The organism is Polyangiaceae bacterium (genome assembly GCA_020633235.1).
In the GTDB taxonomy this organism is placed as follows: Bacteria; Myxococcota_A; Polyangia; order Polyangiales; family Polyangiaceae; genus JACKEA01.
The window spans coordinates 572,613-614,603 of record JACKEA010000007.1; the positions used below are offsets into that span (position 1 = coordinate 572,613).

37 protein-coding genes (1 of these 37 cut by a window edge) are annotated in these 41,991 nt (G+C 66.5%); 16 read left to right on the forward strand and 21 right to left on the reverse strand.

The genetic code is table 11. The features are described from left to right. Positions 1 to 2,209, reverse strand: partial view of a protein kinase gene (locus H6717_35865; protein ID MCB9582469.1) — the 5' portion only. It extends 746 nt beyond the left edge of the window; only the first 2,209 of its 2,955 coding nucleotides appear in the window; its start codon is at positions 2,207 to 2,209; the stop codon falls past the left edge of the window. A 385-nt stretch (positions 2,210 to 2,594) separates the two neighbouring features. On the opposite strand from H6717_35865, the gene H6717_35870 reads away from it, so the two are divergent. The 4 genes from H6717_35870 to H6717_35885 all read left to right on the forward strand — a co-directional run bounded on the left by H6717_35870 (position 2,595) and on the right by H6717_35885 (position 9,418). Next, positions 2,595 to 3,224 carry a hypothetical protein gene (locus H6717_35870; GenBank protein MCB9582470.1) on the forward strand — a complete coding sequence of 210 codons (630 nt, stop codon included), beginning with the start codon at positions 2,595 to 2,597 and terminating at the stop codon, positions 3,222 to 3,224. Next, positions 3,221 to 6,058 (forward strand): hypothetical protein, encoded by a 2,838-nt coding sequence (locus tag H6717_35875; GenBank protein ID MCB9582471.1) that lies wholly within the window; start codon positions 3,221 to 3,223, stop codon positions 6,056 to 6,058. The genes H6717_35870 and H6717_35875 overlap by 4 nt, the downstream gene beginning before the upstream one ends. Positions 6,059 to 6,132: 74 nt before the next feature. Continuing rightward, entirely contained in the window at positions 6,133 to 6,333 is a 201-nt protein-coding gene (locus H6717_35880; GenBank protein MCB9582472.1) for a hypothetical protein, read from the forward strand. A gap of 130 nt (positions 6,334 to 6,463) precedes the next feature. After that, positions 6,464 to 9,418 (forward strand): hypothetical protein, encoded by a 2,955-nt coding sequence (locus tag H6717_35885; protein ID MCB9582473.1) that lies wholly within the window; start codon positions 6,464 to 6,466, stop codon positions 9,416 to 9,418. 3 nt (positions 9,419 to 9,421) lie between these two features. On the opposite strand, the gene H6717_35890 is transcribed toward H6717_35885, so the two are convergent. The 4 genes from H6717_35890 to H6717_35905 all read right to left on the reverse strand — a co-directional run bounded on the left by H6717_35890 (position 9,422) and on the right by H6717_35905 (position 11,871). Further along, on the reverse strand, positions 9,422 to 9,997 hold the full coding sequence (locus tag H6717_35890) for a hypothetical protein (protein MCB9582474.1): 576 nt from the start codon (positions 9,995 to 9,997) through the stop codon (positions 9,422 to 9,424). A 3-nt stretch (positions 9,998 to 10,000) separates the two neighbouring features. Then, on the reverse strand, positions 10,001 to 10,507 hold the full coding sequence (locus tag H6717_35895) for a hypothetical protein (GenBank protein ID MCB9582475.1): 507 nt from the start codon (positions 10,505 to 10,507) through the stop codon (positions 10,001 to 10,003). 63 nt (positions 10,508 to 10,570) lie between these two features. Further along, entirely contained in the window at positions 10,571 to 11,503 is a 933-nt protein-coding gene (locus tag H6717_35900; protein ID MCB9582476.1) for a hypothetical protein, read from the reverse strand. Next, a complete protein-coding gene (locus H6717_35905; GenBank protein ID MCB9582477.1) occupies positions 11,500 to 11,871 on the reverse strand; it encodes a DUF2089 domain-containing protein in 372 nt (123 codons plus the stop codon). The genes H6717_35900 and H6717_35905 overlap by 4 nt, the downstream gene beginning before the upstream one ends. A 107-nt stretch (positions 11,872 to 11,978) precedes the next feature. Here H6717_35905 and H6717_35910 point away from each other — a divergent pair, with 107 nt between their 5' ends. After that, on the forward strand, positions 11,979 to 12,284 hold the full coding sequence (locus tag H6717_35910; protein ID MCB9582478.1) for a winged helix-turn-helix transcriptional regulator: 306 nt from the start codon (positions 11,979 to 11,981) through the stop codon (positions 12,282 to 12,284). A gap of 8 nt (positions 12,285 to 12,292) precedes the next feature. Beyond that, on the forward strand, positions 12,293 to 12,778 hold the full coding sequence (locus H6717_35915) for an SRPBCC family protein (GenBank protein MCB9582479.1): 486 nt from the start codon (positions 12,293 to 12,295) through the stop codon (positions 12,776 to 12,778). On the opposite strand, the gene H6717_35920 is transcribed toward H6717_35915, so the two are convergent. Then, the gene (locus tag H6717_35920; GenBank protein MCB9582480.1) at positions 12,779 to 13,456 is read right to left on the reverse strand and encodes a dienelactone hydrolase family protein; all 678 of its coding nucleotides are present in this window, start codon (positions 13,454 to 13,456) and stop codon (positions 12,779 to 12,781) included. Positions 13,457 to 13,592: 136 nt separating this feature from the next. Between H6717_35920 and H6717_35925 the strand changes: the two genes are divergently transcribed. After that, on the forward strand, positions 13,593 to 14,315 hold the full coding sequence (locus H6717_35925; protein MCB9582481.1) for a dienelactone hydrolase family protein: 723 nt from the start codon (positions 13,593 to 13,595) through the stop codon (positions 14,313 to 14,315). A 71-nt stretch (positions 14,316 to 14,386) separates the two neighbouring features. Then, positions 14,387 to 14,803, forward strand: a complete 417-nt coding sequence (locus tag H6717_35930) for a hypothetical protein (GenBank protein ID MCB9582482.1) — start codon at positions 14,387 to 14,389, stop codon at positions 14,801 to 14,803. Here H6717_35930 and H6717_35935 read toward each other — a convergent pair. From H6717_35935 to H6717_35945, 3 genes are all read right to left on the reverse strand, one after another. Further along, positions 14,800 to 15,912, reverse strand: a complete 1,113-nt coding sequence (locus tag H6717_35935; GenBank protein MCB9582483.1) for a hypothetical protein — start codon at positions 15,910 to 15,912, stop codon at positions 14,800 to 14,802. The two genes, H6717_35930 and H6717_35935, sit on opposite strands and share 4 nt — an antisense overlap. A gap of 193 nt (positions 15,913 to 16,105) precedes the next feature. Continuing rightward, positions 16,106 to 17,113, reverse strand: a complete 1,008-nt coding sequence (locus H6717_35940; protein ID MCB9582484.1) for a hypothetical protein — start codon at positions 17,111 to 17,113, stop codon at positions 16,106 to 16,108. Between the two features lie 160 nt (positions 17,114 to 17,273). Continuing rightward, positions 17,274 to 17,558, reverse strand: a complete 285-nt coding sequence (locus H6717_35945) for a hypothetical protein (protein ID MCB9582485.1) — start codon at positions 17,556 to 17,558, stop codon at positions 17,274 to 17,276. 58 nt (positions 17,559 to 17,616) lie between these two features. Between H6717_35945 and H6717_35950 the strand changes: the two genes are divergently transcribed. Next, positions 17,617 to 19,086 (forward strand): NAD(P)/FAD-dependent oxidoreductase, encoded by a 1,470-nt coding sequence (locus H6717_35950; GenBank protein ID MCB9582486.1) that lies wholly within the window; start codon positions 17,617 to 17,619, stop codon positions 19,084 to 19,086. Positions 19,087 to 19,095: 9 nt separating this feature from the next. Here H6717_35950 and H6717_35955 read toward each other — a convergent pair whose 3' ends face one another. Continuing rightward, entirely contained in the window at positions 19,096 to 20,469 is a 1,374-nt protein-coding gene (locus H6717_35955; protein ID MCB9582487.1) for a hypothetical protein, read from the reverse strand. 10 nt (positions 20,470 to 20,479) lie between these two features. After that, positions 20,480 to 21,637, reverse strand: a complete 1,158-nt coding sequence (locus tag H6717_35960; protein MCB9582488.1) for a hypothetical protein — start codon at positions 21,635 to 21,637, stop codon at positions 20,480 to 20,482. A gap of 271 nt (positions 21,638 to 21,908) precedes the next feature. Between H6717_35960 and H6717_35965 the strand changes: the two genes are divergently transcribed. Then, a complete protein-coding gene (locus H6717_35965) occupies positions 21,909 to 22,049 on the forward strand; it encodes a hypothetical protein (protein ID MCB9582489.1) in 141 nt (46 codons plus the stop codon). Positions 22,050 to 22,181: 132 nt separating this feature from the next. Next, positions 22,182 to 24,524 (forward strand): hypothetical protein, encoded by a 2,343-nt coding sequence (locus H6717_35970; GenBank protein ID MCB9582490.1) that lies wholly within the window; start codon positions 22,182 to 22,184, stop codon positions 24,522 to 24,524. Positions 24,525 to 24,642: 118 nt separating this feature from the next. Here the strand turns inward: H6717_35970 and H6717_35975 are convergent, their stop codons facing one another. The 9 genes from H6717_35975 to H6717_36015 all read right to left on the reverse strand — a co-directional run bounded on the left by H6717_35975 (position 24,643) and on the right by H6717_36015 (position 35,632). Continuing rightward, complete coding sequence (locus H6717_35975) at positions 24,643 to 25,878, reverse strand: hypothetical protein (GenBank protein MCB9582491.1); 1,236 nt, start codon at positions 25,876 to 25,878, stop codon at positions 24,643 to 24,645. Between the two features lie 91 nt (positions 25,879 to 25,969). After that, positions 25,970 to 27,790: a mucoidy inhibitor MuiA family protein gene (locus tag H6717_35980; protein ID MCB9582492.1), complete on the reverse strand. Its 1,821-nt coding sequence runs from the start codon at positions 27,788 to 27,790 to the stop codon at positions 25,970 to 25,972. Positions 27,791 to 28,182: 392 nt separating this feature from the next. Beyond that, complete coding sequence (locus tag H6717_35985; protein ID MCB9582493.1) at positions 28,183 to 28,923, reverse strand: tetratricopeptide repeat protein; 741 nt, start codon at positions 28,921 to 28,923, stop codon at positions 28,183 to 28,185. After that, on the reverse strand, positions 28,920 to 29,459 hold the full coding sequence (locus H6717_35990; GenBank protein MCB9582494.1) for a sigma-70 family RNA polymerase sigma factor: 540 nt from the start codon (positions 29,457 to 29,459) through the stop codon (positions 28,920 to 28,922). Before H6717_35990 ends, H6717_35985 begins: the two co-directional genes overlap by 4 nt. Further along, positions 29,456 to 30,373, reverse strand: coding sequence for a hypothetical protein (locus H6717_35995; protein ID MCB9582495.1), 918 nt, complete (start codon positions 30,371 to 30,373; stop codon positions 29,456 to 29,458). The genes H6717_35990 and H6717_35995 overlap by 4 nt, the downstream gene beginning before the upstream one ends. An 83-nt stretch (positions 30,374 to 30,456) precedes the next feature. After that, positions 30,457 to 31,092, reverse strand: a complete 636-nt coding sequence (locus tag H6717_36000; protein ID MCB9582496.1) for a hypothetical protein — start codon at positions 31,090 to 31,092, stop codon at positions 30,457 to 30,459. Between the two features lie 153 nt (positions 31,093 to 31,245). Beyond that, on the reverse strand, positions 31,246 to 32,562 hold the full coding sequence (locus H6717_36005; protein ID MCB9582497.1) for a sigma 54-interacting transcriptional regulator: 1,317 nt from the start codon (positions 32,560 to 32,562) through the stop codon (positions 31,246 to 31,248). A gap of 71 nt (positions 32,563 to 32,633) precedes the next feature. After that, positions 32,634 to 33,977 (reverse strand): DUF1552 domain-containing protein, encoded by a 1,344-nt coding sequence (locus tag H6717_36010; GenBank protein ID MCB9582498.1) that lies wholly within the window; start codon positions 33,975 to 33,977, stop codon positions 32,634 to 32,636. After that, positions 33,974 to 35,632: a DUF1592 domain-containing protein gene (locus tag H6717_36015; protein MCB9582499.1), complete on the reverse strand. Its 1,659-nt coding sequence runs from the start codon at positions 35,630 to 35,632 to the stop codon at positions 33,974 to 33,976. Before H6717_36015 ends, H6717_36010 begins: the two co-directional genes overlap by 4 nt. A 190-nt stretch (positions 35,633 to 35,822) precedes the next feature. On the opposite strand from H6717_36015, the gene H6717_36020 reads away from it, so the two are divergent. The 5 genes from H6717_36020 to H6717_36040 all read left to right on the forward strand — a co-directional run bounded on the left by H6717_36020 (position 35,823) and on the right by H6717_36040 (position 40,234). After that, positions 35,823 to 36,959: a hypothetical protein gene (locus tag H6717_36020; GenBank protein ID MCB9582500.1), complete on the forward strand. Its 1,137-nt coding sequence runs from the start codon at positions 35,823 to 35,825 to the stop codon at positions 36,957 to 36,959. A gap of 160 nt (positions 36,960 to 37,119) precedes the next feature. Then, the gene (locus H6717_36025; protein MCB9582501.1) at positions 37,120 to 38,217 is read left to right on the forward strand and encodes a hypothetical protein; all 1,098 of its coding nucleotides are present in this window, start codon (positions 37,120 to 37,122) and stop codon (positions 38,215 to 38,217) included. A 9-nt stretch (positions 38,218 to 38,226) separates the two neighbouring features. Next, a complete protein-coding gene (locus H6717_36030; GenBank protein ID MCB9582502.1) occupies positions 38,227 to 38,586 on the forward strand; it encodes a hypothetical protein in 360 nt (119 codons plus the stop codon). 14 nt (positions 38,587 to 38,600) lie between these two features. Beyond that, positions 38,601 to 39,323, forward strand: coding sequence for a hypothetical protein (locus H6717_36035; GenBank protein ID MCB9582503.1), 723 nt, complete (start codon positions 38,601 to 38,603; stop codon positions 39,321 to 39,323). Beyond that, the gene (locus H6717_36040; GenBank protein ID MCB9582504.1) at positions 39,314 to 40,234 is read left to right on the forward strand and encodes a tetratricopeptide repeat protein; all 921 of its coding nucleotides are present in this window, start codon (positions 39,314 to 39,316) and stop codon (positions 40,232 to 40,234) included. The genes H6717_36035 and H6717_36040 overlap by 10 nt, the downstream gene beginning before the upstream one ends. Here the strand turns inward: H6717_36040 and H6717_36045 are convergent. Beyond that, positions 40,212 to 41,561 (reverse strand): protein kinase, encoded by a 1,350-nt coding sequence (locus tag H6717_36045; GenBank protein ID MCB9582505.1) that lies wholly within the window; start codon positions 41,559 to 41,561, stop codon positions 40,212 to 40,214. The genes H6717_36040 and H6717_36045 overlap by 23 nt on opposite strands. Between the last annotated feature and the right edge of the window lie 430 nt (positions 41,562 to 41,991).

Below are 41,991 nucleotides of genomic sequence, written 5' to 3' on the forward strand. Positions count from 1 at the left end.
AGCGGGGGATGCCGCGCGCCAGGGAGCCCTCGGTCCGCGCGGCCGCTGCGCCGTAAGCCGCGAGGTACACGGCGTCGTAGAGCGCCGCATCCGTCGGCGACGGAGCGTCGTGAAACGCGGCGTCGTAGCGCCGCGTGAATGCCGCAGTCACGGCAGCGGTGCTGGGCGCGAGGCCCACGAGGCGATCGGCGAGCGAAGGATGGCGCCGGATCAGGTCCGCCAGCGCCCCCTTGGCATCGAGGGACGCGCCCACGACGTAGAACGGCCGGTGCTTCGCTTTCGCATCCCAGCGATCTTCGAGCGGGGCGACGACCCGTGCCAGCGTGGCGTCGTCGGCATTTGGTATGACGACGATGTGGGGCCGATGGTCGACGAGCTTGGCGATCGCCGCCTCGTCACCGTTGCCCTCGGCACCTGCCGCCGGAAGGGTGACCTTCTGAAAGCCGTCGCGGGCGTCGAAACCGAGCGCTGCCGCCGTCAGCGCCGGGGCGTCGGATTCCTGGGGCACGCACAGGCTCACCTCCAGGGCCTGGCCGCGGAGCTTGGGTTGGAGCTTCGGTTCGGCGAAGTCGGTGACCAGCTTCCGCATGGCACGCGTCCGCGCGTCGTCGTCGGAGCTCTGCCACACCCGTCGCGGCGTACCGACCGGGGTCGCGGACACGCCTGCGTTCATCGCCGCCACGACCAGCACGTCGTTCTCGGCGAGGGGACCGTGCGCGAGACCGAGGGCGCTCTCTCGCGACCCGAACCCGATGATCACCGGCACCCGGAGGGTCTCCATCAGGTGCCGTGCCGCCGCCTTGGGGTCTTCGGCGTCGTTGCATGCCACCACCGCGAGCGGACGTTTGCCGGTGCCGGACGGAACGCCTCCGGCAACCTTCGTGATCTCGCGCACGGCGAGGGAGACGGCGCGGTCGTTCCCCGGGAACATCGTGCCGATCCAGAACGTGTCGTCGCGTCGGAGGACGTCCGGCGTCGCTTCCACGCTGCACTGCGGTGAAGCCAGGGCGACGCACGCGCCGTCCGATCGGCAGCGTGCCGCTGCTCCCAGGCGGTCACTGCAGCCCTTTGCCGTCTCGCACTTTGGTGGCGCCGCCGACGCCACGGGTCGCGGCTCGCTGCGTTGGCGTAGCGCCAAGGCAGACCCAGCGCCCACGAGCGCCACCGCTGCAATGGCGACCAGCCAGGTGCCGCGTCGTTTCGGCGCGCTGCTCACTTCCCCGGCGTCGGCCGCTGGAGCCTTGCGTTCGTGGTCCGCTAGGGGACGCAGCTCGGCTTTCGAGAGTGGCTTCGGCGTGGCCAGCGGTTCGAGCTCGGCAGCCAGCTCGCGGGCGCTGCCGATGCGCTCGTCGCGGTCGCGCCGAAGTCCGGCGTGCACGGTCCGCGCGAGCTCGGCGCTCACCCAAGGCGCGACGTCCCGAATCGGGGTCACGTCCTTGGTGTACAGAGCCACCAGGATCTCCCCGAAGTCCTTGCTGTCGGCCCAAGGCTTCTGGCCGCACAGCGCCGCATGGAGCGAAAGCGCCATGCTCCATAGATCGCTGCGAGCATCCACGGCCTTGGGGTTTTGGACCTGCTCCGGCGACATGTACGCCGGGGTGCCGACCAGCCCTCCGGTTTGCGTCAGCGCCGTGGCTTCGTTCCCCAGCGCCAGATCTTGCTTCACCACGCCGAAGTCGCACAGCTTCACGGTGATGGTGTCGTCGGCGTTCTGGTGAAGGAAGATGTTGCTGGGTTTGATGTCGCGATGCACCAAGCCCAGGTCATGGGCCGCGGCCAAGCCCATGCACGCATCCGCGATGATACGCGCCGCAACGGCGGGCGGCAGTGGTCCGGTCTCTGCCAAGGTCGACCCGAGGTCGCGACCCGAGAGCAGCTCCATGACCATGAAGGGCGGATCGTGCGCCGTGTCGACGGCGAACACGCGCGTCACGTTCTCGCTGTCGATGCGCATGGCACTCCGCGCTTCCCGCGCGAAGCGACTCACCAGCTCTTTGCTGAGCGCTTCGGGGCGCATCACCTTCAGAGCGACCGGAGCTCCGTCCGCGCCGCGAGACTCGAACACGGAGCCCATGCCACCGGAGCCCAGCAACGAGAGCAGCGTGTAGTCGCCGACCTGGTCGCCCACCGCCACGTTGCCTGCCGTAGGACGTGAAGGTCCCGTGCGCACGGTGTCGGCACTCTCGCGCTGCTCGTCTGCCTTCGCCATCCTCGTTCGCCACCAACGCGCCGTGCTCCGCCAGCGTACCGCCGGCGCCGATGGCGAGCAATGCGTGCATCGATGGAGAATCCCCGACGGGCTCGCCGCGCCCAGGGCAATCGTCTGATTTGGATTGTCGTGACGCCGCGGAAACCGCGCGACGACGACGCGCACTTCCGACCGTGCAACGTCGTGACCTCGACGCGCACGGCGCCGCGAGGTTCCGCGCCGCCCCGACAAACCGATCCAGCGACCAGTTCGGTCGCAAGCGGGGAGGTGGTCCGCGTCAAGTGAATGATGCGTATCATGCTCGACGAGCATCGAGCGGCAGTCTGCGATTGTGGCGTCGGCGCTTCGTGTTCCATACTCTCCGGGAAAGCGGGTGGGATACAGAATGGCAAAACGAAGCGTCGAGCTCGTGCTCCTTGCCTCTCTTGTTGCGGGTTGTGGTGGTGGTGACGAGGCGGGAGCGAGTCACGCACCACTGGGACCTCCCGGCGGCATGGTGGACGTGGACGCCAGCACGCTCGCAGCCGGCGCAAGTGGCGGTGCGGGGAACGGTGGTGGCGGCTTTGGTGGTGGCGGCGCCGTGGCTGGATCCGGTATTGGCGGATCCGGCACTGGCGGAGTGGGCGCGGCGGGTGCGAGCGGAGCGTCCGGAACCGGCGGCGGCCAGCCCTATTGCACGGGCGCGGCCACGCCTTGCGGCCAACTGGTTGCCGGCCAGTGTCCGACGGCTCAGGGATGCAAGGTCAAAGGCACTTGTGTCGGCAGCGCCAACTTCTGCTCGAGCCTGCATTCGTCCTACAGCTGCATCTCGCAGCAGGGCTGCGTGTGGAGCTCGTACAACCAGAAGTGCAGCGGCTTTGCCTGGTCGTGCGATCTGTTCTCGTCGTCCACGACCTGCATCAATCAGCTGTACTGTGCCTGGGACCTGGGCTGCGAGGGCACGGCCACCCCCTGCACGGAATTGAGTGAGGCCACGTGCGAGCTGCAACCCGGTTGCCAACTGGTCTACCCATGAGAACCCACGCGCTGGCGGTCCTTTCCCGCGTTCTCGTCGTCTTGGCACTGTTCACGCTGGGGTGTTCGTCGTCGGACCCGCCCACCGAGAACTACCAACCAGGCCCGGGGCAGTTCGGCGAGCCGTGTCAGAAGACGGAGGACTGCGCTTCGGGCGTGTGCGTGAACCTCGGCAACGGACGCGGCGTGTGCTCTCACGCATGCAGTGCGGACGTGGCATGCCCGAGCTCCACCAACTGGGGCTGCCTGAAGGCAGACAACGTCGACGCAATGGTCTGCACCTGCGCTCCCGATTCCGATTCAGAGGTTTGTGGAGACGGCGCGGACAACGACTGTGACGGCTTGGTCGACAATTGCCAGCTGTGTAACGGCAAAGCGATCCCCGAAAACGATCCGGCCAATTGCGGCGAGTGCGGCAACGCCTGCCGGCCGGATCAAATATGCTCCCTGAAAAGCTGCAAGTGCCCCCCAAACGCGGGGTTCGAGTGTGGTGGCAGTTGCGTGGATCTGGATACGGACGGGCAAAACTGCGGCGCTTGCGGCACGGCCTGTCCGGCCGGTCAGACGTGCGAGAAGGGCGCCTGCGTGTGCTCCGACGCCGTGGCGCCGGACTATTGCGACGGTGCCGGGTGCATCGACCTTCAATCCAACGACTCCAACTGTGGTGCCTGCGGTGTCACGTGCCCCTCCGGCACGCACTGCACGGAGGGCGCGTGCGAGTGCGGCGACGCCTTCAAACCGGACTACTGCAGCCCCGCCGGTTGCGTGAACCTGCAAGCGGACCACGCGAACTGCGGCAGCTGCGGCAATGGCTGCAACGCGGACGAGATCTGCAGCAACGGCGCGTGTCAGTGCTACGCCACGGGGTACATCACGTGCGGTGGAAAGTGCGTGAACCCAAATGCAGATCCGGCGAACTGCGGGTCTTGCGGCGCCACCTGCATGGCGGGTCAGAACTGCTCCAACGGCAGCTGCAGCTGCCCTTGGACCAAGCCGGACGCCTGCAGCACGGGCTGCACCACGATCGCGACGGACCCGGACAACTGCGGCGCCTGCGGCAACAAGTGCCCCTCCAATCTCACCTGTGTGGCGGGTGCCTGCTCCTGCGACAAGGACAAGGTCCAGTGCGACAGCGCCTGCGTCAGCTTGCAGTCGGATTCGAACAACTGTGGTGCCTGCGGCAACGTGTGCCCGTCGAATCAATACTGCCTGGTCGGTGCCTGCAAATGCTCGACCTTTGGGCTCACTCCGTGCGGCGCGCAGTGTGTGGACTCCTCGACCGATACCCAGAACTGCGGAAGCTGCGGCAACGTGTGCCCGGGCACCCAGCTCTGCAGCGGCGGTACGTGCAAGTGCCCCACCGGGCAAACCTGGTGCACGGCGTCCGGCGCTTGCGTGGACTTGAAGACGGACGCGCAGAACTGCGGCAGTTGTGCCAACGCCTGCAACCCGGGAGAAGCGTGTAGCAACGGTTACTGCGCTTGTCCCACGTCGGGGGAGAAGTGGTGCGCTTCCACGGGCGTGTGCACGGACATCTCCAACAACTCCAGCCACTGTGGTGCGTGCGACAAGGCGTGCCCTGCCGGGACGCAGTGTCAGAGCTACACCTGCAAGTGCCTGACGGCCGGACAGACCCTGTGCGGCGGCACGGATTGCTACGATCTGCAGAACGATCCCGCTCACTGCGGGTCTTGCAGCAACGCGTGCTCGGGCAATCAGGTGTGTACGGCGGGCAAGTGCGGCTGCCCGGCGCCCATCGTGGGCGCGCCACTGCGGCTCACGACGACTCCAACGGATGCTGCGCGGCCAGCCGCCGCATGGAGCGGCACCCACGTGGGCGTGGTCTACATCGAGAATCCGGCTGGCTCATCACAATGGGGTGACTTGTACTTTGCCCTGCTGAACCCGGACGGGACTCGCGCGAAGAGTCCCGACATCGCGCTCACGACGACGCAATCGGTCCGCGAACAACCCAGCATCGTGTGGACCGGGACGGAGTTCGGGGTGGCGTATCGACGGTCCACCTCCGCGATGTTCCAGCGGTTGGACGCGAACGGAACGCTGCTGGGCGCACCAGCCGACATCAACCTGGCTACGCCAGGGCCGATCTTGCCTTACATCTCGCCACTGGGACTGGCGTGGTCCCCGACATATGGTGGCTACGCGCTGTGCAGCCTCGGCTCGAGTGAAGTGGGGTTTCAGCGGATCGGCGCAACCGGCACGGCACCAGAGGCCGTCAATCACATCAACATCTTGGGCGCGCTGTTCGATGGTAACTGCAAGCTCGCAGTCTCTCCCGTGGGCGAGTGGGGGATCCTCGTGGGCGGCGGTGGCGGGTATGATTTCAAGTTCGTGCCCGTCAATCCCGACGGATCGAAGACCAAGCCCACGACGACCCTCCAAGTGTACACATATGCGACCGAAGTCTCCTTGGTGTACGACGGCGCCGCGTGGCTCTCGGCTTGGCGTTACGAAGGTAGCGGGATCCGCGTGAACCGAGGCGAGACGCTCAACAGCCCATTCACGGCAGTTCCCTTCACCTCCAAGGGCGGCGACCACTACAACGTGAGCACGACGCTTTCTGGCACCGGAGCCGTGGAGCTCGTGTGGACCCAGCCAAACGACATTCGACTGCGTCGTTTCCTCGTGCCCACCTCGTCCACGAGCTTTCTCACGGCTTTGGGCGGAGAGGTTTCGATCCTCGCCACCCCGAACGCCATCGACATGACGGCGGTGCACACGGGGTCGGGATCGATGCTCACGCTGTGGGCCGACAATCGCTGGGGTGCGACGGAGCTGTACGCGGCACCGGTCGACTTCTCGAGTTGCCCCTGACGCGGTTCGGGGCGCGAGCTTCCGCGGCGAACCGGCATGAAAACGGCCAACTCGCGTCCTCCCAGGCCCAGCCCATGGGCGTGGCGACCGACGGCGTGAACGTCTACTGGGTCAATCGCAATGACGGAACGGTGAAGCGCTGCTCAGTTGGGGTCTGCAAGCCTCAGACCCTGGCCACCGGGCAGGGCTACCCGTGGGGCATCACCATCGACGACACCAGCATTTATTGGACCAACCGCAGCAGTGGCACGATCATGAAGATGGTCGTGAAGTAGCGACCACTTCTGTCGCAAGTGGCTTCGTTGCGCTTGTCAAGTGGCGTGACGAGCGTCATGCCCCGCGCAATCCGCTTCTCCCGCGTTGCTGCATGGGCGATACTCTGCACACCAAGCGGGCGGGTACATCATGCGAGAGAGCAGGTTTGCGGGGCGGGCGCTTCAGGCCCTGTTGCTGGCGTTGGCGATGTTCTTGGGAGGTTGCAGCTCCGGGGACGACAACGCTTCGGGATACGTCCCGGGTAGCGGGCAGTTTGGCGAGCCGTGTCAGGAGAGCGAGGACTGCGCGTCCGGCCTCTGCGTGCGCGTGGATGCGAGCCACGGCATCTGCACCCACGGCTGCACCGGGGACGTGAGCTGTCCGACCTCGCCGAACTGGGGCTGTCTGCAAGGCGCCAACTACAACGCGCCGGTGTGTGCCTGTGCTCCTACGGCAGCATCCGAGGTTTGTGGGGACGGCGCGGACAACGACTGCAACGGCCTCATCGACGACTGCCAGTTCTGCAACGGCAAGCCCGTCCCAGCGAACGATCCGCAGAACTGCGGCAGCTGCGGCAATGCGTGCCAAACCGGGCAGATCTGTTCGCAGGGCACCTGCAAGTGCCCGCCGGACGCACCCTTTCAGTGCAACGGCGTGTGCGTGGATCTGGACACCAATCCGGGCCACTGCGGCAGTTGCGGCACGGTATGCCCATCCGGCCAGAGCTGCGACAACGGCGTTTGCTCCTGCGGGGAAGGGGACGCGCAGGACTACTGCCCGGGCGTGGGCTGCGTGGACCTACAGAGCAGCGACGAGAGTTGCGGCACCTGTGGCAACAAGTGCCCCTACGCCACGGTTTGCTTCAAAGGCGAGTGCAAGTGCTACGACACCAGCAAGCCCGATTACTGCTCCACGGGCTGCGTGAACCTGCAGTCCGACAAGGGCAACTGTGGCGCTTGCGGTAACAGCTGCCCCGTGGGCCAGCTGTGCGTGGACGGCAGCTGTGAGTGCAGCCTCACGGGCTACCTTGCCTGTAACGGCACCTGCATCAACCCCAAGGCGGACGCGAACAACTGTGGCAGCTGCGGCAACGCTTGCGCCACGGGTCAGGGCTGCGTCGCCGGCAACTGCACGTGTCCGACGCTGACGCCGAATCTGTGCAACGGCGCCTGCACGAACACGTCCACGGACAAATCCAATTGCGGGGCCTGCGGCACCGTATGTGGTGTGGGATTGTACTGCCTGAACGGCAAGTGCTCGTGTCCGTACACCACGCAGACGTCGTGCAACGGGTCCTGTGTGTATCTGAGCACGGACGAGAACAACTGTGGCTCGTGCGGCAACGTGTGCCCTGCTGGGAAGTATTGCCTCAGCGGCACGTGCTCGTGCTCGAGTGGATACACGGATTGCGGGAACGGCTGCGTCAACACCTCCACGGATGCCAACAACTGTGGCTCGTGCGGCAACGTGTGCCCCGGGAGTCAGACGTGCAGCGGGGGAACGTGCAAGTGCCCCACGGGTCAGGGTTTCTGCGTCGCGACCAACCAATGCAAGACGTTGTCCAGCGATCCGGACAACTGCGGCTCCTGCGGAAACGTCTGCAACTCCGGAGAGAGCTGCGTCAGCGGCGTGTGCAAGTGTCCGACAACGGGGCAAAAGTGGTGCGCGTCCACCGGTACTTGTACCGACACGTTGGCCAATGCCAGCCATTGCGGCGCCTGCGACAACGCCTGCAACCCCGGCGAAATCTGCCAGAACAGCACCTGCAAGTGTGCGAACTACGGCGAGAAGTGGTGCGCGTCCACCGGCACCTGCACCGACACGATCATGAATTCCAGCCACTGCGGGGCGTGTGACAACGCCTGCCCCGCCGGCACTTCGTGCTCGAACTACTCCTGCAAGTGCACCACCGCGGGCCAGACCTTGTGCGGGTCCCAGTGCTTCGATCTGCAGATGGATCCCGCCCACTGCGGAAGCTGCAACATCGCCTGCAGCTCGAAGCAGATCTGTAGCGCCGGCAAGTGCACCTGTGATGCGCCCATCGTGGGAGCAGCAACGCGCTTGACCAACACCGTCACGGACACCGTCATGCCGGCGACGGCGTGGTCCGGTTCCCACGTTGGCGTCGTGTATCAGGAGAACCCTGCCGGCTTCTCCACACAGCCGGCAGATCTGTACTTCGCGCTGCTCAACGCGGACGGCACCCGCGCCAAGACACCAGACGTGGCGCTCACCACGGGGGGCGGCGTGCTGAGTTCTCCGAGCATCGTGTGGACCGGCTCCGAGTTTGGCGTGGTGTGGACCGTGAGCGGCTCGGTGATGTTCCGCAGGATAGGCGCGGACGGCACGCCCGTCGCTGCCGCCGAGAACATCACCACGAACACCGCCGGGACCAAGCTGCCCTACAACGGCACGCCGTCCATCGCTTGGTCGTCGACCTACGGTGGCTACGCCTTGAGCAACCAGGGTTCCAACACCGTCTACTTCCAGCGCATCGGGGCCACCGGTGCCACGCCGGATCCGGTGAACGCGATCACGGCCAGTTGCTCCAGCAGCGGCAAGCCCGCCATGGCCGTGTCGCCCAGCGGAGAGTGGGGCATCCTGGTCGGCGGCTACGGCTACGGTGTGTATCTGATCCTGGTGAATCCCGACGGCTCCAAGACCAAGCCGAACGTGACCATGGATTCCAGCTCCAGTGGGCAGGTGACGGCGCTCTTGTACGACGGAACCACCTGGGTCTCCGCGTGGCACTTCAGCTACAACGGTCTGCGCTTGAATCGCGGCGAGACGGCCAGCCCGAACCTGGTCGTGACCCTGTCTTCCAGCTTGCACCCGCAGATGGCGATCACGCAGTCGAATCCCAACGTGATCAACCTGATCTGGACGCAGCCGAACGACATCCGCATGCGGCGGTTCTTGACGTCGTCCGTAAGCAGCGGCTTCTTGCCGATGGGCAACGAGTTCTCGATCCTGAGCACGCAGAACGCCCTGGAGGTCTCGGCCGTTCAAGCCGGACCGACGGACTTGCTCGTCACCTGGTCCGACACCCGCTGGGGTGCGCCGGAGCTGTACACCTCGGCGCTGAGCCTGGCAGACTGCCCGTGAGGCTCAGCGCTGCGCCATGAGGGACTGCCCGCTGCGGGCGACGAACACCACGCTGTTCTGCCCCTCTCGGTGTACCAACACATAGCTTTCGGAGAACGGATTGGCCGCCGCGATGTTCTCGCGGAAGCGTTCCACCGCCGTGTCGTCGGCATGACTGAAGGTCATGCGGCACAGCGTGGTGCCGCAGCGCACGTCCTTCAGCTGGGAGCCATCGATGTGAACGGCGCCCTCAAGCTTTCGCTCCGCGGAAAGGGACCAGCTCGGATCCGTGCCTTGGGTCTCGAGATCCTCCGTGGCCTGCTCCACGGGATCCACCTCGCTCCGCTCGTTGGTCGTGGCCGGCGCGGCCTCCGCTTCGGCCGTCGTCGTCGGCGTGCTCACCTGACGCACGATCTCTCGGGTGAAGCTCGGTCGCCGGCTCACTTCGGCGAGGGACTCCCGCACGTGGGCGAGCTCCGCCTCCGTGCGCTCGAGGCGCTCGGTCAAGGCCGTGTCCGCGGGTTTCGGCCTTTGCACCAACACCGCAGCGGTCACCGCCGCCAGGGCTCCCGTCGCGATCCACAAGACATCCCACCGCATGGCTCAGTCCAGCACCGTGAAGCCGCGCACCTCGGCCGCGCCGCTGGCCGTCTTGGCGGGCAGCGTGCAGAACACGTGGAGCACGCCATCGGAGAGCCCCTCGAACACGTTCAGGCTCATGCTCAGCTGGGTTGCACCCACGGCGCTGGTGCTGGCGAACGCCGAGAAGAAGTCAGGGCTGCTGGGCAACGCGGTGAGCTTCTCCACGAAGGCGGTGCAGCTGATGTTGCTGCCGTTTCCCGTGAGGTTCACGTACACGTGGAGGGGGTCGCCGTAGCTCCGGTCCACCATGAAGGGAACAGGACAGTCCATCTGCAATTGCTGGGTGGTGTGCTCGTTCTGGATGCGGCCGAAGTTGGTGTAGTTCGCCGAACCCAGGCCGGCGCGAGGCTGACACACGCTGCCGGCGGCTTCCGTCAGGTAGATCGATGGATCCGTGGCGTGGGCCTCCGGAGCCGTGACCAGGAATCCGAACAGACCGAGGGGCCAGATGAACTTCAGGCTTTTCATGTTTCCTCCACGTGAAGACCTCACGTAGAGGGTATTGGCCGCGACGCTCCGAAATCTGACGCGTCAGCTGATGCCCATGGCGCGGAGAAGCTCGCGGGCGGCCTGCGGCGAGAGGGATCCGTCGGCCACCCGTGCCAAGATCTTCTGCAGCTCCGCGTCCGTGGGAGCGCCCGCGCTGCGATACGGATCGACGGCGGGGGCCGGCGCTTGTTCTCGGGCGACGGGTACGGGTTCGACCACACCGCGAAAGGTCTCGTTCGAGGGGCTCACCCGGATCGCGCCCAGATCCGCTTCCAAGAACAGGGAAGCGTCGGCGTCCGCCAGAGACGGGAAGTCGACTCGAGCCGATCCGAGGGACGTCTTGGCGTCGATGTGCACCGGCATGCCCCGGGCCAGGGCGACGCGAATGGCGCCCATGCTGGTTCGAATCGTGTGGCGCCCCGCGGCCAAGAACGCGATGTCCAGTCGCACCGCCCCGGCGCTGGTGGAGACGTCCACGGTTCCGCCGATGCCCGTACCGTCGATGCGCCCCGCCTGCGTCTCGAGACGCAGGCGCCCCGTCACGTCGTCCAGCGTCACGCGTCCGGCGTGTGCTTCCACCGAGAGGTCACAGCCCCACAAGTGTTCCACGTGGACGCGTCCAGCGTTGGAGAGGATCCGAAGCTGACCGTCCCGCGGGACATGTAGCCGTAACTTCCCGTGGCGGTCCTCCTTCCAGCGTTGCTCCCAGAAAGAAGCGTCCCAGAAGCGGCCATCCCACCAAGGACGAAAGATACTCTGCTCCTTGGTGCCATTTTGCCCTGGATGGGCGAGACGTACTCGCGTGGTGCCACCGCCTCCGGACACGTCCACCGAGCTGCACATCTCGCCGAGCACCTCCACGAACGGCTGTTGGCCGGCCTCCACGGGCACGACGTGGACGTGCACGAAATCGGCGTCGAGCTCCAGCCGCGGATGCTCGTCGAGAGGAAGAGGTGTGATCCTGGACATGTTCATCTCCGTTCGCCCTTGAGGCGCTTGGCGGCTTCTTCTGGAGTCAGGTCCCCGCGAGCGAGGGACTCCAGAACTTCGTCGATGTGCGAGCCGCGCGGATCGATGGGCGCGCCGAGGGCTTGCACGACTTGGTCGAGACGCGACACCACCGTCGGGTAGGAGATGCCCAAGCGTTGCTCGACGTCTTTGATCTTGCCGCGGCACTCGAGGAACACCTCCACGAAGCTCTGCTGCTCGCGGCTCAGGCGACCGAGGCGTCCAGCGGTGAAGTCCCCTTCCAAGGCGGTGCCGCAGGAAGTGCACCCGAGCCGCGCGATGGTCAGGGCGCCCGAGCACACGGGACAGGTGGTGGGAGCTAGCCTCGAAGCCATGTTCACGAAAATTAATATTCACATTGAGAAAATCAAGCCTATCCTTGAAACATAGTTCCAGAAGTGAATGAGTTCACATTCATATGAGCAAAAGGTAATATGAAAACATGAACGCCTTCGAGCTCCTCGCCGATCCCACCCGTCGTCGCATGATGGACGAGCTGCGCCACGGCGAACGCTCCGTGACCGAGCTCGTGGAGCGGCTGGGCATGAAGCAGCCCACGGTGTCGAAGCAGCTCAAGGTGCTGCGCGACGCGGGGCTGGCGAAGGTGCGCGTGGATGCGAAGCGGCGCTTGTACCAGTTGGACACGACTCCCCTTCGCGAAGTGGACGATTGGCTCACGCCGTACCGCAAGCTCTGGAGCGACCGACTGGACGCTCTCGCGGATCACCTCACGAGGACGAGCGACTGATGGAAGCAATGCTGAGCAGGGCGGATGGACGTTGGGTGCTGCGCTTCGAGCGTGTGCTGCCGCATGGCTGCGAGAAGGTCTGGCGTGCGCTCACGGATCCGAGCGAGCTGTCGCACTGGTTCCCCGCGAACGTGGAGGGTGCGCGCCGGACCGGCGCCGTGCTCCGCTTCCTGGATCGCGACGGCGGCGACACGACCCATGGCCACGTCACGGCCCTGCGGTCGAAGGAAGTGTTCGAGTACACTTGGGTCGACGCGCTCTTGCGCTGGGAGCTCGGCCCAGAAGGCGAAGGCTGCCGGCTGGTGTTCACGCATTCCTTCTACGACTCGGCCACGGCCGCCCGGGACGCCGCCGGCTGGGAGTCGAGCCTCGATCGCCTCGGGCGTTGGCTGCTCGGCGCTCCCGTCGCGTTCGACCCCGCGCGCTGGGAAAACGCGTTCGAGCGCTACGTGAACGCGCTCACGCTGATGGCCGGGCCGCAGCAAGGCGCCTGATCAGCGCGCCGCGTCGATCAGCTCGAGCACCGAGCGTACCGCTGCCTGGTGCGCTTCGGGTTGATGCGCCGGGCTGTCGCGCTGTGAAAAGCCGTGGGTGGCGCCGGGGTGGAGCGTGATGAGAACGTCGCTCCGCCCTGCGAAGGCGCCGGCCACTTTCTCGCGCACCTCCGGCGGCGCCACCGGATCCTGATCGCCGAAGTGAATTCGCATCGGACACTTCATGTCCTGCGCGCGATCGAGGAAGCCGTCCAGACGACTTCCGTGCCACGTGGCCACCGCGTTCAGCTTGCCATCCGCGGCGGCCAAGAAGCAGAACGGACCTCCGAAGCAGATGCCCACGCCGATGACGTGACCATTCACTTCGGGCTCTGCGCGCAGCCAGTCGATGACGCTCAGGAAATCTTGGTATGCGCGAGCGCGATCCATCTTCTGCACGCGCTCCATTCCCCGCGCCATGTCGGAGTATGGGACCACGCCGGGGTCCACGCGCCAGAATGGGTCGAAGCTGGCGGCGAAGGCGCCGTGCTCCGCGAAGCCTTCGAGCTCCGCGCGCAGGTCGCTGCCGATGCCGAAGATGGACGGCACGACGACCACCGCCGGGCCTGCCTTCGCGGGCTTTGCCAGGACGACCGGCACCTCGCCGCCCTCTACCGTTACAGCCGTGTCTTCCGTCATCACCACAACGTACAGGTTGTCGGAACGGCGCGGAACCTCGCGGTACGGCTGCACTTGGCAGGGGAAAACGCGACGGACATGCCGCGGGCTTCCGCGGGGGACCAACAAACCCTAGAACAACTGTATGGGCGAACGGATGACGATTCAGCTCGCGGACGGCCCGGCCCCCGCGTACTTCGCGACCCCCAAGACGGACGGACCGCACCCGGCGGTGCTGTTCTACATGGATGCACTCGGCCTGCGGCAAACGCTGACGCAGATGGCGGATCGCTTGGCGGAGAGCGGCTACGTCGTGCTGCTGCCGGAGCTGTACTACCGTGCGGGCGAGTACGCGCCGTTCGAGGGCAAGAAGGTGTTCGCCAAGGTGGAGGGCGAGTTCGAGCGCGTGATGGGCATGGTGAAGGCGCTGCAGATGGACGGCGTGATGGGCGACACCGAGCGCATGCTGGAAGATCTCGCCCTGCGGCCGGAAGTGAAACCCGGACCCGTGGGCACCGTGGGCTACTGCATGGGCGGCGGGTTCGCGCTGGCGGCGGGGTGCCATTTCCCGGATCGGATCGGAGCGGTGATGTCCTTCCATGGCGGCGGCTTCGTCACGGAAGCCGAGAGCCCGGACGTGATCGGCGAGAAGATGCACGCGGCGGTGTACCTCGGCGTCGCGGAGACCGACGGTCGCCACGACGCCGCCGTGAGCGAGCGCCTGGAAGCGGCGCTCACTCGTGCCGACGTCCCGCACCAGATCGAGGTGTATGCGGGAGCGGCGCACGGCTTCGCGGTGCCGGATTTGCCCGTGTTCGACGCCAAGGCGTCGGAGCAGCACTGGCAACGCATGCTCGCGTGGTTCGGCGAGCACCTTTAGTGGCCAATCGCATCACCTATCGTCAGCGTCCGGAGCTCGAGGCGGTGCAGATGAGCAATGGGCTCACGTCCGTGTTCATCGCGGTGTTGTCGCTGGCCGCGTCGTCGCTCGCAAAGAGCGACCGGCAGCGCGAGCTCGCAGTTTGGCTCGCGGGTCACGACCAAGGGGTGTTCGGCATCGGCATGGTCGGCTTCGACATCGCCGATCTTCCGTGGCACAGCAGTGCTGATCGTGACTTCCTACTGGCCGCGGTAAGAGCCGCCAAGGCGAAGACCGGGTGGGAGCGAATGGACTATGTGCCGCGCGAAGATTGGGTTTTCGATCGCCTGGACCACTTCCGGGAACTGATCCTCGCCTTCGACTTGTCCCATGCGTCGCGCGACGCCGAGTCGAGCTGGAATGATGCTCGACCCGCGTCGTTCGAAGCGTGCTCCAAGCACGACGTCTACCTTCACTCCGGTGGCTGTGTCGTTTGCAACGATCGTTAGCTCGCCCACTCGTGGCGCGCGCCCTCGTGCAGCGCGGCGTAGACGCGATCGCGCAATAAGTTCGCTTGCGCGTGAGTGAGCGTGCGCGTCGGATGGCGTAGCACCACCGAGAGCAGCACGTTCTTCTGCCCCGGGGCGGCGCCCATGCGCGATCGCGCCGCCGGAGGCAGGGCGTCGTACGGCGTATCGGAGCGGATCGCGATCTCTTCCACGGACTCGGCGTCGGGACCCAGCGCTTGCCGCACGCGATCACCGAGCTCCTCCGCGGTCGCGTCGGCGGCGACCATCAGCGACAAATCACGACGCACGGGCGGCAGCCGGGACACCGCGCGATAGGGCGAAAGATCCTGCATCTGGGACGCGACGCGAGGGTCGTTCGAGCGCAGCAGGCGGATGTCCGGCACGCCCTTTCGCAACATGAGCACTCGATCCAAGCCGATGCCCATGGCGAGGCCGCTCACGTCCTTGGAGTGGCCGGCGGCCGACAAGAGCTCCGGGTGACAAAGGCCGCACTCACCGATCTCGATGGGTACGCCCTCCGCCAGCACGTCGATCTGAAGGCCGTGCGTGGTGTACGGATGCACCGCGGGACGAACCTGGTGCGCCCAACCCGGCAGCACTGCGCGCACCACGTGGGCGATCATCTCGCGTAGATCTTCTTGCTGCAGCGTAGCGCCGCGGCGCACCCGCCACAGATCCAGCTGGTGCGGCTCCCCGGAATGCAGCCGATCGATCTGGTCCCGGCGATACACGATGCCCGGACAGGCGAGCAGCACGTCGCCGAGCTGGGTTTGATCCAGAGACGCGAGCAGCGGTGGGATCATGGCCGAGGTTTGCGTGCGCAGCACCAGCCGTTCACTCACGTAGCGGGTGTAGCGCGCGTCGCGCGCGACGCCGTCGGCGGGGTAGCGCAAGCGGTCGTAGTTGTCCTCCACCGGCACCACGGGGTTGTCCCTGCGGAGCAGTGGCGACGCGCCCCAAGCGGCTGAGAGAGCGGACACGACGTCGCTCACCAAGAGCTGCATCGCGTGGGCGTCCTGCGCAGGATCGGTGAGATCGCGCACGCGGACGGCGTGCCGGTAGGCATCGAGACTCAGGAGATGTGACATGATCGACTCCAGACGAAGGCGGACGAACGGTTCGGGATCCCGAATTCCCCCGAGCCGTTTCGAGCTCTCGTGTGGAGCGCTACGCGCGCGCGACCCCACGGAGCCCGAAGGCGGCCCGGGGGTGACTAAAGAGCTGGCGCGTGCGTGCGATCACGATGAGCACAGGATGAATCGCGCAGCGCCTCTTGGCAAGTCAGTCCATCGAAGCAGCTTCCAAATGCGCGGTCAGTTGCACCAGCTCGCTGCGGCTGTTCAGTCGAAGCTTGCCCAGAGCTTGGTGTAGATGCGAGCTCACGGTGTTCTCACTGATGCCCAGGGCGTAGCCAATCTCGCTGTTGGACCAACCCAAAGATGCGTAGAACGCCACCTGCCGCTGACGGCCGGACAGCGCCTTCGGGCGTGGCGCATCGGGATCGTTTCGCCGCGCCAACAGGAAGTGCTTTCCGTCGGCATCGAAGTGGTCCACCAAGGACCAGCGGCCCGCCCACAGACCCAGCCAGAGCTCGAGCGCGGCGCTGGGATCCTGGCGCCCTTGTCGAGTCCTCACTCGGTCGAGAGTTCGAGCGGCGGTGCGGAGGAGCTCGCGCTCGTCTCGTCCCTCACACGCGCCCGTCGCGTGGACCACTCCACCGCCGGCGGCGAGCACTGCCTCCACGTCGGGTGCCTCGGCCGAGTCGGGCCGACCCACGAGGCGGCACCCTGCGCCCAAGTGGATGGCCAACCGCTGCCAAAGGCGCTTCGCTCCACGATCGATACCGCTGCTACTACCGCAGACATTGGACAGCCATACCGTTCGTCCGTCACCCAACGGGATGAACACGCCGTGGCAATCCCGCACCACCACGGGCCAATCCTTCGAAAGGCCATCGGGCAACGTACCCAAGAGCTCGACGACGCTTGCCACGCCCGGTGCCGCGACGATGCGCGCGACCTGTTGTCGCTGGTCAGCGGGCATTGCTCCGTGCGTGGCCATCACCATTTGCACCACCGTGTCGTCATCGAGCCGAGAACCCTCGGGCGTGACCACCGCAATGGGGGGCTCGGGGACTTGGGTGCCGTGTGCGATGAAGCCGACGCCGCACAGCCAATCCCCTCCCAGGTTCGGAACCACCTCCTGCGCCACGGCCTGAAGCCACGCCTGCTCGTCGGGATGGTTCTGGTAACCGAGCTCGAGCACGCCGATTGCGTCGAGGTTTGCCATTCGATGATCCCCCACTTTTGGTATCACTCGTCTCGCACAGCAGCCAGTTGCGACCTGGCACTGAAGGTCCGCAAGACCTGCGTAGTGAATGCCATTGGCCGGAAAGCGCGGATTCGAGCGCGCAGTCAGCCGATCATTCCTGTCGGTCCGCCGCGGAACCTCACGGCTCGCCGCCCTCCGCGTCCGTGTCTGCGTCCTTGCCCGCGTCACTGCTGGCACCGGCATCGCCAGGCCCGGCGTCGTACACCACCCGCGCGATGCTCAAGCACGGCCCGGGAACGTCACAGCCCGTCGCCTTCACCATCAGACGCGGCATGTTGCGTCGCATCGAGTGACACACGGGGCCGCTCGGATCGCACGCGGTGAGTGCCGTGGCGCCCACCAACGTCGCGGTCAAGAAGCGCTCACGGCGCTCGAGGATGCGCCGGCGATCCTCCTCCGACATGACCGCCAGGATAGCGCAAGCTCCGAGCCCATGGCTGCGGTAGATTGGCGCCCGCGAAATGACGACCGATCTCGATGTGATCGTCGTGGGGGCCGGGCTCTCCGGAGTTGGAGCGGCGTACCGGCTCACCCACGAGTGCCCGAACAAGTCCTTCACCATCCTGGAAGCGCGGGATGCCATCGGCGGCACCTGGGATCTTTTTCGCTATCCCGGCATCCGCTCGGACTCGGACATGTTCACGCTGGGCTACCCCTTCCACCCCTGGAAGCAATCGAAGTCCATTGCCGAAGGTTCGGCCATCCTCGAGTACATCCGCGAGACGGCGAAGACCTTCGACGTGGAGCGCCACATTCGCTTTCGCCATCGCGTGGTGAGCGCAACCTGGTCCACGAAGGACGCACGCTGGACGCTCACCGTGGAGGTCGGTGAAGAAAAGAAGGTCGAGCGCTACAGCTGCCGGTTCTTGTACCTGTGCAGCGGCTACTACAAGTACGACTCCGCGCACTCCCCGCCGTTCCCCGGCAAGGACCGCTACCAGGGCACCCTCATTCATCCGCAGTGGTGGCCGGAAGATCTCGACTATGGGGGCAAGCGCGTCGTCGTCATCGGCAGCGGTGCCACGGCCGTCACACTGGTGCCCGCCCTCGCCGAGCGCGCGGCGCACGTGACCATGCTGCAGCGCTCCCCGAGCTACATCGCGTCCTTGCCTGCGGTGGATCGCTTCGCCACGGCCATGCGCCGCCTGCTCTCGGAGCGCGCGGCCCACCGCGTGGTGCGCACCAAGAACGTGGTGCTCGCCGTCGGCTTCTACCAGTTCTGTCGCCGCTTCCCGAAGCAAGCAGCGCGCCTGTTGAAGTACGGCGTCGCCCAGAACCTGCCCAAGGGCTACCCGGTGGAGAAGCACTTCGCTCCCAAGTACAAGCCCTGGGACCAACGGCTGTGCCTGGTGCCGGACGCGGATCTGTTCCTCGCGCTCTCCTCTGGCAAGGCGTCCATCGTCACGGACACCATAGAAACGTTCACGGAGCAGGGCATCCGTCTCTCTTCCGGCGAAGAGCTGGAAGCGGACATCATCGTCACCGCCACGGGGCTCGAGCTCGTGCCCTGCGGCGGCATCCACTTCGAGGTGGACGACAAGACCATAAATCCCGCCCAGACGCTCGTTTACAAGGGCTTGATGCTGCGCGACGTACCGAACTTGGCGTGGTGCGTCGGCTACACCAATGCGTCCTGGACGCTGCGAGCGGACCTCTCTTCCCAGTGGGTGTGCCGCTTGCTGAACACGATGGACCGCCGCGGCTACGACATTGCCACGCCGCGCGCCAGCGGCGAGAGCGAGACGGACACGGAGCTCCGCCCCCTGCTCGACCTGACGTCGGGCTACGTGGCCCGCGCCAACAGCGCGCTGCCGAAGCAGGGCAGCAAAGCCCCGTGGTACCTCCGCCAGAACTACATCCTCGACTTCCTCACCATGCAGCTCGGCCGCGTGGACGACCGCACGATGACGTTTTCGCGCCGTGAGGCGTGAGGCGCCGCTTCAGTCGCGTTGGGGCGGACCGGCGGCCGCGACGACGGGCTCGTCGTCGGAGGGGACGGAGAGCTCCTTGAAGGCGCCCTCCCGATCGAGGCGCTGAAGGTCGGAGAACGACACGCTGCTCTGACCCAAGAGCTCCATGGCGCGCTGTATCTTCGCCTGCAGCACGGGCGAATCCACCGGGATGGAGTTTTGCGCGGTGGGAGCCGGTGGTGGCCGCATGATGGAGAACGTTCCCCGTGCGGGCCGCCCCGACGACGTTTCGCCCTCCACCTCGTAGGTCAAGAAGGCCGTGTCGGGAACGAGCTCGGCGTCGAGCACGACGGGGAACTCGATGCCGCGTCCCGGTGGAATGCTGGTGGTTCCCAGGATGCTGCTCGCGTCCACGGGCTCGGCGGGCGAAGAACCGATGTCTTCCGTGCGCTCGCCGGGCGAGCCATTGCTGCCGTATGCGGTGACACGCCGAACGGCGGTGACGGTCACGGTCTCGTCGTCGTAGTGGCGAAGCCGGACCGTCTGACGTACCGAGCCGTCTTCCGAAACCTCGGGGAACCGCGGCGTCAGCTTGGCGACGAGCAAGGTCAGGCCTTGCTCCGCGAAGTGCCGCGCAGGGTTCACCAGCTCGACGCTCGTGCGGCCCGTCAGCTTGGAGCCGTCCTCCAACTCCGCTTCCACGGTGACCAACGCGTAGTTGAACTCGGAGCTCGCGGCAGCGTCTTCGAAATCGTGCGTCAGCTCGGCGGCGCCAGGGTGCTTCGCGCCGTCGCCAAAGTCCCACGAGTAGCCGACCACTCGCGGCGCGTTGCTCGCCGTGCCGTCCTTCTTCTTTGGAACGACGATGCGGGTCGCGAGCTCGTAGGTGTAGAGCGAGTTCGGGATGCCTCGAGCTCCGACCGCCAAGCGCAGGTGCGGAGGGCACGCCATCACGGTGTACGCCGGTACCGGCTTCCGAACGACGCTCCCATCCGCACCATACGCACTGACTTGGACCTCGGGGGCCTGGCCATTGCCATCGAGCCAAGCTCGAAGCGGCACCCGCGTCCCCGCGTTCGTCCCCACGACCACGCGAGGCTGCACGCCTTCTCGACCTGGTACGTGGGCTTGGACGCTCACCAGATTGTCCTCACCCTCGCACACGCGGCTCTTCTCGACGGTGATGCTGTCGATGACGGGTGGTACCGGTTTCGGTTTCGTGGGGGCCGTGACGGGGGCGGTGGTCCGCTTCACTTCGGTTCTCGGTGCTCGAGCCGCCGCCTGGGTGGGCGACGGCTGGTGAGCCGGCTCGACCGCCCGGGGCCAGAACAGCCACAGGACGATCGCGGCCAGAAGGCCGACGCCAGCGGTACCGAGAGCTGCGAGCTTGGTTCTTTTGGACATGGCCGGACCTTCACGGTTGGAAGTGGTCGTCACTCACCCAGCAGCCGTACCTCGGCTCGCCGGACCACTGGACGACGCCCCAGCCGGTCAGGCCGCTGCGTGCCCAGGGGCTCGCCGTGTCGAGGGTCGCGTCGTAGTTCACGACGCGATCGGGGCTGATCACGTTGGCGTCGCGCCCACCACCCCAGTTGTTGGGGTTCGTGTACTCGTCGCCGTAGTTGTCGCACTTGCCACCATTGGTGCCCGCCATGCAGTCCGCGATCTGATTGCCGGCCTTGTCGCAAGCGTTGCCGAGGTTGGCCAGCGTGTGTTGGAACCAGTCACCAAAGCCCGCGTGGCATTCATCCCGCGTGGCATCGTGGGCGACCTGGAGCGCGTGGCGTACGGTGGCTTCGTTGTACACGCGCGGCGTCATGCTGACGTTGTTCGCGCGGTGAATCGCCCAGGAGATGAACGTGGAGCAAGCGACGCCGTCGGGGGACATGACGCCCAGATGGTTCGTGCCGATCTCCTTGAACTGATAAAACGAGTACGGCATCGTCTGCTCGGACCAGTAGCCGGGGTAGATCCAGAACGGCGGAACCCAGTGCCGGTCCAAGAGTTGGTAGACGCCGGACGTTGGAGAGCCGTTCTTGTCGATGATGGTCTTCAGCGGCATGTTCCAGACGAAGTTCTCCACGCTCGCTGCGCGGCTGTCGCCCACGCGGTACATCACGAGCGAGGGCTGCCCACCGCTGCCGTCGCCGTACATGGACGTGTAGGTGCCGCCCATGGTGGCCGTGGAAGCGCCCGGTTGACCGGCTTTCAGGGTGGAGATGGGGTTCCCGCTCGACAGCGTTCCGGGGGACGTTGCCAGGGGACGACCGAAGATGGCGTCGAAGTCGCTGTTGCGCATGGGGTTGCCCCGGTGCGCGTGCGACATCCAACCCGTCCCGTGAGAAAGCATGATGTGCGTCAAGTAGGCGCCTCCAGCTTGGAAGACCTGCGAGACGATCCCGTCGGTGTGCATCACCACGACCGCACCCCGTGGCGCGTTCCAGCTCCCTTGGGAGTAGCCGCACCGAAGCGAGCCGGCGTGAGCGGCGTCCGCGCCAAAGCCCACGGCAGCCGCCAGCGCCACGCTGACGATCGGAATAGGTCGGAATCTCCGCGAATACTCGTTACTCATGATCCACTCTCCTTGCTGGGAACAGGCGCCCCAGACTTGGTGGAAGAGGTCGCGTACGAAGTGCACGGACCTCTTTCGAACGGGCCTTCGCGACGACCGCGCCGTTTCTGACAGAGCGCTTCTGCGATGACTGCGCGACGTCATTTCGAGGCGCGACGGGCTTCGCGCCGCACCAACAATCAAATGATCAGGGAGCTCTTCAGGCGGTGCTGAGCTTCAATTGAGACAATGCTCAGGATTGCGTTTCGCGTTGCGAACTACGCTGACTGCCATGATTGGGGTTTCGACGGCGGGCGCCAACGGCGCGTCGCGCAAGCTTGGCTTGGACGACCTGAGGGTTCGCTGGGGGCCCATGCTCGCACGCCCACTGCACAGCGCGATCGTCGCGCGCAAGCTCGCCCAGCGCACGTAGCGTTTGCTTGTCGGTCCGCCGCGGAACCTCGCGGCCCGCGCCCTCGGCGGCAAGGAACCACGCGTTGTCGGTTGGCGCGCAACCGCCATGGGTTGGCGGCTCGTCGCCGTCGAGCCCAGCTAGACTCCGCGGATGACTCGCCGTCGATGGATCACGGTCTTGCTTTGCGCTCTCTCGTTGATGGCTGCTTGCTCGAGTGGAGGCTCGGGGGGCTCGGGATCCGGTGGCAGCTCTGCTACCGCGGGCACCGGGGGCTCGGCCGCGAGCGGCGCCACCGGCGGCAACGCGGACGAGCTGCCCTACGAAGATCCCGGTGCCGATGCGCCCGTGCTCGATCTGCCACAGGACGTCACCGACGCGGTCAACGCCATCGCTGGCGCTTCATCCTTCACGGAGGCGATCGCAGCGACGCAAGCGGCGCTGGCGAAGGGCGGCGTGTCGACGATGAACGACGCGACGGTCCTCACGCCCGGCGAGGCGCCGGCCGCCACGGCGCAGGTGCAGGCCGTGTTTCTCGGGGACATGGCCATGGAGGCGTGGAAGCGCAAAGAGGTTGCCACCCTCACCGCGACTCAGCTCGGACAGATGTTCGCGGACTTCGGCATGCCGGTGCCCGAGGGCAAGACCTCCGGCCAGGTCGTGCTCGAGGCGCTTGCTGCGTGGACCAAGGCCGCTCTGACAAACCCGAGCGATCCCGCAGCGTTCGGCATCCTGTTCATCGCCGCCGAAAACCAGCTGCAGTCGCCGCGCGCCAACCTTTCGCTCACCACCCAAGACCCGGATCTGGTGCGCTTTTCCCTGTTGGACTTGGAGCTTCTGTCTGCCGCCATCGATCGCGTGTCCACTTCGGATCCCAAACCGCTCGCCGGGGGAACCGGCCCCTGCTCGGTGATGACCTCGACCTGGGGCCAGTGGGAGGGCACCATCAAGACCGGTACGGGCGCGGGATCCGATCTCCTCGTGGGGGAATTTCTATCCGGCGTAGCAGGAGATGCCGGCGCCGCTGCGATCGGCGCTGCCCTCAACGTCGTCAAGCTCGCCACCAAGGTCTGGAAGATGGCCCAGATGGTTCGCTACGGCACGCTCTTCGTCACCATCGACACGGAGAACCCCACCAAGAAGCCGCGGCCCTCGGCAGCGAAGAAGTACGGCTCCGTCACCGCGACGGCGGGGGTGGATGCTCAGTCTTACGAGGACTTCCAGAACTGGATTGGTCAGCAGGGGCAGTCCGTGCTCGACGAGCTGAACACCTGCCTCGACTACCTGGGCATGCCAACCAAGACGGACATCGCCGACGTTGCCAAGGACGCGTCCAACTGGCGCGTGTCGTGGGAGATCACCAAAGGTGCTGGTACCGAGGCGCTGTTCAAGGAAGGACAAGACTTCAAGATCTTGTCGCGCCTGGAGAATCCGCTCAGCTCGGCCAGCTCCACGGAAGCGAAGAACACGGTGGAGTACGAGATCTTGCCGCAGCTCGCGGAGCTTTCCCAAGGCAAGGAGCGCACGCGGCACGCGGTGTTTGCGGGTCAGCTGCGAAGGGGCAGCGCTCCGGGGCTCGACACGTTTTGGGGTGCCGGTGCCGGGGCCTATGGGGTAGCGACGGCGGGCGTTTCGGGATTGCTGGGCGTCGGGGCCTCCCTGGTCGACATCGCGGGCAACTGGGCGTTGGAGGTCGCGTCCCCGAAACGCTTCGCCACGCAAACGCTGATCGAGATCGAGCCCAAGGGGTGGGTCGGCACCATCGAGATCACGGAAGAGGGCCAAGGCCAGGAACGCCTCGACTCGGGTGCGATCCCGATCGACGGCGTTTGGTACGCCTGGACGGGGAGGCTCAAGTACGAGGCACGCATCAGTTTGGGCGGAACCCAGCCGGCGACCGGTGACCTTTCCACCTTGCAAGGCGTCGGGCAATCCGCCGCGAACTGCGACGTCTTCTACGACGAGTCCTCGGGTAACTCCAACTGCGGGGAAGGCTGCCCGACGGCAATCGAGCCAGGACCTCTCAGCCAGAAGAGGGACACGCTCACTGGGACCTGGGGAACGTCCGAGGAGCTCGGGCAATCGTCCAGCATCGTCGTTACCTCGTATCCCGAAGCGGCCTACGCGCCCATCAAGGACCAACTGCCGCCGGAGATCCAAGCGAAGATCGGAACCTACGAGATCCTCATCTCTCCGCTGGCCTGCGGTCCCCACGAGGCCCTCTGGCGTACCATTCAAACGGACGTGCAACTGATCAGTCCGAACTACATCACCAACACGACCAACAAGACCGAACAGCTTTCCGTCAATCAGGTCTGGGGAGCGTTGCCGCCAAGCGGGGCCTTTCCGATGGTCATCAGCGGCAAGCTGGACGAGTTGGATCCCAACCGCATCCACGGGGATTGGACCATGCCCAGCACCCAGAAAATCTCGATCGTAGAAAAGACGATCAAGACGACGGTGCGCGCCCGCGTGGACATCCGCCGCGTGGAGTAGCGCCCGCTGCTCACGCCCTGCGAGCGCTCTAGCAAATCCTGTAGCGTCTGCTTGTCGGTCCGCCGCGAGCCGCTTCGGAACCCTCGAAGGAGGGGAACCTCGCGGCCCGCCCGCGGGACTACTCGATCGTCGTGTTCACGACGGTCGGGTCGGCCTTGGCGATGATGTAGAAGCCGGGGAAGCCGGGGGTCTCGAAGGTGCCCTTCGGGTTCAGGCGGAAGATGGAGTCCGTGAGCGTGAGGGAGCCCGTCTTGTTGTTGCTGACGAAGAAGACCGCGCTGCCGCCCTCGTTGGCCTGGTTGTGCTCCATGAGCGAGCTCGTGACGTTGAGCACGATCTCGTTGCCGTCGTTGTAGACGGCGCCACCGTTGCCGCCGTCCCCGGAGTTTGCTCCGTGGCCCACTGCGGTGTTGTACGAGAACAGCGAATTGTAGATGTTCCAGGAGACGCCGATGCTGCTGAGCGCGCCGCCGTTGGCGCAGGAGTTTCCGAGCCCGTCCTTGCCGCCGAAGGTGCTGTTCACGACCCACACGGGGCGCGCGGGGCCGGCGCCGGGGGCGACCAGGTAGTCGAGCTTGCGGATGGCGCCGCCGCCCACGTCGGAGCCGAGCGGATCGCACACGTTGTTGAAGAAGCGACAATTGACGACCTTCAGGCTTCCACCCTGGGCGTGAATCGCGCCGCCGCCGCCGGAGTTGTTGGAGCCGTCGGAAATGCCGACGGCGCTGCCGTCCACGAACGTGAGGTTTTGCACCACGAGCTGCACGCCGGGGTTCGTGTTGCAGTCGCCCGGGCCGGGCGGATACACCTGCGCCTTGTCGCAGGTGGCCATGTACAGGATGCGAACGTTGCCGCCGCCGCTCAGCGTGACCTTGCCGCCGCCGTCGATCACGAGCTTGGTGCCCTTGTCGTTGAACACCTTGGCGGTCTTGGTCAGGGTGATGGTGACGGGATCGGGCCCGCAGTCGAAGGTGATGATGCCGCCCTTCGCCACCGCGCTCACGAACGCGTCGCCCGTGCAGCTCGCCGGCGTACCGTCGCCGATCACCGTCGTGGGGGACGACACGTCCTCGGCTTGACCGGCGGCGGGCACGGCCGCGTTGCCGTCCGGCCAGCCCGCGGGCGGCCCATCATCGGGATTGGTCGCACCCGCGGCTCCGCCGCTCGCGCCGCCGCCGGTGCCGCCAGCGCCCGTACCACCGCTGCCCCCGGTGCTGCCGCCGCCGCTCCCGCTCGTGCCGCCGCTGCCACCGCCGCCGCTCGCGTTCGAGCCGTCGTCGGAACCGCAACCTGTGGTGAACGGAACCAGGGCAATCGCCAACGCCACGATCAGCGGAGCAGAGTGAGGCTTCATACCGAGATTATCACCGGGCCCGCGAAGCCGCGCAATCGACCGCGTCTCGCAGGGCGACGCGACGGGTATCGCGCCGCCCCGACATTCAATCTCAGAAGGCCTGTTCCATGCGCTGAATGTCGCGCTTGATGTCGTAGGGTTGGTCAAAGCTGGGGCGTGGCGCGGCGGCCGGGGGTGCGGCGGACTTGCGGTTCATTTCGAGGACCAGCGTTGGGGGGTATTCGAGCTGATACTGGATCGTGAAGCTGCGCTTCTCCTTCGGCTTCAAGCTCAACGGCCAGCGCAAGATGCCCTTGGAGTTGGGCTTCACGTTGGGGCTGATCTTGACGCCGCTCACCACGATGTCGCGATCTTCGGACACCGGGATGCGATCCGCGAGGTCGAGGGACACGGCCTTCTGGGACAGGTTCTCCACGGTGATCACGAAGGCGAGCTGCATCTGCGTGCGCTGCTTGCGCACCAGCGCGCTCCGCTTCTTGTCGAGCACGCGGGAGAGCTTGATCTGATCCGCCACGTTCAAGAACACGGAGAACTCTTCGCCCTCCGCAACGAAGTCCAGGTTGGTCATGCCCAAGAACGCGCCGCCTTGATACAGGGCCACGTTGCCCGGCAACAGCGATTGCCCACTGTCGTTCAGCATCTCCAAGGTGCGCGCGGCGTTGAGGGACTGCTCGGGAGCCGCCACGATGGCCTTCTTCGCCTTCAAGGTGGTGCGGCCCAGCGGCACGCGAACGGAGCGGCCGTCCGCCCGCACCTTGGTGGTGCTCATGCCCTTGAACTGCTTCGTGGTTCCGCGCTGCGAGAGACTCTGGAACAGCTGCACCGTCTTGCTCTGGATCACCTGCAGGTACTCGAAGTTGGTCTTGTACGTTTCTTCGAAGCTGCTCCCCAGGGCAGCGCTCTGCACGCGCTTGTTCCACAGGCGGTTCTGCTCCTTGAACGCAGCCTCGGCGCGCTGGAAGGACGCGGAGCGCCGCTCGATGCTGCGCGTGGCAGCGCGCGTGTCGCCCAAGGTCAGCGCCTCCAGCTGCGGGATACGCATGGCTTCGGTGGAAGACTGCGTCGAGAAAGCGAGCTCGGCGTCGTCCCAGTTCTCACCCGTGGCCTGGGTGACGACGGCGTACGAGGTGAGCTCTGCCGAGGTGCCATCCCCCGCGGCGCGGAGCTCGTGCGCGGCTTCCCAAGTGGCGCCGGGCAACATGTAGTTGAGCTGTAGCTGGGTCTCCGCCGGAGCCTTGCTCTGCACGGTGACGAATACGTTCGTCTCTTCGAGCTGGCGCAGCCCACGCAGATCTTCCAGGCGACGCTTGCTGGCTTCCACCTGCGGTGCCAGCGCTTCCCGCTCGGCCTTGACCGCGCGCCGCCCCTTCGCGATGTCGCGCAGCTTCTTGCCGATGAACTCCACGACGTCGGCGTAGGTGCGGACGCCCACGCTCCCACCCCGTGGACGCTCCCCTGCGGTCACGTCCTTGTCGAGCTTGTCGAGGGAGAACGCCTTGATGTCCTCGATCTGCTTGGCCTGTGCGTCCAGCACGGCGAGCTCGTCATCGAGGGCGGCCAAGCGCTCTTCGAGGGCACGCGCGTCGTTCTCGGCCTTGCGGTAGGACTTCTCCGTGGCGCGAGAGAGGTGGCTGCGGGTGACCTGCACGTCCAAGATGCGACCTGCGGTGGTGGCGGCGCGCACGGAGCCGTCGTCCACCCAACCTGGCAGGTGCCGGAAGGCGTACACGGTGGGGGCCGTGGTGAGCGCCGCCTTTCCCTGCCGGGCGACGAGGGCGCGATCGGAGTACACCGTCACCTTTCGGATCGACGATTCGACGGCGATGGCGTTGGGGTCGTCCTCGAACACCACGGTGCTGGCCCGGGGCCCCGTCGGGTCGACGGGAGCGCTCTTTTCGTGAGCCGAAACCACGGGTTTCGTCGTTGCCGCCGGGGGCGAGCAGGCCCCGAGCAAAAGACAAACCCCGACCACCATCCGCTTGATCGACATCATCGCACCGCCAAGTTGTAACGGCGCTTAGACGCACGACCGCGTTCGAGGATCTTCGAGGGGAAGAAATTCGGCTCTCCAGTCGCATTCGTCGGGCGCCGTTCAGAACTGTGATCTTCGCCAGCGCACCAGCGAATGGAACGCGCGAGCGGCGGGCAGAAGAAAGTGGCGCGATGTCTTCGCCAGCGCCGGCGTGAGCTCCCGAAGGAGATCGCGACCCTATGTCGAACTTAGTAGACAAGCGTCACTGGCGAATGTCGTCCGTAGTGCCGCGCAGGGGGGAACGCTTCGGCCGCCGAAATTCTGCGCGCCCGTCACTTTTCCAAGCCCACGATGCGAGCGAGCTTGACGGAGTAGCCATCGCCGGGATGGCGATCGATGTAGCGTTGCGCCAGCGCGCGCGCTTCGCCGTGGCGGCCGGCCTGGGCCAACGCGCGCACGCGGAGCAGTAACGCTTCCGCGCCCAGGGCGTGGGACGTGGACGCTGCGTCGTAGCGGTCCAGCGCGGCGAGGGTGGCGCCCGGGTTGCCCGTGCGGAGCGAGCGGCGGGCTTCGTCCAAGAGCGCGATCTCCCGCGAGAGGGAGCTCTTGTCGGAAGGCGCTGCGAAGCTCGCCACGGACGGCCCGGGGGCGGGCTCTGCGCTGGGCTCGGCGGCGGCGAAAGCGGCCCGCGGCGCCGGTGGCGGCTCGGCGCTGGGCACGGGCGCCGCTTGTTCCACCTGCGGCGAGGCGACATGTACGGCCGTGGCTGCCGGCGGCGCTACCTGGACGACGCGCGGCGGAGCTTCTTCTTTGGCGGACAACGTCAGTGCCGCCGTGGACGTCACCATCCCGGCGACGACGCCGATGCCGAGCCACTTGAGCACCAACAGCGTGAGCGTCGGTTTGCTCGCCGCCACCTGGGCGACGGTGGCCGCGCCGGCGGAGATGCCGAGGGCCGCGGCCGCGGTCTTCACCGCTTCCGGGGACGGACCATCTCCCAGGCCGGAAGCGAGCACCTTCTGCACCCGAGGATCGAGGTCGCTGTCGACGAGGCGTCGGAATTCGTCGCTCACGGCTCACCTCCGGTGCGGCTGGCATCCAAGAACAAGCTCCGCGCGCGGCGCAGCCGTGTCTTCACCGTGCCCAGGGGCACGTCGAGCGCGCGAGCGATCTCGGCGAGCTCGAGCCCTTCGAGCTCGAACAGCACGAAGGGCGCGCGGAGCTCCAGGGGCAGGGCGTCCAGCCAGGCATCCAAGAGCTCTCGGCGCTGCTTCATGTCCAAGAGCTGCTCGGGATCCGGCTCTGCCGCGCCCTGCTCGGCGACGGTTTCGTCGGCTTCGTCGCGGCGGCGACTGGCGCTGCGCCGTGCGTTGGAGGCGACCCGCAGGGCCACGCTCATCAGATATGCGCGCTCGCTCTGCTTCTCCACGCGCTCCAGGTTCTTGCTCACCACCAGGAACACCTGTTGCGCCGCGTCGTCCACGCTTGCTTCCGGTACACCGAGGCGGCGCAGCGTGCGCCACACCCAGGCGTAGTGCGCGGCGAACAGCCGCTCCAGCCGCCGCGTGGTGGGAGCAGCCTCCGTGCGGAGCGCCACGGCCTCGTTCACAGCCGCGCTCCGAGCGCAGCACCCACGTAGCCGGCCAGGCTCGGGATCTGGTGCGCGGTTTCGTCCGGCGCGAAGTAGAAGCGATCTCTCGCGAGGGGCGCCACCGCGCCGCCTTCGACCGTGACCGCGAGCACGCCGAAGCCGACGACGCCCGCCCGCAGCTGGGCACCGGGGCCGTACCAGGTTGCGGAAGCAGAGCGGCGGTTTCGAGTGTCGTAGCCGCTGCCCGAGAGCTTGCCCGCGTCGAAGGTGGCACAGGGCTCCACGAACCACCCGCCGCTGGCGAGCTGTGCCGGGCACGCCGCGAGCCGCAGCGCCCACCACGACAGATCAGCGCTCCCAGTCGCCGTGTCCGCCGTGCCCTTCGACACCAAGCCCGATAGCCCGAGCCGTGCATGATCGCGCGTCACTTCCAGGCCGAGCCCCAGATAGGGCCGGAGCTCCGGCGCCACGCCGCTCGTCATGCCAAAGGTGACGCCGCCTCCGAAGTGAAATGCGGGTTCCGACTTCACGACGCGGGGCACCGGCGCCATCGCCGGAGGCGGCAGCGTTGGTGCTGGTGTGGGAGCCGGGGGCGGCGGCAACGGACCGGTGGCTGCATCGGGGTCGAGGGCCAACGCCAGCATCAGCGCCAGCGCGCTCACCACTTCGTCGCAGTCTGCGCCCTCCACCTCGCGCTCGGTGGTCGCGCCGGCTTCGCTCCAAGCCATGGTGCCGTGCGCCGATCCGTTTTCGCCCTTCACTTCCACGCTGACGTCCAGTGCTCCGTGCTCCTTCACACGCCGAGCGAGCCCCGTGCGGGCCTGCACTTGCCGCAGGAGCTCGCCCTCGCCCGGGCACAGGCCCCGGGCGTGATACGAGAGTGTGAAGCTGTTCGCGTACGCCACCGACTCGTGCGTGACAAAAGCTGCCACGACGCAGAAAAGTCCGATGAGCCGGCGAGCGCCGGTCAAGCATTCACCCGCATGCGTGGGTTCGACAGTATGCGCTCACCGCTCTAGATGCACTGAGTTCCGTCGAAGCACTTGCCCGCCGGGCACTTGCACACCGATACATTGTGGCTGTTCTGCGGAGAGCACGAGCACGCGCCAATGCTGCAGGTGTCCGGGAAGTCGCTGGTGGCATTGCAGCACAGGTTCTGCTCCACGGTGCCACCGGAGCTCACGCAGCTCGAGGGCGCACCGCCCGCTCCGCCACTGCCGGCTGCACCGGCCGCGCCACCGCCGCCGCCAGCACCGCCCAGTCCATTCGGAACGCAGTCACTTCCGTCCCAACAGGAGTCCGTGGGGCAGTTGCACACCTTCACGTCGTGGCTCGAGCTCGGCGCACAGCCGCACGCGCCCACGAGGCACGTGTTCGGAAAGTCCCCCGTCGCCTGACAGCAGAGAGACGTGGCCACCACGCCGCCTGCAGTCGTGCACGCCGACTCCGCGCCGGCACTTCCCGCCACTCCGCCGCTGCCGCCCGCTGCGCCGGCCTGTCCGCCGGAGCCTCCCGTCGCGCCGCCGCTGCCGCCCGTCGCGCCACCGGATCCCGCCTGCCCGCCGCTGCCGCCGAGCTCGTGGTCGTCACTGGAGCAGCCCACCAAGACGCCGAGGGACAGCGCCATCCAAGCCATGGTTTGAAGTCGCATGTTTCTTCTCCTGCCAAGCAATCACTCGGGCAATGTCCGGCGGGCGGCCCCAGGATTTGGCAGCGACGAAAAAAAGTGGAGGGGCGTTTCCGCGCCGCCCCGACAAGAGGAAGACGAAGGTTTAGGGTTTTTGTTGGTCCGGCGCGAGCCCCGTCACTCGTCGCCCACACCGTAGCGGCCGAGGAGCTTCCCGAAGTAGCTGCGATCCATCCCCATGCGGCGCGCCGCTTCGGAGCGATTGCCGCCACACTCCTCCAACAGGCGCTCGAAGAAGACGCGACCGAAAGTGTCCGTTATGAGTTGCTTCTGCTCTTGAAACGATCGTGAAGGATCGGAGATGCGACGGAAGAAGCTCTCCAGCTCGTCGCTGCTCTGCTTGACCTGTGGGTCGAGGGTGCCCAGGGCGCGATAGGCGTGCACGGCGTTGCGCAGCTCGCGGCCGTTGCCCCGCCACTCGCGCCGGCCGAGCTCGGCGAGGATGTCTTCTGGCAGCTCCGGGAGTCCGGTGTGGCGCGCAAAGTGATTCGCCAACAGCGGGATGTCCTCCGGGCGCTCCCGCAACGGCGGCACGTTCAACGTGACCACGGCCAGGCGGAAGTAGAGATCCTCGCGGAACTCACCGGACTGCGTCATGCTCCGCAGATCGCGATGGGTTGCCGCGATCACCCGGACCCGGACTTGTCGCACCTGCTGCTCGCCAACGCGCTGCACGTCGCCGGTCTCCAGGGCGCGCAGCAAGAGCGGCTGCACGTCCAGCGGCAGCTCACCGATCTCGTCCAGGAACAGCGTGCCGCCATCTGCCAGCTCGAGAGCGCCGACGCGCGTTTCCACCGCTCCCGTGAAGGCGCCCTTGCGATGTCCGAACAGCTCGCTGCGGGCCAGATCACCCCGCAGGGACGCGCAGTTCACCAGCACGAAGGGTCCGTCACACAGCGCCGAGCCCTGGTGCAGCGCCTTCGCGATCAGCTCCTTGCCCACGCCGGACTCGCCGTGCACCAACACGTTTACCAAGGAGCCCTCGAGACGCGAGAGCTTGCTGAACACGTCCAGCATCGATTTCGAGCGGCCGAGCAGGCCGCGGTAGGCGAGACGCTCCCGCGCGGAAGGCGTCTCCAGCTGAGTCAGATCAGGGTCGATGCTGATGATGGAGTCGCCGACCTGGATGCGGCTTCCCGGTGGCAGCACCACGCGGTGGATGCGGGTGCCCTGGTAGAAGGTGCCGTTGGTGCTGTCGAGGTCCGTGACCTCAACGCCTTCCGCCACGAGCTCGATGCGAGCGTGGGAACGCGAGACGCGAGGATCATCGATGATGACGTCGGCGCTGGCGCCGGCGCCCAGCAGCACGCCACCGGATTCCAACAAGCGCTGCGCCGGCTCCGCGGTCCCGCCCCGCACCGTGAGCACGATGGGCAAGGGGCCGGCTTGGGGCCGACTCGTCAGCAGGGTCTCGTCGTCGCGGGCGGGCCTCACTTCGAGGGGAAAACTGGCACAACCCTCGGAGCCCGCCAAACCCCATTGCGACAATTCGGCCTTCACGCGGACTAAAGCAGGCCGGGGACGCCTCCGGAGCAGTATTCGCTGCGCCCGAAGGTCTTGTCGTCGTAGCCCAATATGTTGAGGATGCTGACGAGCAGATCGTTGTTGCTGGTGCCGGGCACGTCCAGGTGGCGTCCGGTCTTCAGCGCGCCGCCGGCCCCGCCCGCCAAGATCACCGGCAAGTCCCAGGTGTAGTGATAGGCGGCGTCCCCGTGGTCGCTCAAGCTGAGCACCAAGGTGTTGTCGAGCAGCGTTCCGTTGCCCTCGGGGATGGAGTCGAGAGCGTTCAAGAGGTACGCGAGCTGTTCCATGTGCCAGCGCAAGATGGCGCGCTTGACTTGCCGATCCGAGAGCGGCTGATTCTCCACCGGGTCGTGGATGTAGTCGTGCCAGTTGCCATAGGTAGTGCCTGCGTAGGGAATGCTGACGCCGGTCCACGGGAACTGGTAGTTGCTCGTGGTGTTGAAGGCGATGGTCGCGACGCGAGTGAGGTCACACGCCAGCGCCATGGTCACGAGATCCGAAAACAGCTTGCCGGTGGTGTCGTGATTGCCCAGGTCCACGCTGCCTGGCAGAGTCGGCTTCTGGCAACCGGCGCCCCCGGAGCCGTTGGTCTTCAGCCGGTCTTCGATGTCTTTCAGGTAGCCGGAATGGGCATCCAGGCGCTGGCGATCGGAGCTGCCCAAGCGCTCGCGGAAGGTCTGGAAATTCTCCTGCGCTGCGCCGAGCACGGCCAGGTCGCGCTGGAGCTTGTTCTGGGCGTTGGGATCCGTTGGAGACGACAAGCCCGAGAACAGCGTGTCGTACAGAGCTTTGGGATCCGCCTCTCTGGAGGTGACTGGTTGGTCCGCCGCGGAAAAGGAAATGATCGTGTCGGTCGTGACTTGCGTCTCACCGATCTGTACGTCGACGCTGCGCTTCGGCGTGACCGGCCCGAGGCGCTCCGCGTACACCTGCTCCACGCTGGGCCCGTTGGACCAGCCTTCCATCGCGCCGCCCACCACGCCCTCACCGGTGAGGAGTCCCACCTTGCTTCGACCGTGCCCCGACAGATTGGTGGGGAGCTCCGCGGTGGGCGTGGCCAAGCCGCTCAGCACCACGAGCTTGTCCTTGAAAGGCTCGAGGGGACCGAGCAGGGCCTCGCTCGCGGGCACGGCGCCGGTCAGATTGAACCCCGCGCCGGGTTTCCATTCGTCTACCAACGTGCCCGCTTCGTGAAAGAACACGATCAGACGAATCGGCGACGTGCTCGGTGCGGCACCGGCGATGCGTTGCATGTAGGGCAAGAAGGGCAAGCTCAGGGACGCGGCGCCGAGCCCGGCCAGGAATTTGCGTCGCTGGATCTTCACGGGGCAGCCTCCATGTCTGCAGGCGGGCGATAGAGGAACGACTGGGTCTGGGTCAGCTCCACGATCAGCGCCCGCAGGTCCGTGCCGCTGCCCACGAACTCGTCGCCCAAGATTCGAACCTGACAGTCGTCGCCGGATTCGAGTGGACGGCCCGCGGCAAACCGATACCACTGGGCTGCGAAGCAGCTCTTCACTTGCGGGCTCTGGGCCAAGTGCGCCGAGAGCTCGAGGGCACCGTCGAAGGTTCCGTCCGCGCTCTTGCTCTTCAGGATCTCGCCGGTGGCGTCCACGGGCTGCTGACCATCGGCGGTTCGCCAGGTGCCCAGGGCGTCGTAGTGCTCGAAGCCGAAGCCAATCGGATCCATGGCATCGTGACAGCTGGCGCAAGTGGGATCCGAACGGTGCAGAGCCAGCTGTTCCTTCAAGGTCTTGGTCGGATCCTTCGCGGGCAGTGTGGTGTCCACGTTTGCGGGCGGCGGTTTCATCGGTTGGCACAAGAGCCCTTCCCGCACGAAGCGCCCGCGCTTGGTTGGGGAGGTCCTGCCGGGGTGCGCGTGGGCCGAGAGGAAGGCCGCGGTGGTGAGCAGGCCGGCGCGCTGATCCGCGGGCAGCTCCACCGTGCTCCAGTCCGACGGGGCCTGAACGCCGTACATGGCGGCGAGAGACGCGTCTACGGGGCGATGATGCTCGAGCAGCAGGGCATCGAGAGTGGCCGAGGGGCCCCAGGTGATCTGATCGGCGAAGCGCGTGACCTCTTCCTTCATGGACGCCACCAGCGCGGGGCCGAACTGGGGAAACTCCGTGGCGTCTTTCACGGCGTCGTCCAGCCGCGGCAGCTGCAGCCATTCCCGGTAGAAGCGACCCACCGTGGCGTGGGCGCGCGGGTCCTCCAACATGCGCTCGGCTTCGGCCCGGACCTGCGCTTTGGTGCGGAGCTGCCCTGCAGCGGCGTGCTGGAACAGGGTCGCGTCCGGCATCGAGTCCCACAGCAGGTACGAGAGCTTCGATGCGATCTGGTAGTCGTCGAAGCGCACGCGCGCGCCGTCTTGCAGCGCGGGGTCCGCGCGCTCGTCGAGGTACAAGAACTGCGGGCTCATGAGCTCGGCGCGCACCAGCTCCGCGAGCGCCGACGAGAAATCGATCGACAGCGGACGCACGGTGTCGAACAGCTTCTTCAGCGTCTGGGCTTCGGCGGCGTCGAGGGGGCGGCGCTGGATCCGCGGCGCCTGCTCGGACAGGAACACGTCCAGGCATGCCGCCTCGCTCTTGGCTGCCGGGTCGCAGCCGAGCCAAGCGGGCATCACGGTCGCCAGAGCCGTGGAGACGTCTTCAGCGGCGTCGGCGATGGCTTCGGCGCCCACTTGGTCGACGATGTTGCGTGTCAGATCGTTGCTGAAGGTGTCGACGACGTGCGCCTGTGGGAACTTCGCGCTGGGCGTAACCGCACCCTGGAACAGCTCCTGGATCGTGTTCTCGTACTGCTGGCGCGTGATGCGCCGGAGCGGGCTTGGCCCTGGCGTGTTTGCGTTGCACGCTTGGGTCGAGGAGGGCGGTCCGTCGACAGAACCGCCTCCAGGTTGGGAGATTTCACCAGCGCACCCTGCGACGGCCGCCATCGCGAGGGCGCTGGCCAAGTGCCAGCCAGGACGAGTCACCTCGGTGGGAACAGCAAGGGGCGTTCCAGCCCAAAGTGGGCGAATTTTCGCCGTTTTCGTTGGGTCCGAATGGACCTATCGGACCCGATGAAGGGTCCATTGTCTCCAGTGGGAGGAGGTGCGCAGGGACGGAATGAGCGTCGCGCGATGGAATGCGTGCGCGGTACATGCCTTGCACATCGCCGCGGCCATGAAGGGTGCGCTGCTGGGGCTCGTGGTCGTCGCTTGTTCTTCTTCGCCCTCGCCGGATTCTCCCGCTGGTGCTCTCGACGCGGGCTTGGAGTCTTCCGTGAAGGCGGACAGCTCCGCTGGTGGCTCGCCCGCCGTAGACGCCGGTGACAGCGAGGCAAGCGCGCCGGAAGCGGGCGGCGTGGTGCTGACGGCGGCGCACTGCCCCGGGGGGAAGGCGGGCCCCGCCGTGGGTTCCGAGCTGTTCGTCGCCGCCAGCGGAACCGACGGGCGGATCGCTTCGACCCTCGACGGCGAGGTTTGGCAGGACGTCACCACTTCGTCGAAGGGACCTACGACGCCCGGGCACACCCGAAATCTCATTCGCGGCGTCGGCTACGGCGGCGGCATCTTCGTGGCCGTGGGTGGCTACGATAACGCGTACATCTCGACCACGTGTGATGGCGTGAACTTTCGTCAGGACGTGCTGGGCACCAACACGGACGCAGCGCCGTCACCTCCCTACGACAACTTCTTGGAGGAAGTGACCTTTGCCGATGGTGCGCTCATTGCGGTGGGCGGCGCGGGACTTCGCTTGCGCTCGACGGACTATTCGCTCACCTGGCAGAGCACCGGAAGCTACTACGACGGACATCTCCGCGGCGTCGTGACGGGAAATGGTCGCGTGGTGGCGGTGGGCCACGACTGGGGCGGGGGCAACGGGATCTGGACGACCAGCACCGACGCCGGCGCCAGCTGGGCGCCGATGCAGTCCGCGCCCGGCGAGCTGTACGATATAGCCTACGGCAACGGCGTGTTCGTGGCCGTGGGGCCCGACCACTGCGTCACGTCGGCAGATGGCAGCGCATGGTCTCCCTGTGATGCCAGCGCGGGCAGCGCCTTTCGCGACGTTCGTTTCATCGCGGGCAAATGGTACCTGCAACGCTTGGACGGCAGCTACGTGAGCTCCGCGGACGCCACGGTGTGGTCCGGCTCTTCGCCCGGATTTCTACCGCTGGCCACGGCACGAGGTACGTCGCGCTTCGTGATGGTGAACGTGCAGACTCGCGGCTACTCCACGGACTTCGTCAACTGGAAGGAGTTCCCCTATCCAGGATTGGAGAACCTCACGGTCGGCACCGTGACCTACACGCCGTGAGGCGCCTGGTTTGTTTGCTCCAAAGGCGTGGACTCGCTTCCCCCACCATCCTCGACGTCCCTTCCGATCTCGGGCGACTTTTCCGTGCAGCCGGATTGGCGTGGCCGTTGCTAGTTCTCCGCCCGGCTGTAAGCAGCAGCCCCCGATCAGGAGGACATGAATGAGGACATACGCGATGATCTTCGTGGGAGCAGCCTTGGCTGCCGGATGTGGTGGGGCGGGCGATGGAGAGACCGGTTCGGTTCAGCAAGGCTTCGAGCTCGGCACTTGGATTGCCGCGTCCTATCATGGCCTCGACGTTGGCGGTTCCCACGGCTGCGTCATCGACAATTGCGGGGGGATCCAATGCTTCGGTCGCAACGACTACGGGCAGGCAACGGTACCGAGCTACCTCCGCCACAATCGCTGGAAAGAAGTGAGCGCCGGCACGCTCCACACCTGTGGGCTCACGACGAAGGGCAGCATCCATTGCTGGGGCAACGACTACTTCGGTCAGGCGACTCCGCCAGTCGGCACCGGTTATCAACACATCGACGCGGGGCCGAGTCACACCTGCGCGATCGACAGCGGCGGCAACCCGCGGTGCTGGGGCAACATCACCACGCCACCGCCCGCATCCGTCGTCAACGCGACGGGCATCGCCTCGGGCCACGGCTACGCCTGCGCCGAGTACGACGACCCCAGCCTCCGGACCAAGATCCTGGGTTGCTGGTCGGGAGGATCCGTGGCGCCTTCGCCGTCGCACTTCTTCAGTCTCCTCGGTTCCACCCCACCGCACGGCACGAGCGCCGGCCGCTATCACGCATGCACGCTGCGGGGTAGCCAACTCCTGTGCTGGGGCAGCAACACGTATGGAGAATCCGACGGCAAAGGCCTGCGCGGAGGCAATGACCCGTTCGCCGTTCTCGACGAGGAAGATCCCGCGGGGACCCGAATCTTTCCGGCGTACGCGCCCGGAATGTACGGGTGGACGGCGGTGGCGGCGGGCTACTACCACACCTGCGGGCTGAACAGCGGCTACGCAAATCACATCAGCAGTCCGAGCAACGCATTCTGTTGGGGCAGTGACTCGTTTGGCGAGTCGAGCGGCATTCCGAGCCAGCAGTTCACCGAGCTTTCCGCGGGAGCGTACGTGAGCTGCGGGATCACCAGCGCGAACGACGTGCTGTGCTGGGGCCGAACCGTGGACCTGCCGGCACAGCCCGCACTGCCGACGCAGTGTTTGAGCTACACGCTGCCCTCAAAGCCCACGTTCTAGCCGCATCCGATGTCCAACGAGCTCCGAACGACGGCAGTCGGGTTTGTGTTCAGTCTGCTGCTCTGCGGCTGTGGCGCGTCCCTCGTCACCTCCACTCGAGGTACGAGGGGCGCGGAGGTCGGTGTCGTCAAGTACTTGAACCAGGGCATGGGCGCGGTCATCGATTCCCGCCGCCAGAGCGCGCTGGAGCTGATGCAGCGTGACTGCGGTGGCGCTTACGAGATCGTGTGGGAGCGGAGCTTTGCCGAAGCGATCCACTATCGTCTCATGGGTCCCGACCTGCGCGACTACGGATCCGCGACCGAGAACCAGGACTACTGGTACATCGGCTACGTCTGCGAACATCAGCGCTCGTCGGCGAGGCGCTAGCTTCCTGTGCTACCTTGAGCCGCTCCTTGGCTCTGGAAGAGTTCTTCAAGCTTTCGCAGGTCGTGGCGGTGTCGCTGCTCGCGGGCTGCAACTCCATCATTTGGCCGGATGGGGACCTGGACTTCAGCGGCACGCACGACGCTGCGGCCAGCACCTGTTTGGGCGCGCCCTTCGTCGACGACTTCGAAGCCGGCCCCTCTCCCGCGTTGTGGGACCTGTTCAGCTCCAACGCGACGGTGGACTACGACGGCGGAACGCTCGGCTTGACCTTCGTGCCGACCCCGGCGTTGAACGTGAGCCTGAGGTCGAAGCACGCGCTGGACATGCGTGGCCGTCGCGTGTGGCTTCGAATCGACACGCCGCCGCGGGCAGATACAGGTACCAAGCTGCAGTTTGCGTTGGAAAGCAGCGCGAGTGTCGGCTTCTACATGGAGCTGATCTCGGGTTCTTTGGCAGGCTACCACCGAGCGTCCCAAGCCGACGCTCCGAGCTACGACTTCAACAACGTACCGTTCGATCTCTCCAAGCATGCGTATCTCCAGATCCGCCACGATGGCAGCGAGCTGCACTTCGAGACGTCCGGCGACGGCACTCATTTCATCGAGCAGGGCACGGTGAGCTCTCCGCAGCTCGCCTCCCTGGACGCGATCGACGTTCAGGTCTTCGTTTGGGGTGGCAGCTCCTCGCAGACGGAAGTCGTCCGGCTCGACGCCGTGGGTGGGACCGCGTGCAACTGAGAGTCGTCGCGCTCGCGTTGACGTTGTGCTTCGCCACGAGCGCGCGGGCCCAGACGGCGTCTCAGGCGGAGCAGGCCATCGAGCTCGGGCGCCAAGGCCTCGAAGCGTTCCGACAGGGCCACTACCAAGAAGCTCTCGCTCGTTTTCGCAGCGCCGATGGGCTGTACCATTCTCCCGTCTTCTCTCTTTACATGGCTCGCTGTCTGGTCAAGAGCGCGAAGCTGCTGGAGGCCAAGGCGCTCTATCAGCGAGTGGTTCGCGAGCCCAAGAGTCAAGACGAGCCCGCGCTGTGGAAGGAAGCGCGGGTGGACGCGGCGCGGGAGCTCGACGCCCTGAGCATACGGATCCCGACGCTCTCGATCCGGATCGTGAACGCTCGCCCTGGGCCGCGGACGACGCAGGTGGACGGCAGCGAGATGAAGCCGGGGATCGTGGAGCTGGATCCCGGACCGCACGCAGTGGAAGCGCTGGATGCCAGCGGGCGCCGAGTGAAACGGCAAGTCACGCTGGAAGAAGGACAGAACGCCAGCATCACCTTGGACTTCGGCGCTCCGCCGCCGCCCCCCGCGCCACCACCTGCGCGGCGTGTGATCTCCGAGCCCGTACGCTGGCCGGGGATCGTCGCGCTCAGTGTGGGCGCCGCGGGTATCGGGGTGGGGGCCGTCACGGGTGTTCTGGCGAAGCGCGACGCCGATGCAGTGCTCGACGGGTGCACCGGTTTGAAGTGCCGCCCGGAAGACGAAGACCGTGCCAGCCGTGGGCATACGTTGGGCACCGTGAGCACCGTGAGCTTCGTCGCCGGGGGTGTCTTCGCCGCGACGGGCGCCGCGCTCCTTTTGTGGCCGCCCACGCGCTCGCGGGTTCAGCTGGCGCCGACGGTCGGCGGGGTCATGGCGCGGGGGCGGTTTTGATCGGAATGCCGAAGTCCGAGTCGCGCGTCACGCTCTTGGGCTGAGGCTTGGGCTTCGCCGCGGGGCGGTACGGTGCAGCGCGCTTGGGCTGTGGCGGTGCGGCGACGGCGGTCGTCGTGGGTACCACGACGGGTGCGCTCGTGCTGGGCGCCGCGGGCACGGGCTCGGGGGCTTCTCGCGTCTCCACCTCGGGCTCCGCCGAAGGCATTGCCGTGGCGGGAGCCGGTTCCGCACTGCCGCGCGACACCAGGTACGCCACGGCGACGATCGCAATCATCGCGATGCCGCCCCCCACCAGGCCGGCCCGGCGTCGCGGGCTCGAGCGCGGGCCGAGCGTTGCCCCCGGCAGCGGGCTCGAAGCCACGGGATGGATCGACTCCACCTTGTCGTCGCCAGGGGGCGTCGCCATCGTGGTGGACGAACGCCCCAGCGTCTTCACCGGGCTCCGCGCGCGCCCCGTACTCTCCATGGCGCCATGGCGCCGCGCGATGGCAGCGAAGTCCTGAGCGAACGCCAGCGCGGAGGCATAGCGGTCCTGCGGCTCCCGCGCGAGGGCGCGCAACAGCACGTTGTCGAGCTCGCGCGGCAGTCCGTCCACGCACTCCGAGAGCTTGGGGATCGGATCGCACAGCACCTGACCCATCACGTCCCCCGCGGCTTGCGCGTCGAACAACGGTCGACCCGCGAGCATCTCGAAGGCGACGGCACCGAGGGACCAGATGTCGCTACGTTGATCGAAGGGCGCAGAGCGCACTTGCTCCGGGCTCATGTAGCGCGGCGAGCCTACCGTTTGCCCGGTCGTGGTGGCATCCGCCGTCAGGTCGTCGGCCAGGGCCTTGGCCACGCCAAAGTCCAAGAGCTTCACGACCTCCACGCCGCCTTCTTGCGCCAGGAACACGTTGCTGGGTTTCACGTCGCGGTGGACCACGCCCTCCGCGTGGGCGACCTCCAGCGCCGCTGCGACGCCCGACAGGATCCGCGTCGCCTCGCTCACGCTCGAGACCTGCGTGCGATCCAGCCGGGCGCGAAGATCTTCCCCCTCGAGCAGCTCCATCACCAGGTACGGCGTGTCGTCCTGCACGCCGTAGTCCGAGATGCGCACGATGTTCGGACCGCGCAGCCGCGCCGCCACCTTGGCCTCGCGACGAAAGCGCGCGCGCAGCTCGCTCCCGCGCTCTCCGTGGGCAAAGGTGATGGTCTTCACCGCGACGTCCACGTCCAACTCCACGTGCCGCGCGACCCACACTGCGCCCATGCCGCCATGGGCGAGAACCCGGGTGAGACGATACTTGTCCCCGACGACCTGTCCTGCGGAGAGCCCGAACACGCTGCCGGGAGCATACCAGCTTATCCACGACGGGCACTCTCGACGCGAGGTTCCGCGCCGAACCAACATTCATCGATTCATGTCGGTGGGATTTCGCTTTCGCCTTCGCTTCTTCTTCGGCGCAAAGAGCTCGGCGCCGCAGTGACGGCACTGTTTCGCCTCGGCCTCCACGACTCCGCCGCACGCGCCGCAGGTGGCGGTGTTTGCCACTGCACCGCGCAGCGGGTTTCGGAAGACAAGTACGCCCCCCTAACCCCAGTGCTCACCCGAGTTGGTCCTCTCTCGCAAGCGGCGGCTCAACGACGATCTTTTTATCGGGTGGCTTGTCGATTCGGCGCGGAATCAGCCCGTCGATCGCGGAACGAGCAACGCCAGGGCGCGCCGAAGCAGCTCGAGCTCGCCGATCAGGGGGGATCGGTCGCCCCCCAAT

Excerpts from the sequence above, each read along its gene's own strand:
- H6717_35870 (MCB9582470.1), top strand. The coding sequence starts at position 2,595 with ATGGCAAAACGAAGCGTCGAGCTCGTGCTCCTTGCCTCTCTTGTTGCG.
- H6717_35875 (MCB9582471.1), top strand. The coding sequence starts at position 3,221 with ATGAGAACCCACGCGCTGGCGGTCCTTTCCCGCGTTCTCGTCGTCTTG.
- H6717_35880 (MCB9582472.1), top strand. The coding sequence starts at position 6,133 with ATGGGCGTGGCGACCGACGGCGTGAACGTCTACTGGGTCAATCGCAAT.
- H6717_35885 (MCB9582473.1), top strand. The coding sequence starts at position 6,464 with ATGCGAGAGAGCAGGTTTGCGGGGCGGGCGCTTCAGGCCCTGTTGCTG.
- H6717_35890 (MCB9582474.1), bottom strand. The coding sequence starts at position 9,997 with ATGCGGTGGGATGTCTTGTGGATCGCGACGGGAGCCCTGGCGGCGGTG.
- H6717_35895 (MCB9582475.1), bottom strand. The coding sequence starts at position 10,507 with ATGAAAAGCCTGAAGTTCATCTGGCCCCTCGGTCTGTTCGGATTCCTG.
- H6717_35900 (MCB9582476.1), bottom strand. The coding sequence starts at position 11,503 with ATGAACATGTCCAGGATCACACCTCTTCCTCTCGACGAGCATCCGCGG.
- H6717_35905 (MCB9582477.1), bottom strand. The coding sequence starts at position 11,871 with ATGGCTTCGAGGCTAGCTCCCACCACCTGTCCCGTGTGCTCGGGCGCC.
- H6717_35910 (MCB9582478.1), top strand. The coding sequence starts at position 11,979 with ATGAACGCCTTCGAGCTCCTCGCCGATCCCACCCGTCGTCGCATGATG.
- H6717_35915 (MCB9582479.1), top strand. The coding sequence starts at position 12,293 with ATGCTGAGCAGGGCGGATGGACGTTGGGTGCTGCGCTTCGAGCGTGTG.
- H6717_35920 (MCB9582480.1), bottom strand. The coding sequence starts at position 13,456 with ATGACGGAAGACACGGCTGTAACGGTAGAGGGCGGCGAGGTGCCGGTC.
- H6717_35925 (MCB9582481.1), top strand. The coding sequence starts at position 13,593 with ATGACGATTCAGCTCGCGGACGGCCCGGCCCCCGCGTACTTCGCGACC.
- H6717_35935 (MCB9582483.1), bottom strand. The coding sequence starts at position 15,912 with ATGTCACATCTCCTGAGTCTCGATGCCTACCGGCACGCCGTCCGCGTG.
- H6717_35940 (MCB9582484.1), bottom strand. The coding sequence starts at position 17,113 with ATGGCAAACCTCGACGCAATCGGCGTGCTCGAGCTCGGTTACCAGAAC.
- H6717_35945 (MCB9582485.1), bottom strand. The coding sequence starts at position 17,558 with ATGTCGGAGGAGGATCGCCGGCGCATCCTCGAGCGCCGTGAGCGCTTC.
- H6717_35950 (MCB9582486.1), top strand. The coding sequence starts at position 17,617 with ATGACGACCGATCTCGATGTGATCGTCGTGGGGGCCGGGCTCTCCGGA.
- H6717_35955 (MCB9582487.1), bottom strand. The coding sequence starts at position 20,469 with ATGTCCAAAAGAACCAAGCTCGCAGCTCTCGGTACCGCTGGCGTCGGC.
- H6717_35960 (MCB9582488.1), bottom strand. The coding sequence starts at position 21,637 with ATGAGTAACGAGTATTCGCGGAGATTCCGACCTATTCCGATCGTCAGC.
- H6717_35965 (MCB9582489.1), top strand. The coding sequence starts at position 21,909 with ATGATTGGGGTTTCGACGGCGGGCGCCAACGGCGCGTCGCGCAAGCTT.
- H6717_35970 (MCB9582490.1), top strand. The coding sequence starts at position 22,182 with ATGACTCGCCGTCGATGGATCACGGTCTTGCTTTGCGCTCTCTCGTTG.
- H6717_35975 (MCB9582491.1), bottom strand. The coding sequence starts at position 25,878 with ATGAAGCCTCACTCTGCTCCGCTGATCGTGGCGTTGGCGATTGCCCTG.
- H6717_36000 (MCB9582496.1), bottom strand. The coding sequence starts at position 31,092 with ATGCGACTTCAAACCATGGCTTGGATGGCGCTGTCCCTCGGCGTCTTG.
- H6717_36020 (MCB9582500.1), top strand. The coding sequence starts at position 35,823 with ATGAAGGGTGCGCTGCTGGGGCTCGTGGTCGTCGCTTGTTCTTCTTCG.
- H6717_36025 (MCB9582501.1), top strand. The coding sequence starts at position 37,120 with ATGAGGACATACGCGATGATCTTCGTGGGAGCAGCCTTGGCTGCCGGA.
- H6717_36030 (MCB9582502.1), top strand. The coding sequence starts at position 38,227 with ATGTCCAACGAGCTCCGAACGACGGCAGTCGGGTTTGTGTTCAGTCTG.